Below are 57,671 nucleotides of genomic sequence, written 5' to 3' on the forward strand. Positions count from 1 at the left end.
TACTCCCCAAGTAGCCTCACCCCACCTTTGGCATATAATTATATACATTCTCAAAGCAAGACTTATTTACCACCGTCATTTTCTCCAAGGAGAAACTTCTTAGATAAATCTGGGTTGTCTTGATGGATTTATGCCCCAATAACTCGCTGATCATCTCAATGGGGACATTTTGCTCCTTCAATGCCATGGCGAAGGAATGACGGATCGTGTAGGAAGTCACATCCGAGGTTATTCCGGCAACCTCCTTCAACGTCTTCAAGTTCCGGTTAAACCGGGACAAGGCCGCATTGTATTCGAGATATTCCTCATGACCGTTCTTCGTCCCACTTAAAAAAGGAAATAAATAGCCCGAGCTTCCGGCCCTCTCACCTGCCAGCTCCTTATACATAGCCTCCGCCGTATCCAAGACCTCCAACCGCATAGAGGTCCCGGTCTTCTGGCGATTGTAATCCAATATGCCGTTCTTGATATTACCCCTATTCAAATGGGCGAAATCAACGAACGACATTCCCCCATATTGAAACATCAAGCAAAGGGCCAGTTGTGTCTTCCTCAACTTCTCTCCTTTTACCGGGACAGTCATCAGGCGATTCAAATCCCCCAGAGGCAAGGATTTCTTGCGCTGGCTTTCCACACCCGTAAAAACCCCCTTGAATAATGAAGGGATAAACGCCGCCTCGCCATTCTCCACCGCCTTGTTATAGATACAACGCAAACGGCGGATATACGTGGAGACCGTATTACGCATGCAGCCTTTCTCCAACAAATAAGCCTCGTACCGGCGAAGAGTATCCTTATTTATATATGTATATGGGATACGATCCGTCCCGCTATACCGTATAAAAGAGTTCATCGCATCCTGATAACTTTTCGCCGAGGAATACCGTCCTTCCTTTTGTAACAGACTTATATACTCTCGCATCCCTTCCACCAAATCTTTCTCATCCATATCTCTCTATTTTAAATTCCAACTGAAAACAAACACGCAAAGTTAGACATCTTGACGATTACTAACTCTCAAACAAGCATTTACAATTAAAACATCCTCATATATTTTTTTCACTGTAAAGAGTCATTTATTTCATAGTTATGACTTTTTATTTCATAGTTATGATTTTTCCAAATCATAACTATGAAATTTTCAATACAAAAAAACATATAAAAACGTGGATCTAAATCTATCGTCCGGAAATGCCACAACTACGAATTTCTCACTTCAGACTGGATAGAAATTTCAAATTAAAAGTTAAAGCACAGATTGTCGAAAAAATAAAAATCCTAAAATATGAACGTTTTCAAACTTTTTAGAGGCTCTCTATGTTTATTATGAGATAAAAATAAAAACCTATGCGATTTAAACTAATAGGCCTCATCTGTCTTATAATGCAGTGTAATTTATCTTGCACTCAACACATTATAAACAAAGAAACCGTCCAGACTTTGGATTTACACCGCTATATGGGGAAATGGTTTGAAATAGTACGCTTTGATCATCGCTTTGAGCATAATCTCGTAGGGGCTACCGTGGAATACTCATTTCTCCCGAATGGAGATATAGAAGTTGTTAACAGCGGATATTGGGGTAATTTTTCCGGTTCCTTCAAACGAGCGAAAGGTATAGCCAAAATAACAGATCCTACGTGTCCTAGTAAATTAAAAGTGTGTTTCTTTATGCGGTTCTACGCCGAGTACAACATTATGGAAATTGACGAGGATAATTACTCATACGCTCTCGTAGGCAGTAATACCTCAGACTATTTATGGCTACTTAGTCGTACGCCTACACTCCCAGAAGAGGCTATTCTCTTTTTATTGACTAAGGCCAAAGAAAGAGGATATAACACATCAATGCTCAAATGGGTCAAACAAAAACATGAAAATCAAAAATAATTTCTTCAAATTTCGCTATAAGCATTGAAAATATTCAACTTATGGCTAATTTTGTTGTTATAATATAAAAAGCGTTGTTTTATGAAAAAAATATTACAAGAGTTTAAGCAGTTCGCCATGCGAGGTAACGTAGTGGACATGGCGGTAGGTATCATTATCGGTGGTGCCTTTGGAAAGATCGTATCTTCTATCGTAGCGGATCTGATCATGCCGGCGGTAGGTTTACTTGTAGGTGGCGTCAATTTCACGGATTTAAAAATCACCTTGAAGCACGCTGTAATGGAGGGAGACAAGGTGATCTCTCCGGCGGTCTCCATTAACTACGGAAATTTCATACAAGTGACACTGGATTTTATAATCATTGCTTTCGCCGTCTTTTTACTTGTCAAAGGCGTTAATGCTTTAAGCAAGAAGAAGGAAGAAGCCCCGAAAGCTCCGGTCGCTCCCCCTGCGGATATCCAATTACTTACCGAGATTAGGGATTTACTGAAAAATAACAAATAAACACCAACCTTATTGGTTGACTTGCTGTTTCATAATTACAAAAAATAATGTTTTAACTCATAAAAAGTAGTAGTTATGAAAAATGTATTATTCGGTTTAGCCGTAGGTGTAGTTGTTGGTTACGTACTTCGCAGGATGGAAGATCAAGGACAGTTCGAATGTCTGGAGAACGAACTCCACGGTCTTACAGATAAGGCGAAGAAAAAAGTAAAGGACGTGGTAGACACGGGTAAAAATCAAGTCGAATACGTCAAAGACAGAGTAGAACATATGGTTGAAAAACCTAAAAGTAATTAATCTACCTCCCTGTTATTAGGGTAAGAAAAAGAAGCTATCACAAAAAAAGTCAATGATAGCTTCTTTTTTTTCATTTTAGATGTAACGTTTTTTCAACTCCATTCGTCTTATAAGAAAAGAGTATAAATTAATTACACTTCATATGAGAACAAGAATGATGGCCTTATTTGCGTTGATCGCTTTTTGCGCAATGTCTATCGAGGCGAAGAAAGTAAAAGGAAATGGGGATATTATCACGAAAGAAATCTCCGTCAGAGACTATTCAGCGATAAAAGTCGGCTCAACCGCCATGGGGTATAGCGACAGTTGGTTCAGCCTATTCAGCCGTGGGGGAAATCCGTCGTACGTTTTCGGATATACGCAAGGAGAATCAGCGTCCTTACGAATCACGATCGACGAGAACTTATATCCTTATATAAACGTTCAAGTAAAAAACGAAGAACTTTCAATCTCCACAGAGAATGGTACACAATTAAGCCCTACCCGATTTAAAATAGAGGGCACTTCCAAGAAGCTGAAAAAAATCCAAATGTCCGGTTGTATGGATTTTGTCCTGAGAAGCGCTTTATCCGGAGATGATCTGGAAATTATAGCGACAAGGGGTAGCGACGTGAAAATGGAGCAGCCAATCAACGTATCCAATTGCATAATTGAGGCGACCAGCGGTAGCGATATCATCATCAACGATCTTACTACCCGAATAATACGAGGCCGTGCCAGCGGAGGTAGCGATCTCAAGCTTACGGGAAAAGCGGAGAACGGCGAATATTCCGCCTCAGGTGGCTCCGATATCAAGGCTTATGATCTTATCTTAAACCAGTTGGAATGTTCCGCCAGTGGTGGTTCCGATATTTATACACACGTAACCGATTATATCAAGGCTTCGGCAAGCGGAGGTAGTGATGTACATTACAAAGGTTCGGCAAGATCGGATACATCCACTTCCGGAGGAAGCGATATTATAAAAGAGGGTAATTAACACCCTCTTTTTTCACACTCTTACACATTGAATTTTATAACAAAAGTACTTCCTTTTCCAACCGCGCTATCAACAGAAAGCGTTCCTCCATGAGCTTCTACGAAGTCTTTACTGATAGCCAACCCTAGGCCACTCCCTTGTACCTTCGTTCCCGGCACACGGAAATAGCGATCGAATATACTTTGATGATATCGGGGATCAATACCCTTACCGAAATCTTGCACATAGATCTCCACGCTATGATCTTGCTGGCGGGCACCGATTATGATACGGCCATTCTCCGGGGTATAATGAATTGCGTTCGACAATAGATTCGTCAAGACCCACGCGATTTTCTCGCTATCCACAAAAAGCTTGGAAATCTTCTCCGGGTATTCCACCTCTATATGGCAATTGAAGCGATCAGCTTGCACTTGGTTCGCCTTTATCGCATACTCGATCAATTCGATCGGTTTGGTTATTTTCGGATTCAATTGTAGCTTGCCAGCCTCCACCTGCGTCATTTTCAATAGCTCACTGGTTATTTCCAGTAATCGATTACTACTTTCCTTGATACTTTCCGCCAGTGCTTTTTGCTCGTCGTTCATGGCTCCCACACGGGCATCCTCCAACAATTTCAGGCTCATCATGATCGCCGATATCGGAGTTTTCAATTCATGGGAGATCGTCGAGATAAAAGTGGTCTTAGCGGAATCCAACTCCTTAAACTCCGTGATGTTCTTCAATAAGATCACATCGCCCACATACTCCTCCGCCTCGCCATTCTCCGACACACGGATCGGTATATATTGCACTTGAAAATAACTTTCCTTATTATCCGCGTAAATTTTAAGCGGCTCTTTTTTCTCGCTCGGCTGGATCAGTTCCCGAACTAACCTGCGAAGCAAATCGTTCCGTAAGGATAATTCCGAGGCAGACTTTCCGATCACGTTTTCCCGCTTGAGATTCAAGATCGTCAAAGCCTCGTTATTGGCGAAAAGAATCTTACGATCCCGATCCAAGCCTATGATTGGCTCCGTGATACTATTCACGATAGCCTCTATATATTTCTTTCCTTGGATAATATCCGCCAACGTACTTTTCCGGTATTCCGTAAGCCGTTCCGCCATCCGGTTAAAGGATTTCGCTACCCCCTCGAATTCATCATATTTAGCGAGATCCAAGCGTTTTTCGTAATTATGGTTAGCGATCTCCATGATACCGTCCATCAACATACGGATAGGGGTATTTATCGAACGGGGGAAACGTATTAAAAAAGCGAAAGCGACCACCATACAAGAGAGGCCAATCCCCCAAATCCAAAATAAAGCCTTTTGAGACGTAGACTCCGCCACTTGGCTTTTCCTGTAGATAGAAGCCATATTCAAACTCATGACTTGATTTAAGGCGAGACGTACACGACGGATATTCTCCTCATTACGCTCTTTCGCCAATTGCTCGTATTGAGCGACTAGATGTGAGGTGGCCACGTTCTCATCGACCTCCGTGATATTCTTTTTCTGTAGCCCTAGGTTTTTCTCGAAATCTGCTTGAGCCGAAGGATCGCTATCGATTCGTTCCAGTGCATCCAGCATCCGGCGTGAATAGAGTAAAGAATTATAATTATCGGCCAATATGTTCCTTGTGTCGGCAGACATATCGGAGATGTTCTTTACCGATAGACCTCCCAGCAAAACGATCATGGCAAACAGCAGCCCGATTCCGTATCTTAGTTTTGTTTTAATCTTCAGACTCATAGGTGATGTATTTTAAGCGATTATTATTAAGTTTACGTTCAGCAAAGATAAAATATTTAGCAATGTCCGTTTCTCCTTGCATATCTTCAAGATGCTTTCGGGTATACATAAATGCAGAATATGAGACTAAAGCCCATACTCCTCAATCTTCCGATAAAGAGTAGTGAGGCCTATACCTAGAAGGCGGGAAGTTTCGGTTTTATTGCCTTTTGTGTATTTGAGCACTTTTTGGATATGCATTTTCTCTACGCCACTCAGGTCAAAACCGCTATAAGATTCCGTACTCGCCGCAGAGGAGGTTTGCATATTCAAAGGGAGAGCATCCAAGGTTAAGGTATCTCCATCGGCAATAATCAGGCTACGCTCAATTGCATTACGCAACTCACGTACGTTACCTTTCCAAGCTCGTTTTTTCAGGGCATCTATATATTCGGGCGAAATTGTTCGGATATTCTTTCCCATCTTGGAGGAAAAAGCAGAAACAAAGGCTTTTATATGGAGAGGGATATCCTCGACCCGTTCACGAAGCGCGGGAAGATGGATCTGGAAAACGGAAAGCCGATAAAATAGATCTTCCCGGAAATGCCCTTGCTCGATCTCTTTCTCTAAATCACGGTTGGTAGCGGCAATAATGCGTACATCCACTTTCGTAGGTTTCGTATCGCCGATCTTGATAAACTCCCCGGTCTCAAGGATACGGAGCAATTTCGCTTGCAAGTCGAAAGCCATTTCCCCGATCTCATCCAAGAAGATCGTACCTCCGGAAGCTTCCTCAAACAAGCCTTTTGTCTCTTTCAAAGCACCGGTAAAAGCCCCCGCTTTATGACCGAACATCTCGCTTTCCAATAAATCCCGACTAAAAGAGGAACAATTGATAGCGACAAAAGACTTCCCTTTCCGGGAACTATGTTGATGGATGGATTGAGCAAAGACCTCTTTTCCCGTACCGGTCTCACCAGTCAACAGAACTGGAACCTCCGTAGCCGAGACTTTCTGAGCCAACGCTATCGCCGCTTGGATAGCGGGTGATTTACCGACAATCGTATCAAACGAATATTGCCTCCCGACGGACGTAGCTTCCTTCTTTTGCTGTTGATAAGCGGCAGAAGCTTTCTCCATCGCTTTGGCTACCAGAGGAATGATCTTATTATTATCATCCCCTTTCGTAATATAATCGAAGGCTCCATTCTTGATTGCCTGTACGCCATCCGGAATATTACCATGCGCGGTAAGTAGGATGATCTCGGATAGAGGGCGGAGTTTCTTTAAGTCCGACACCAAATCCACGCCATTACCATCCGGCAAGAACACATCGCACAATACCACCTCCGGCGAATGTTGCTCCATCTGCCTCAGCCCCGCCTTACAAGTAGCAGCCTGTAAAACCTCGTATCCCTCCAAACCGATAATGCGTGAAAGTAAACCTAAAATCTGCTTCTCGTCGTCAATAATTAAAACTTTGCCCATACACCGGAGTTATTTGTTTGGGCACAAATGTACGCTTTTTACCTTTTTCCCAAAAGCATTAAAGCATACATGTTAACGCCGTCTTATTTAAAATCGTCACCTTTCTCCTTGTAATGCTGATAAATCCCTCATCCACCAATCTCCCGATTTCCTTCGATAAAGCCGGGCGGGTAACACCAAAATACTCTGCTAACTGCTCTTGGGTATGTTCTAGTTCCACGACATTCGAATCCTTTTGCTGATGTTCGAATAAGTAATAAATAAAGCGGTTCCGGATGCCACGAAACGAAAGCACCTTCAAACGAGTCATCGTACATTTATTACAGCTAGTACTGACGCAAAGGAAATTATGCAGGAATAACGGCATAGAATGCATTAAGGTAAATACAGACTCCTTGGTGCCCTTAAGCAATACCACATCCTCGTCGACGGTAAAAGTAGCGGGGAATTGGTTTTTCTCGGAAAAGATATGAGGCGTAGCGAACGTGCGTGGAGCCTGTATCGTCTCCACGCGCACGATGTTACCTGATACGTCCAAAACATCCACGTTCAATTTTCCCTCCAATAAAACATGAAGGGCGTTACAAGTCGTCCCTTGATGAATTATGGTTTTTCCTTTTGGATGCTCCTCTACTGTATATTCAAGTTTATCCAAAAACTCTTCCCGCATCTTAAGCGTAAAATTCTTAAAAAGCGGGATTTTAAACATATCGGTTATATCCATCGTATCTTGTTTTGAAAAAAGGTTTACTCCTGCAAATATACCCTTTTCCTTGAGAACTGTTACCATTTCGTCGCGAATATAGTTGGATTAATATTTATTGATAACCAACCCCAATCTTGCCAATGAGACGGATTTCCACCCTTCACGGCCTTCATGGTATTCGTACCCAACATCGTAGAATATCCCGCGGATAATTTCACGTCTTTCATAATTACCCAATCCACTTGGAAATCCAATTCCGAACCTAAACCTTTACTCAATTTATCATTACCTTCGTATACGTCGCCCGTGATGGAGAAATAATGATAGGCTAAAGACAGGTTTACCTTGGAAGAAGGTTTATAAGCTACATTTATCTGATTATCCCATAAACCCGGATTCAATCCGTTGACAAAAGAGGAGGCGTAGAAATAATCCATGGCACCATAAAACTTATGATGGGTTCCGTACAGAGGATCAAACGCCTTATATTTCCCGTCGGCCCCATCCGAGCCACTCAGATAATCACTACCTACACCGATCTTCCATTGCGGATCGATTTGATAAGCGGCGTTTACCGCCCATAAGAAAGCGGAAACATCCCGTCCGCTTTTCGTCTTGCCGAATTGATAATAGATAGTACCACCTATCGTCCAGTTACTAGGCGTATAGATCAGGTTCGTTCCTAAGGTTTGCAGGTATTTTGTATCCGAGTTTTGTTTCTCGGCATCACCGCCTTCCATCCCTAAGTTCATAAACAAGAAGGATGCATTAAAACTCTTGTCGAAGAGATGCTTATACCAAAGGGTTTGCATCGTTTTATAGGGTTGCGCACCCGGAGCGTAATACGTTCCTCCGATCGTTTTCTCATCATTCTGGTTGAATGCGAGAATTAAATGCAGTTGGTTATTCGTGTTCTCGTAGCCTAGCTTCAAAGCATCATGATAACGACCGGCCACGTTCCAATCCAACGCCCCCATGATACGCTCGTCATCGTATACCAATGACTGGCGACCTAACTTAGCGAAGAAACCCGATCCGAAATCCAGCTTCGCCCACGCCTCATTCAAGATAAAACGGCCATTCTTATCGATCTGAGGATCCTGTCCCCATACTCCAACATGTTGCGCGGACAAGCCGATAGACAAACGATCCCGCTCATACCCCAAAGAAAGGCGGGCACGGTTATTGATAAACCCGGTGGACTCGGCATCTTTAGGCCGGGGGAATAAGACCCCGTTCCGGTACTCGGCTCTCGGACGTATCTGTACTTTCATCGAGAACGTGTTCTCTTTCGTATTTTGTGTTTCTTCCGCTTGCGCGAAAAGGGCCACGGAGAGCAAGCCCGCTACTAAAACAACTAGTTTTTTCATATACCTCTGATTTTAATTATTCCATATTATAAGTATGTACACTATATCCTTGCGCGGAGGGTAGATAATTCACGCCAACCCAACACACCTGTAGCAAAAGAAAAGAGAAAACCAAAAGCCCCAACGCCGCTGAATAACGCAAGCGGTGGTGAAGGCGATAATGGATATAAATCAAGTACCCCAACCAAGTGGCAGCCGCCCATGTCTCCTTCGGGTCCCAATTCCAATAATGCCCCCACGCCTCCTTGGCCCATAAAGCGCCGAACAGCATCCCAATCGTGAGAAAGGCCATACCGACATATACCAAGTTATCGCATAAACTCATCATCCCCTCGTCAATCCCCTTCTTCCTCGCACGGATCAGCAGGTAAATGGCGATAAGGGCAGCGGCGCCCAGCATGGCGTAAGAGAACATATAGACTATCACGTGCGGAGCGAACCACGGGCTTTGCAAAGCGGGCATCAAGGTCTTGTTATGTATCTCCGGCTTAAACAGATTGACACAGATAAAGACAAAGGCCAACAATGTACTAAAGGAAAGTATCCATTTATACCGCCAACGGACATAAGTGATCACGCCCGCCACCGGCAAGAAGAAAGAATACCATAGACGAGTCTCTCCCATCGTGCGCAAGGGCGGCCTCTCCAACGAGATCCACATCCCTATGATAAAAGCGGAGAATATAGCCAAGCCAAACACGGTCCAAGCGACAGCCCCCTTGGAAAAAGAAGGACGATAAGCCAACCATGCCCCACCTATCCAGCAAAATAACGCCGGAGCGGCGAAATAAATAAAGTAACTCCAATCCATACTATTCTTTTTTTACAGGAGCGGATAGGAATAATCCGATCGCCCCGGCTATCATCATTAAGATCCCTGTATAAACGATCGGCAACCATGGATCTCTCACCAACTCAAATACACTCATCCGGCTCCATTTACCTTTCGTCTCGTCGTAACTCAATTGGTAGATTTTCCATCCGGCAATAGAGAGTGGCTTATTCACCTCGATACATGCCTCCTTGGTCTGTTTATCTTTCGTATAGACCATTACGTCCGAGGCAAAGCGTCTCGGTTCCCGTTCCGGCATCACCATACTGACCTCATCATCCAGTTGGAGCGATATGTATGGAAAGATATAGCTGCCACAACTCACCCAGCCTTCCTTCTGCCGTCCGGTAAGTTCGTTACGTGCTTTTACGTATAAAGCGGTGGTCGCCCCCTCGGAGTGAAATTCCACGAAGTTTACCGTATCCTGCCCCATCACGCAAGCCGCCATCGGTAGTGAACGGGTAACCTCAACCTTCCAGCCTTGCAGGTTTCCGGCTAAGGGAATTTCCTCCACCAATATGTTCTCGGGTTGCTTTTCAGGAAGCGCTTTTCCGGTCGTATTGTCGATTAGCATTAACTTAGGAGGATATTCATCAATCGTAAACGAACGAAGCTCGATCGCAAGCGGTAGTTCTATCATCTCGTTCTTCTCGTCCGAAGCCCTCCACTCAGGATTCTCCAGCGGAACCGTCATCCGTAAACGGCGTAAATCCCCGTTTCCCAAGATCGCCGCCAGCAGCGTGATAAATAAACCGACATGGTTCAGCATAAACGGAACATCCCTCCAGCGAAACGATACGATACGCTTCAATGTGACAAAGCCCAAGACAAACAAGAAATAGAGAAACAGCAGGATAAAAGGCCACGACATCGTAATCCGCTCGATACCCGGACCCACAAATCCCATAACCAACACAACTGACAAAAGAGCCGATAAAGAGGTAATGCTCGCCGTTAACCCGGAAAACCACTGGACAACCGTGATTTTCCGGCCAACAACAAACCCTATACATAGAACCAACAGAAAAATCAATCCTCCGGCCACATTCACCGGATATTGGAACAACCCTGCCTGAACCGGGCCGGTGATCAGTTGCAAGCCAAATCCCGTAATCAGTAAACCGGCACAGATGACCCAGCCTTCAGCATATCCCCAAGGTTGTTTCCACATAATCAAATGTTCTTCGCTAAACGATTATTTTCTTGCGCCTCTTTCACCCATTGAGGAACGATTGTATTTAGGAATTTTTCCTTGGCGGTACGTTCAGCGGCCATATCCAAACCGATATATTGCTGAGCCTTTTCTTTCGTAGAGAAGTCCGGCATCGGAACATCATCCGTATAACCTAATTTCGCTAACACTTTCGCGGTAGCCAGACGAGCCTGCATCGCCTTATCCAATCCATTGCCTAATATCCTTTGAATCTCTTGCGGAGCGTGAAACGCGCCACCATGAGAAGCCACGCCGAAATCCCAACGCCATTGTGCCTGACGGATCAATTTCAATACATCTTTCATCTGATCCTCGGTAGCTCCCTTATCCCACGCGAACTTCGCCTCTACATGCGCTTTCGCTAACTCGGTCTCCAAACGGTTACGCATCTCATTCGCCTTATTCTGACGCTCGTACACATTATTGCGTAAAGTCTCCTCGCTCTCACGGTGGCAAACCTGACACGTACGGTCGATCATAGCCAACGGGCTTTGGATATGGTGGTCACTATATTTCACGCCCCCCTCGCTCTTATACGGCATATGGCAATCGGCGCAAGATACACCCCGCTGCGCATGGATACCCATCTGGGAGATCTCATAATCCGGATGCTGTGCCTTTAAAATCGGAGCACGGCTTAGCTTATGCGTATAATCGGCGAAACCGGCCTCATCGTAATAAGCCTCCATATCCTCAACCGTAGAACCTTTATCCCAAGGGAAAGTCAAGTATTTGCCATCGCCCTTGAAATAATATTCCACGTGGCATTGCGCGCAAACCAAGGAACGCATCTCTTGCTGGGTCGCTTTCGTGATGTCCTTGCCTTGACGCTGGAAAGCCTCGATCAAAGCCGGGCGACTGATATGCAGGTTCATATTCTCCGGCTCATGGCAATCGGCGCAACCGATCGGATTCACGATCTCTTTACCCAGAGAAGCCCATTTGCCCTTATAGAAATTATCCACGCCCATCGCTTGCATCATACGGGGAACATCCGGGCTTTTACAAGTCCAGCAAGTAGCCGGTTGCGGCCCCTCGTTCTCTGTCATCGGAGCGCCTACACGCAACGTGTTACGCATATCCTCGATCGCATGCATATGCCCTCTCGGGGTAGAATAATCCTTAGAGAAAGCGTAACCAGCCCAAAGGATCACCATTTCCGGACGAGCCTCCAGCACATCGACCGCCTGATTCCCGTTGTATAAACTCTTGAAACTCGTATCCGCCGTAGCTTCCCAAGTCTGGTACTCACGTGGATAATTCGGTTCGAACTTATCATTGCGAGCCTCGATTCCTGTGATCTCCGTCTTCTTATTATTCATTACGCTAGTGACCTCCGCATGTCTCTCGTTCACGGAAGCAGCGATCATACCCAAAACAAAAACAACGACCATGGTTCCTCCAAACAGCAACCAACCTTGCCATGATTTTAATTTCTTTTCCATAACTATACTGATTTATTATTATTTACTTAGCATATCTTTTAACCAGTCCGGCGATACGGACTTCGGATAAGGCACCAACGCATTCGGTGTAGAAGACAGGCTGTTCATACCTCCGTGTGGCACCTCGCGATGGCAATCCCAGCAAGCTTTCCCTTCTCCCGCCATTGCCATCTCATGATCGATCCTTCCGGTATTCACGAATTCCGTATTCAACTGCGTATGGCAACGGATACAGTTATTCATGATTACCTCCGCGCTCTCGTCGATCGCCTGTATCACTTGCGGTTCCCCTCGCATCATGAATACCGAGGCATGGCGCATTCCGTCCATACCTTTGAAGAACCACTTCTTCACGGCGTTCTCGTGCGGCACATGGCAGTCGTTGCAAGTGGCGTTACGGCTGTGCGAGCTATGATTCCATGTAGCATAATAAGGGCCCATAATGTGGCAATTCACGCAAGTAGCCGGGTCGTCGGACAAATAAGTCCACGCCCGGGAAGCATATAAGGTATAAGACCCCAGCCCGCAAAGGACACCTCCGGCTATGATAGCGGCTAGTTTCCAAGTTCTTGTCGGGAACAGCGTTTGTATTATTTCTCTTATTTTCATACCGCTGATTCTTTAATATTGGTTTATGAGACACAAATATCCTAAACTTGCGTGTAGGAAATTGTAATAAATATTACATTGCACGAAATTTTATGCGTAAAATGAAAAGATTGTTATTTATCTCGGTCTCCGCACTCCTTTTATGTTCTTCGTGCGTGAGTAAAAAGAAATACCTCCTTGCCGAGAACGGCCGGTTGGAGGCGATCGGACGTGGCGACGCCTTGAAGGAGGAATTGATTAAATGCAAGGACGATAACGACGCGCTCAACAACCGGATCGCCGCCTTGATAAGGGATACGACCACAATGGGGCGTGATATCCGTAATTACCAGACCATGTTGAATACCAATATGGGTGAGCAGGACAAACTGAATGCCTTGTTACAGCAAAAGATGAGTGAGCTGGACGAGCGTGAGCGTACCATCAACGAGCTACAGGATATGATGAACGCACAGAACGCGAAGGTACAGAATCTGTTGAGTAGCGTGAAAGACGCTTTGCTGGGTTTCAACAGTGATGAGCTGACCGTAACCGAGAAGAATGGTAAAGTATATGTAGCCATGTCGGATAAGCTTCTGTTCCAATCGGGTAGCGCAAAGGTCGATAAACGAGGCAAGGAAGCGTTGGCTAAGTTGGCCGAGGTGTTGAATAAGCAAAACGATATAGACGTTTATATAGAGGGCCATACGGACAGCAAGCCGATCAATACCGCCCAATTCAAGGATAATTGGGATCTAAGCGTGATCCGTGCGACCTCCGTAGTGCGTATCCTTACCAAGGACTACGGGGTGAATCCGCTACAGATACAACCTTGTGGTCGTGGGGAGTTTATGCCGGTCGCTGATAACGAGACCGCCGATGGACGTAGCAAGAACCGCCGTACGGAGATCATCATGGCTCCGAAGTTGGATAAGTTGATGCAGATGTTGCAGTGATAATGATATTGTCAAGCTCCGGGTATTATCTACTGCCGGAGCTTGGCTAAAAACATTCCGTTCACTCTTCTAAATGATAGACAACACATCGATACCTCAATTCCGATGGTTTACAAGGAATCCATACATCCATATCCTCTCCATTTACAGAACGAATGATATGGAGTAGAGCCGTATCATAAATATCCGTCCTTTCTCCGACAGAGACCGATCCACTTTGAGCGCACGACCGGACATGGAACTGAATATCCGCAAGATCATATACCTCAGACCTAAGATAAGGATAAAAACCTATTATTGAGCTCAATGTATCCTCCCAAACCCAAATACTATTTCCATCATCCTGATACGTATATTCCGTCCTTACCACATAGGACTTATAGGTGTAAGAACCCGTATAACCAAACTCATCCCCTACGTTATAAGGCAAACGTCCTTCACTAGTAGCCAGCTCATGCGCAAGAGTGAACCCTACAATATCCAAGGTATCACCACTTACGATCTCTATCGTCGGTTCAGAATGCAAATCATCCTTACCGAGATCCACCACCCGTGAGCAAGCCACATTAAGGCCCATCATAAAAGTCAGATATATAACAATTAAATGTCTCATATCATTCTATATTTTTTAATTGATCAAAGTCTTCTATTCGGAGATAACGCCACCGCAACTCCTCCGGTCGTACAGGAAGCCAGCGATCGATCTTCTCTCCATCTGAGTTCTTCTCTACATATATTAAATAGGTACACGCCAGCACTTGCTTCTTATCCTTTTGCACGCCAAACGTACTGATAACGAAGCCATACGAACTCAAATCCTCCGAGAATCCAGCTTTCTCATCCCAAAAGTGTCCTATACCTATGTCATAAATGCTATCTTCCAATAAAACCACCCTTGCCTCATACGAGAAATAGAGATAAGAGGCATTCATATCAAACTCTCGCGCAACATCCCCGGGCAATGTTCCCCATTTCGCGTCATACGCCTCACAAGCCGTGAAGCCCTTCACCAATATGGAATCCATCCCTAAGTCACCCCCCAGATGAATCGTATCCGGCCTTGAATATAAAGTCATCTGATTAGCGATTTTAACCTCATCATCCCCACAACCAGCCAGAAATAGAGCTATAAATAGCCCACACAAAAACAAACCTTTATTCATATCCACTCTCTTTTATTTTATTTAAAATGAAAACGATATAGATAAGCAGATATTACTTGAGCGTAACATTTATCCCATGAAACCCAAGCCTTCATACACAAGCCATACTGGTTTATTATCCGGATTCCATAAGTAAAAAACAGCATTCCAAATTTATCGATTACATTTGATAGCGAAATACAAGATATACAAGAAAGCGATCAACGGGACGATGAAACCCAGCGCCATATTCTCCTCGCCGATATATCCCATCAGCATCGGACTGAAAGCGCCGCCGGCGACTCCCATCACGATATAAGAAGAGGCTTTCTTGGTATAAACGCCCATACCTTCCAGCCCCAAGGCGAAAATCGTAGGGAACATGATGGACATGAAGAAAAAGGATAAATAAAGAGCGTATAGCGAAAGCGTACCTACGGAAGCCACCACCAAAGCCATACAAACGGCACTCAACAAAGAATACCAAGTCAGCAAGCGGCCCGGAGCCAACCACTTCATCGTAAAACTACCGCTCAAACGCCCGATCATAAACAAGGCCATTCCACCGAATGCCAAAATACGAGACGCTCGCAAATTACTGATACCCGGGTCCATCTCCGTCACGTAATTAATAAAGAACCCGAAGATTCCCGTCTGCGCGGCGCAATAACAGAATTGGGCGACCACGGAACGTACAAACTGCCTACGTTTCCATAGGGAGGCAGCGGGTTTCTCCTCGACAATAGCGGTCACCTCCTCCTCTTCTTCCGGCTTAATCTCCGGCAACTTCGTGAAAAAGAAAAGCAACGCTACGAACAAGACGATACCACCTACCAAGATATAAGGTTTAGTCAACGCCATCGAATCTCCCTCCGATGCCCCGAATATCAACAAACCACCTACCAATGGCCCCAATATCCAACCTAATCCATTAAAAGACTGGGATAAGTTCAGCCGTTGCGCAGCGGAAGCGGACGGCCCCAATATCGTAGAATAAGGATTCGCCGCCGTCTCCAAGATACAAAGCCCGCAAGCGATCACAAACAAGGCGATCAGGAAAGGCGTAGCCGAATGCAAAAAAGCCGCCGGGATAAACCCGAAAGCTCCGATAGCGAACAATAGCAAACCCATGATAATCCCTTTCCTATATCCGTAACGTTTCATGAACGCCCCCGCCGGCAACGCCATCAAGAAATAAGCGATATACGTAGAGAATTGCACCAAACCGCTCTCTGCCTTGGTCATCGTGAAGACTCCTTGAAAATGCTTGTTCAGCACATCCAAGAGTCCGTGGGCGAATCCCCAAAGCAAAAACAAACTCGTGATCAAGATAAACGGGACCAAATAAGATTTCCCTCCCGGGGCGGCCACCAGCAACTGTTTCTTTTGTTTTTCCATCCTTCCGTCTATTTACTCGCGCCCGGCAATTTAAACATACATTCCATTAACTGCCATTTCTCCGACGAGGAACTTCCCGGAACGGCTTTCTGATACTTCGCCACGAAGTCCTCCCATTCCGCTTGCTTATCCATCGTCGCCAAACGGGCGAACGACGCATCCCAATCAAAATCATCGGGCGTCTCCACGATCATGAACAACCGGGTTCCCAAACGGTAAATCTCCATATTCAAGATCCCTACCGCACGGATTCCTTCCGGTATCTCCGGCCAGATATGTTCCGGCGAATGCCAATAGCAATACTCTTTTATCAACTGCTCGTCCTCTTTCAGATCCAAGGTCTGACAATATCTTTTCATAACATTGTTTTTAAAATGAAGTCGCGAAGGTACAAAAGTATCCTTAATCCAGATAAACATCTTCGCCCGGATGCTTATAATAGGCATACATCCGTTGGATCTGCTCCGGCAGCACACGCTCCAAGGACAACGGGGGCAACTCCTCCAATCGAAAGAAGCCTTTCCCCAAGATATCGAAGGTCTCGGTAAACGACCCGCCCTTCAACTCGCAAAGGATAAAAAACTTATATACATAATAAGGTATAGCGGGATGCGGATGCTTGCTCATATCCATCACGGCCAGCAAGCGGACCGGAAGCACATCCAAGCCCGTCTCCTCTTTCACCTCTTTCGCCGCTACCTCTTTCGGGGAATACCCCACATCGCTCCATCCGCCGGGCAACGACCAACATCCGTCCATTTTCTCACGGACCAGCAAAATCTCGTCTTTCTCGTTAAAGACAACCGCACGGATATCGACTTTCGGGGTTACATACTCTTGGGCCGGGCGGTAACCACTCGCCACATCATCGGGCTTCAATCCGGTAGCCAGAGCCGTTATTTCATCACTTAGGCGGCTCAACTCTTCATAACGTTCCGTATCGTACTCGCTTAATGAATAAACCAACCCCGTCTGAGACAAGGCCCGGATACGTTGGGCCAATAAAATCAATTCCTTACTTCTAGACATACAATTTTACTGTTTTAGATAACATGATCCTATGATATAGTTAATATGATTGGCGGAATCTCTCCGCAAGTCTATCGCCTCCAAAATAATGGCGGATGAATCCAGATCGATCCGGAGAAGATCGGGATAGACGGACTCTGGGATAGGAGCCAGCTGCGAAAGCCCGACTTTCCGCAATTGCCCGTCCAAAAAACCATCATAGGATTTTTGATAGACCAAGACATCCTCTTCATCGAAAACCGCAATCGTATCATTCTCCGCCACTAACCGAGCAGCATCGCTCATTTTATAACTCCGTAAGCTCGCCATTGTATTATATCCCCGGATATCAACCGGCTTATCCGAGGAAATATGAATATACTCCACCTCCCAAGACTTCTTTATCGGATCATCTTTTCGAGACATTTGGGAGATATGTTCAATATTTTTGGCCGTCATCCCCGGGATATAAGTTACGCTCGCCAGCAAAAGGATCGCCCAACAGGCTACGTATAAATAAGATGCCCAACGTTTGACGGAAAATAAAACGGCAGCCCCGGTCAATATCAACCCCACGACAACTAAATAAACCCTTGGTTCGGTAAACCCATACTCACGAATCCGATAAAGCGTGCCTATCCAAAACATCACCAACGCCGGAAACACGGCAAGGCTGGCATGATCATAAAACCAATCGTAATACCTCCGGGTAAGAAATACCTGACATCCTTTTAATATAAACACAGCGGCAGTAAAACTTACCACTATAGAAGCAACCGCTCCCTTAGGCAATGACCACAGGACAGCGATCTTAATAAAATACAGATACAAGATCACCGCATAAATAAGCAATGCCGGAGAAAGCACATAGTTTAGCAAAACATCAAATAGCTTGCTCTTGAAAGGAAGCCAAGATCGCTCCCTTCGTTCATTAAACATCAAGAACAATAGTGGGAAAATGATGCTAAAAACGACAAAGGCCGTATAAGCGATTATTCTTTCTGCCTCATCTTGCCAGATCTCGAAAGTATATTGGATTGACTTATAGATCGATCCGGATAACAGATAAATAACCACCGAAAGCCCGCCCGCATATAAAAGCGACCGGACAAAGAAAAGCGTATTTTCCACAAAGCGCTTGTTATCTTTCATCCATCCACTTCCCAAATAAACGAGTATCACAATGATCAACGAAACCAGATGCGTAGAAGAGAAAGATCGCTCTACCGGCATCATTAAAAAAGGAATCCATAACAACGCCGAGAAATAATACAACAAACGTCTCCTCATCCTCGCGCAACACCTGTTCAAGGTATAAACAAACAAGAAAACAACTGGCATATACTGTAGTACCATGTCGAAAAAACTACCCTCGCTTTCATAATCATAACATCCCATCGCACAGGCCAAAACCGAAAGCGACACCTCTACCGGATGGCTCTGTACCGCAGCTTTCATTCGCAGTCCAAACAGCTCTATCTTTTTTCTCATATACGAACCGATTTACTATTAAAAACGTCTAAAGATAAAAGTTATTATCCAACCCGTCATTCTATCGTGCCAAAATAACGTATATTATGCCAATATTACAGATTTCCGTTTCATTGTATTTTATTCCAGTTTCTAAAAGATATTATTCCCTGCACCCGCATCCCCCGAATCATAAGTTCCCCATGCGTGGGTTAAACCTTATTCAATCTCTTTTATCCGCATTAACACACACATTATCAGATTGGCATGCCATTTGAAGTATCTATAGCGAATTCGAGATTAAAAAGGACGAGTTCAGAAATAAGAATAGTAAATAGAATGTTTAACTAATAATTGGAGGACTGTATTATGACACCGATGAGAAGAAGTCAAAATTGGTTACCGTATGTATTCAATGATTTATTTGACAACGACTGGATGATAAAAGCAAACTCTACAGCTCCAGCCATCAACGTGATAGAATCCGATAAGGATTATCGAGTTGAGGTAGCCGCTCCCGGTATGACGAAGAATGATTTCAACATCAAGATCGATGAGAACAACAACTTGGTCGTATCTATGGAGAAAAAAGAAGAAAAGAATGAGGATAAGAAAGACGGACGCTATCTGAGACGCGAATTCTCTTATAGCAAGTTCCAACAAACCATGGTTTTGCCTGACAATGTAGAGAAAGACAAGATTGAGGCGAAGGTTGAGAACGGCGTCTTGAGTATCAGCATACCGAAAAGAACTGAGGAAGAGGCTAAAATGGCCGAGAAAGTAATCGAGATCAAATAACCTCGATACACTTTCCTTCGTAAAAACTCAACAAAACCGATAATGGCTTGTTCTATTTATAAACAACATAAAATAGAATAAGCCATTATGATTTTAAGCAGAAAATTATCAGATGCTCTCAACGAGCAAATCAACATGGAGATGTGGTCATCCAACCTATATTTATCCATGTCGGTACATTTCACTCAGATAGGGCTGGATGGTTTTGCGCATTGGACGTTAAAACAATCGCAAGAGGAACTTGAACATGCCTATAAAATGATCGATTACTCAATCAAGCGTGGCGGACAAGTGACGATCGGAGTAGTTAATTCCGTTCCTACAGCATGGGGAGAGCCGTTGGAGATTTTCCAGCATATCTACGAGCATGAGGTGCATGTATCCGGATCAATCGACAAGATTGTCGATATCGCTTCCGAAGAGAAAGACAAGGCGACACAAGATTTCCTATGGGGCTTCGTCCGAGAGCAGGTAGAGGAAGAGGCTACAGCGAAAAATATTGTCGAGAAACTTAAATTATACGGAGAACATCATGCCGTATTAATGGATCATCGATTAGGAAAAAGATAAACGAATACCTGCTTGTCATGCCTATAAATGGACCTAAAAAGCCATGTCGTCTTCTTGGGATGGCATGGCTTTTTTATAGAGGTCAAAGCCCTAAAGCCTGACGAATCGCCTCACTCCACAATTCGCCTAACCGGACCGCTCCTTTCTCATTCGGATGAAGATAGAACACTCCGGAGTTACCCTTCTCCGCTTGGAAATCTGTCAAATGGTTTTCCTTAAAGTAATCAAATCCCTTCGTATCTCCCAGAAAGACTTGTCCGGGAAAATGAGACGCATAATAATCGACTAATCGTTGTATTTGCGGATAATAATCTTGGAGCCTTCGTAAGCCTTCTTCCAAATATTTAGCCCCATTATACGTATTCGGGCTATACCATAAAGGACGATGTACCACAATACGGCAATTCGGGTATAAAGCTAATAAGCGATTGATAATTGTTTTCATATTCTCATAATACCGCTCGGGCGCTACCGGGCAACCGTTCGTGCCTTCTATCGCGCTATCGTTCGTCCCCAGCATAATAGAGAATACCAAATCCGCCCAAGTCTCATCCTTAAATTTATCGGCAGCACGTACGGCCCACGGGAAAAGCGTATTCGTATCCGGCAAATAATCAACGGTAGTGCATCCGCTCTGTCCTCTATTGGAATACTTGACTGAAGCCACTTCCGGGCACTTGCTTAAAAACAACGCAGCCTTTACAGGAGGCGCATCATGGACAGGCTTCGGTAACCCGGCGCCAAACGTGATACTATTCCCGATAAATACGATATTCACATAACGTTTATTGTTTGCGGCTGAAGCAGACCAACACATAACGATACTTATTAAAATACATATGATTCCCTTAATTTGTCTCATGGCTCCCATTCAATTGATTCTCCTGCGAAGGTAAGAATAATTTGATTATCTCGGGATGTTTTTCAAGCCAAGCACGGGCTGATCGCGATTCCGTACGTGTCCCGTCTTCCATATAATACATCAATTCGCTCAGTTGTTCATCGGTTAACTTAAAGTTCTTGAAAAAAGAGGCTGCATATGGATCTTTCTCAGAGAATCCTTTCGTAGCGATAACCTCGATATGCTCCGAGTCTCCAAATTCCTCTTTCGGGTCTTCCAAGAATTTTAACGGATAACGTGAGAACATCCAATGAGGGGTCCATCCGGTAACCACGATCCATTCGTTCGCATCAATCGATTTCTTCAAGAAAGCAACCATCGTAGCCCCACTGGAAGATTTCAAATCAAAATCCAAAGAATAATCTTGAACCGCCTTATCCGCCGAGTTCATCAAACCGGCACCGGCATCGATCCCTATAATCTCACCTTTAAACTGATCTTTATGGGCATTCAAATCCTCGATGGAACGAATGGTAACGTACTCCGGAACTACCAAGCCCAATTTCGCATGCTCATAAACCGTTCCGAGTGTCTCAAGCCGGTCACCGTATTGTTCCATATAATCCGCATGGGTCACCGGTAACCATGCATCCATGAACACATCCGCTTTTCCCGAAGCGACAGAAGTAAAGATCGGGGCGATATCCGCATTTTTTAATGTTACCCGATATCCTTGATCCTCTAATATCACTTTGGCTAAGTTGGTCATAGCGATGCCCTCCGCCCAATTAGCGTACGCTATCGATATTTTCTTTCGATCCTTGCTATCCACACAACTGAAAATAAATTGTAAGGTCACTAAAAGCATACAGCATCCAATAATAATCGTAAATCGTCTCATATATCTATTTCTTTCTTTTCTATGTTTCTTATTTCTTTTGTTTATTCACTTTACCTTTCGCCCAGCCCTGCGTAATACGGTCCAAGATAATAGCCAAGATAACGACCGCTATACCTCCTTCGAAACCTAAACCTATTTTCATTTGGGTAATTCCTCGCAAGACAATCTCACCCAATCCTCCTGCCGAGATCATGGCCGCTATAACTACCATAGAAAGTGAAAGCATGATCGTTTGATTCACTCCCGTCATGATCGTAGGCAAAGCCAATGGCAATTGCACCTTATAAAGCAACTGAGAGGAAGTAGCGCCAAATGAGCGGGTAGCCTCCACAATATCGGCCGGGACTTGACGGATTCCCAGATCGGTCAGCCGTACAACCGGAGGCATGGCGAAAATCACCGTTGCGAAAGCGCCGGGTACCGGTCCCAAACCAAAAAACAAAACGGCTGGTATCAAGTAGACGAAAGCCGGCATCGTTTGCATCAAATCCAAGACCGGATGGATGATCTTATCCGCCCGATCACTGCGTGCGGTCCAAATTCCTAACGGAACTCCGATCATCAAGGCGATGATGGTAGAAGACAGTACCAAGGCCAAAGTCTGCATCGTTTCCACCCAGAAACCCATTCCGTAAATTAACAATAGACCCAATGCCGTGAACACGCCGACTCCTTTTCCTGCCTTGAACCAAGCCAACAATGCCAAGCCCAAAATCATCACATAAAACGGAATCCAAGTCAGCCCATCTTGAAAAGCATCGATAAATCCTCCGACCCCATCATTTATCACATCAAAAAAACGAGCGAAATGCTCAGTCAGCCAATTAATGGCAATCTCTATATATTTTCCTATATTTATCATAATTCTATCGCATTTTGAACAATTTGATCTATTTCCTCTTTATCCTTCCCCGTCATCTCGATTATAATCGATGAAGTAGAAACCAAGCCAGCCAATTGGTTGGCCTCATTAACGACCGGTAAGGCCTGCCGGATCTCCGGTAACAAAGGAAGCATATCCTCAACCGTCGTGTTTTCCAGAACCGAAGGCACCTCTTTCATCACAATCGATGAGAGATCATGATTCCCCGCTTTCCGAAGAGCCAAGACATCTTTCAAACGAACCTCGCCCAGAAATTGCCTATTCCCATCCACGACCGGCAATACATATAAGTTTTTCTCTTTCATTTTCCTCAACACGGTCTCCGGGCCATCTTTACGGATACGAGCGACAACCGGCTGGGTTATCATAATCGATGAGGCCGTAACGATACGTCCACGATCTACATTTTCCGTAAATCTAGAGACATAATGATTGGCCGGATCTGTCAAGATCTCCTCAGGGGTACCTACTTGCACGACCTCCCCGTCTTTCATAATGGCGATACGATCCCCCAACTTAATCGCCTCGTCAAGATCATGCGTAATAAAGATGATCGTTTTTTGCATCTTCTCTTGTAGTTTCAATAGCTCATCCTGCATCTGTACACGGATCAATGGATCTAAGGCAGAAAAAGCCTCATCCATCAAGAGCACCTCGGGATCATTCGAGATCGCACGGGCCAATCCGACACGTTGCTGCATACCTCCAGACAACTCGCTAACCTTCTGGTTCTCGTATCCTTTTAACCCTACTAGGGCTACACTTTCCACAGCTTTCTGGTCTCTTTCTTTTTTAGGAACCCCTTGTAACTCCAAGCCAAAAGCGATATTACTCAATACCGTGCGATGGGGCAGCAATCCAAAATGCTGGAAAACCATAGCCATTTCCTTACGCCGTATATCCAATAATTCTTTATCCGAGGAAGTCGTTATGTTTTTTCCGTTGATAAAGACTTCTCCCAAAGAGGGTTCGTTCAATCGGTTAATACAACGTAACAGCGTAGATTTTCCACTTCCGGAAAGTCCCATTATCACAAATAACTCCCCTTCCTCAATCTTTAGGTTCGCATTACGTACAGCTACCGTGCAACCCGTTTCTTTCAAAATGTTTTGTTTACTTTTTCCCGCTACTAGCATTCTTTTCGCACGCATTTTCTCCGGGCCGAAAAGAATAGATAAATTCTTTATTTCTATTTTCGTCATATAAAATCCTTGATTACAGGTATGATACAAAAAGATTAGGCCATAAGTCCAGAATTTCTTATGGCAAAACATAAACCAAAAGCATGTATAAGTTAATGCTTATTATGGAAATTGACTACAACCTAAATCATCTCTTATATAGACAACCGAATTTCAAAGAGTATTGTTCACTAGTTTTTCCAACTATTGGGTCTTTTCATAGGTAAAGTGAAAATAAATGTAGAACCAAATCCTTCTTCGGAAATCACTGAAATATTACCGCCCATTTTTAATACCAGACCTTTACAAATTGCTAATCCCAATCCAACTCCTTGCTCAAAATCGCTTAATTGCACGAATCGGGCAAAGATATTATCCAATTCATCCTTAGGAATGCCACAACCTGTATCCGAGACATAAAACTTAATCATTTTCTCCTCAGCCTCAATTGTATATCCAAACCAGATACGACCTTTTTTAGTATGCTTAACCGCATTCGTCAATAAATTCATGCAGATTTGCCATAATCGATTTCGATCTATATTAAATATGATATCGGGACATGCATCCAAGGTCATTTCCACCCCTTCCGGTCTACGTAATTGTATGGAGTTATATAGATCTTTCATAAAGGAAGGTAAATAAACATCCATATAAGTAAACGTCATCATATCAGACTCGATTCTGGAAATATCCAAAACATCATTTACTATACTTAAAAGTAAATCATTGTTCATCTTGATCAAACTAATATAATTTTGGCGCAATTCCGAATCCTCCTCCACTCCTAACAAATCAGAGAAACCGACAATAGCGTTCAACGGCGTACGGATCTCATGGGTCATATTCGCTAAGAAAGTAGACTTAAGCATATCCGCCTCCTCCGCTTTTTCCTTGGCACGGATCAAGTCTTCCTCAAACTCCAATCGTTCTTGATCATCGATCATACAACCAACAATCAAATTCGGGAAGCCATTCTCATCTTTCTCATGCGTCTTACCGATCACCTCATAGATCCGATAGGTGTTATCATCGTTCTTTAGACGAAAATCTATTTTATATTCATCCAATTTATTCGTACGGATCGTATTGAATAGATAGAAAAAGTCACCAGAATCGTCCGGGTGACGAAGTTGCGGCAAAGCCTGACAGATGAACTGATTACGTTTCAATAAACTATTGGTCGTGCCATAAAACTGGAAACAACGGTTACAATGTACTTTATCGCAAGACTTAAACCGGCTGAAATTAAAAGAATAAGTCGTAATCTTGCTATTCTGCAAAGCAAGCTCCATCATCATCCGGCTTTCGGACAACTTACTGCTTAACGCCTCATTCGCTTTCTCCTGCTCAACGAGCTCCGATACATTCCGTATATAAATAATCACATACCGGTCATGTACAGGTACCAACCGTAGTTTAAAATAAACGATCGGAGCGTTATGTCCCGGAATCGATAAATCTAAATTCATGATCTCCGACTTATTCAAGCAACTTTGCACAATCGCGGCCACACGACGCTTAGTCTCATCCGGATAAATGAAACCCGGAAGATCATCGATACGCCGATTGATCGACTCCGGCGTTATACAAGTCTCCACAGCATAAGCGATAATCCGCTCTACGATCAATTGCTTGTTTACCAAAAGGATCGTATCTGGAACCGCTTCCGCCATCTTTTGCGACATGTCCGTCAATTCCTTCAATTCCCGGTCATAACCGGCTGCCTCCTGCCCGACCGCCGGATTACCCGTTAATAATAAGGTATATCCAAGAATCTCTCTATTCTCATTCATTGAGGGGATGATAGAATACGGTACAGGCAAAGAACCGGAAACCACGCTTCCCCCACGCAGATATTGTTTTTGAAGATCGGTCAACAAATCTGTACGAAAAAGATTATTTAATAAGAAGTCCGCTTCATTCGTAAAAGGAAATTTCTCGTTTAAGGACTTATTTATATCAATTAGCGCACCGTTTTTATCATACAGAGCACCTCCCATGGGATAATATGTAAAAAAATCTGTCAGCAAACGCTGTTTTACCTCGGAAACCTCCATATACTTTCTTTATTAACATCAATAAGTTACAAAGAAATAAAATCTTTGAAAATCAGAGAAATTTTAAAGCATAAACTTTAGGTCTATTTCACAAGAAAATCAGTCTCTTTACTAAAAAGCAACAACAAACCTTCACTTACGCTTGTTACTTAACAAACAAATTAATTATAATATGAAAGCATTAATAGGTAAAAAGGCACCGGAATTCCACGCTCCGGCAGTAGTGAATGGCAATGAGATCATCGAGGATTTCTCTTTGGAACAATATGTAGGCAAGAAGTATGTAGTCATGTTTTTCTATCCGATGGACTTTACATTCGTTTGCCCGACAGAATTACATGCCTTCCAACAAAAGTTACAGGAATTCGAAAGACGTAACGTAGCGGTGGTTGGTTGCTCCGTCGATTCTCAATTTTCTCATTTCGCATGGTTAAACCAAGATAAGAATAAAGGAGGTATCCATGGGGTGACTTATCCACTCGTATCCGATTTTTCCAAAACCATCTCTGAAAACTTTGGCGTATTGGCCGCTGATTATATTACGAACGAAAGTGGAGAACTTATCTCCAGAGGAAATCCGGTCGCTTACCGGGGTCTGTTCCTGATTGACAAAGAGGGCTTGATCCGTCATTATGTAATCAACGATTTACCATTAGGCCGTAACGTAGACGAGGCTCTCCGTATGGTCGACGCCTTACAGCACTTCGAAGAATATGGCGAGGTTTGCCCGGCAAATTGGTCCAAAGGAAAAGACGCCATGAAAGCGACAAACGCAGGAGTCTCTAATTATTTAAGCCATCATTGATATATTGCAGGAAAGGGGGTTAGGCCCCCTTTTTTTATACTAATTGAGACAATCGTTTACACTTTCCCGAGATATGCGAGATATCTAGACGTAAGATATTAGTCCGGTAAAAAGATTTCTCAATATACTTTTCGCCGATCTCCTTAAACGCCGATGAATATTTATTCACGAGTAGCCGCAAGGCATACCGACGCTCTTCTTCCGGCAAATCCAAATGCATCTCTCCAAAAGCGATAGTGCTCTCGTAACCTGTCGTGAATTTTCCCGGAACGATTTGTGTAGCGCCAACTACCGTGAAACTCACTTTCGGGTTTTCTCGTAGACATTCCAGCTTATACCCTTCCGGAGCGCAATGGAAATAAATAGAATCCCCTTCCTTTACATAATTGATCGGGATTCCATACCCATACCCATTTATCCCCGACATGGCCAAAAAACCATATTCCGCCTCCTCCAATAAACGAATTGCCAACTCATTATCCAAAATCCGGTCTTTTCGTCTGATCTCTCTAAACATAGGTCTAATTTATTTATAAACGAGTATAATACACTAATCGTGGCAAATCTAAAAAAAAATAATATACATTTGCGTCATAAAGTTGACACATGATAAATATTATAGATCTATGAGAGCAAGAATAACCTTATTATTATTCGCCATTCTTTACAGTTTCACTTGTCTGGCACAAACTAATTTTGAAAAACACTTCACGAAGAAAAGTCTCCGGATTGATTTCGCATTGAGTGGAAATTGGGATTTCCAAGCCGCCGCCATACAACAACTCCGGGAAGAACCTGTCTGGGCGGGGCCGGTCAAAAACTTAATCGATCCGTTTGGTTATGGAGGGTATTATATTAATGTATATGATAAAGCCGGTAAAGAGTTGATCTACTCACGAGGATTCAATACGTTATTCGAAGAATGGAGAAGTACGGAGCAAGCGAAGACCGAGACACAATCTTGGACAAATAGCATCTCTATCCCCTATCCGAAAGCTCCTGTCATCATTGAGATTACGGCAAGAGACAAGGCCGACATGCAGTTCCATCCTTTATTGAAACAAGAGATTGATCCGGCCAGTATTTTTATTGACCGGGGGAAACTCAAGGAAAACCGGATCACAAAAATCCAATATAACGGGGATTCCTCCGGGAAAGTAGACCTCGTATTCTTAGCGGAAGGTTATACGGCGGATGAGCAAGAGAAATTCGTAGCTGATGCCAAACGTTTTACGGAGGCATTGTTTAAAACCCCGCCTTATGACACTCGCCGGGAAGATTTCAATGTCTGGGCGGTAGATGCCGTTTCGGAAGAATCGGGAACAGATGTATCCGGTAAAGGTATATTCAAGAATACCGCATTGAATTCCGGCTATTATACGTTTGGGGTAGATCGCTATTTAACCACCCCGGATATGAAATCTATACGTGACGCCGTATGGAACGCTCCTTGCGACGCAATCTTCATCTTGGTAAACACGGACGCTTACGGTGGTGGCGGTATGTATAATTTTTATGCCATGGGAACCGCCGATAACCCACGTACCCCGGTCGTATTCGTTCACGAGTTCGGACATAGTTTCGCCGGCCTAGCCGATGAATACTTCAGTTCCGAGGTCGCTTATCAAGATTTTTATAATTTGAAGTACGAGCCTTGGGAACCGAACATCACGACCTTGGTTAACTTCGATGCTAAATGGAAAGATCTTCTACCGACTAATACACCGATACCTACCCCATTAGATGACGCCCATAAGGATAAGGCAGGCGTATTCGAGGGAGGCGGTTACATCGCTAAAGGCATTTATCGCCCGATGGATCACTGTATGATGCGTGATTACGCTCCATTCTGTCCAGCTTGTAGCCGAGCGATCTTACAGATGATCGATTACTTCACGGATAAACCGATAAAACATTAAAAGGAAAGAGCGGGTACCCTAATAGCTTTGTTACATCAACTATTAAGATACCCGCCAGCACTAACCTATCAACATTTATTTCATCATCGGAACTTCTATCAAAAGAACTTTAGCGTGCTTCAAGACTTCTATCGTAATGCTATCGGTTTCCCAGAATCCGGCCCCGTCACGCTTAGACAGGATCGTATTACTTACCTCCACCTCTCCGTCGATCACGAATAAATAAACCCCATTATTTTCACTATGTAGCTTATACTCCTTTACTTGACCGGCATCTAGGTTTCCTAAAGAGAACCAAGCGTCTTGGTTGATCGACGCAGGAGCGCTACCATCCGGAGCGATGATCAAGGACAACTTATTCTTTTCCGAAGTAACCGGACGCACGTCATAACTGGCATAATGAGGCTTGGTATTCTCCTCACGGGGAAATACCCATATTTGCAAGAACTCCAATTGTTCATTACCGCTGTCGTTGAACTCACTATGCACGATACCGGTACCGGCGCTCATCACCTGAATATCTCCCGGCGTAATCACCTCGCTATTCTTTATGCTATCCCCATGGCGTAAATATCCCTTTAACGGGATGGAGATAACCTCCATATTCTTATGTGGATGCATATCGAATCCCTCACCCGGCGCCACGGAATCATCATTCAATACACGTAGCATCCCGAAATGAACCCTTTCCGGATTGTAATAATTAGCAAAACTAAACGTGTGATGTGTTTTCAACCAACCGTGATTCGCATACCCTCTGGATTGAGCCTTATCAACTACAACTCTCATATTTTCCTCCTTTTTAAATCTACATTAATAACAAATCCATAACTATAAATGTTGCGTGACGCATATTTCGAACATTTCATGTAAACATGTGATTCATATATGAACAGAAATCGCTACTTTTGCGCAATTAAAAAAACTCATCCTGTAAATATAAAATCTTATGGCAATCTACTTAAACGATGTATCGAGAACATTTGGTGAGTATTTACTTATTCCCGGTTTAACCACCAAAGAATGTATTCCCGCAAACGTTTCATTGAAAACGCCGCTTGTGAAATTCAAGTCTGGCGAGAAATCCGCTATTGAATTAAATATTCCTTTCGTTTCCGCGATCATGCAATCGGTTTCCGGCCCTAAACTGGCAATCGAGTTGGCTCGCAACGGAGGACTTTCCTTCATCTTCGGCTCGCAACCGATCGAGAGCCAAGCGGATATGGTTCGCAAAGTAAAGAAATTCAAGGCCGGATTCGTTATCAGCGACTCTAACCTTACGCCCGAGAATACCTTGGCCGACGTGCTTGAGCTAGTCCGCCGGACAGAACATTCTACGATTGGTGTAACAGATGACGGTACGCCTAACGGCAAATTGCTAGGTATGGTAACCAGTCGCGATTACCGTGAAGGCAAAGACCCGATCGACATGAAGGTGAAAGATTTCATGACCCCGTTCGCTAAACTAATCGTTGGCGAGCTAGGCATGACCTTGAAAGAGGCGAACCAGATTATCTGGGATCATAAGTTGAATACATTGCCAATCATCGACAAGGATCAGAAGCTTCAATACTTCGTATTCCGCAAGGACTACGATAGCCACCGTGAGAATCCGAAAGAGTTATCCGGCGGAGATAAGAAATTATTAGTAGGTGCCGGTATCAACACCCGCGACTATAAGGAACGTGTTCCGGCATTGGTAGAGGCTGGCGTTGACGTATTGTGTATCGACTCTTCCGACGGCTATTCCGAATGGCAGTACGAGACCTTGCACTGGATCAAGGATACCTACGGAGACAAGGTACTGGTTGGTGCCGGAAACGTGGTTGACCAAGATGGTTTCAACTACTTGGCTGACGCCGGAGCGGATTTCATCAAGGTAGGTATCGGTGGTGGTTCCATCTGTATCACCCGTGAGCAGAAAGGTATCGGTCGCGGACAGGCTACCGCCTTGATCGACGTAGCGAAAGCTCGTGACGAGTATTTCAAGAGACACGGCGTTTATATCCCTATCTGTAGCGATGGTGGCTTGGTACACGATTACCATATGGTATTAGCGTTGGCTATGGGTGCCGACTTCCTGATGATGGGCCGTTATTTCGCCCGCTTCGACGAGTCTCCTACGAAGAAGATGAAAATCGGAAACAACTTCGTGAAGGAGTATTGGGGTGAGGGATCTAACCGTGCGAAGAACTGGCAGCGCTATGACATGGGTGGAAACGAGTCCTTGAAATTCGAGGAAGGCGTGGACAGCTATGTACCGTATGCCGGAAAATTGAAAGATAATTTAAACGTAACATTGGGTAAGATGATCGCTACGATGTGTAGCTGCGGTTCCATCTCTATCCAAGAGTTGCAGCAGCATGCCAAGATCACGCTTGTCTCCTCTACAAGTATCGTTGAAGGTGGCGCTCACGACGTGATCCTGAAAGAGCAGAATTAATTACAATATGTATTCTAGTAGAGGCGTGGCACGCTACGTCTCTACTATTTACACATTCAAATAATTTACCATGAAAAATCTATTACTTACAGTTATCCTTTTGTGTTTTTGTTTGCCATTCGTAAAAGCCGCCGATCAAAAGATGATCTTAATCTCGACCAACGAGACGGACTTGATTTTACAAGTAGCCCCCAACGGACGGCTCTACCAAACTTATCTGGGAAATAAATTAGTAAACGAATCCGAATTTGAGAACCTCTCATGGAATATCCAAGCCGGAACGGATGGCAGCGTATCAACCCGTGGATGGGAAGTGTATCCTTGTTCAGGAGCGGAGGATTATTTCGAACCGGCTTTCGCCATCCAGCACAACGACGGGAACATGACCAGTATATTCAAGTATGTTTCCAGCGAATCCAAGAAACTAGACAATAACGTTACGGAGACAATCATCTCTCTGAAAGACGACGTATACCCAGTGGAGGCTAAATTGCATTATGTAACTTTCGCTAAAGAAAACGTCATCAAGGCTTGGACCGAGATTCGTCATATGGAGAAAAAACCGGTCACGATTACCCAATACGCTTCCAATATGCTTTATTTCGAGAGTCCTCGCTATGTATTGACCGAGTTTAGCGGTGACTGGGCCAAGGAAGTACAGATGAGCAGCCAAGACTTGAAATTCGGGAAAAAGATTATCGATACGAAACTAGGCTCCCGTGCCGCTATGCACGCTTACCCGTTTTTTGAGATTGGGTTAGGTGCCCCGGCCAGCGAGAATACAGGAGATGTTTTAATGGGAACGATCGGTTGGACTGGAAACTACCGCTTTACGTTCGAGGTAGACAACGCCGGTAACCTTCGTGTCATCTCCGGCATCAATCCCTATGCGTCCGCCTATGAATTGAAGCCGAACGAATGGTTCGTCACCCCTGAGTTTATCTTTACGTTGAGTAACCAAGGAACCGGAAAAGCCAGTCGTGATATCCATGATTGGGCACGTAATTACCAGATCAAGGATGGTAAAGGCGATCGCCTTACCCTACTGAACAACTGGGAATCGACCGGTTTCAATTTCAACGAGAAGAAATTGGAGGAACTAATGAAAGAAGCCAAGCATCTAGGTGTAGATATGTTTTTGCTGGATGATGGTTGGTTCGCTAATAAATACCCTCGTCAAAACGATAAGGCCGGATTGGGCGATTGGGAGGTTACACACGATAAGTTGCCGAACGGCATTCCTCATCTGGTGCAGACCGCTAAAGATGCCGGCGTGAAATTCGGTATCTGGATCGAGCCGGAGATGGTAAACCCCAAGAGCGAACTTTTCGAGAAACACCCGGATTGGGCGATCCATCTACCGAATCGTGAGACTTATTACTACCGCAATCAACTTGTCTTGGACTTAAGTAACCCGAAAGTACAGGATTACGTATTCAGCGTAGTGGATAATATCATGACCGAGAATCCGGATCTGGCTTTCTTCAAATGGGATTGCAACAGCCCGATTACCAATGTCTATTCTCCTTACCTCAAGGAGAAACAGAATCAATTATATATCGATCATGTACGAGGAGTCTATAACGTATTCAAACGGGTAGCCGAAAAATACCCTCACCTACCAATCATGCTTTGTTCCGGTGGTGGAGCCCGCTGTGATTACGAGGCATTGAAATACTTCACGGAATTCTGGTGCAGCGACAACACCGATCCGATCGAGCGTTTGTATATCCAATGGGGATTCTCCCAGTTCTTCCCGGCAAAGGCAATGTGCGCCCACGTGACTAGCTGGAACAAGAATACCTCCATCAAGTTCCGTACCGACGTGGCCATGATGTGTAAGATGGGCTTCGATATCAGCTTGAAGGAAATGAACGAAGACGAGATGAAATATTGCCAAGAAGCGGTTGCCAACTACAAACGTCTAAAGGGCACAATCCTCGACGGCGATCTCTACCGTCTTGTTTCCCCCTACGAGACCAACCATTCATCCGTGATGTACGTGGATAAGGCAAAAAGCAAATCCGTCCTATTCGCTTATGATATCCACCCTCGCTTCGGAGAAAAGACTTTCCCCGTAAAGCTACAAGGATTGGACCCGAATAAGAAATATAAGGTACAAGAGATAAACCTCATGCCGGGCCAGAAATCGACCTTGGTTACCGACGGAGGTACCTTCAGCGGAGATTTCTTGATGAAAATAGGAATGAACGTGTTCTCTACGGCTCATGCCCGTAGCAAGGTCATAGAGCTGACCGAGGTTCATTAACTGTCAATTGTCAACTATCAACAGTCAGCTAAACATGGACATTATCCACGAAATAACCCCACTATCGGAAAAGGATTGCTTCTACATCGTAGACCGACGTAAGACAGAATTTACCTATCCGATCCATTGCCACTTGGAGTACGAGCTCAATTTCATTGAGCACGCTCCGGGGGTAAGGCGTGTGGTCGGTGATTCCGCGGAAGTGATCGGAGAATACGAGTTAGTATTGATAACCGGGAAAGAACTGGAACATGTCTGGGAGCAGAACGCATGTAAATCGCCTCTGATCCATGAGATCACGATCCAGTTCTCTCCCAATCTCTTCGGGAATAATATATTGGAGAAAAACCAATTCAACAGTATCCGGAAAATGTTGGAGAAAGCTCAACGCGGCATCAGTTTCCCGATGTCTTCCATCTTGAAGGTTTACCATTTACTGGAAAAGCTGGTTTCCGAGGAGCAAAGTTTTTATGCGGTCATCAACTTCTTGACCATCTTGTATGAGCTTTCCATCGAGGAGGACTACAAAGTATTGGCTAGTTCCTCGTTCGCTAAAATAACGGATATACATTCCGAGAGTCGTCGTATCCAAAAAGTACAAAATTACATCAACGAGCGATACCAACAGGATATCCGCCTGAACCTACTGGCTGAACTCGTAGGTATGGCCCCTTCCGCTTTCAGCCGTTTCTTCAAGTTGAGGACCGGGAAGACCCTCTCCGACTATATCACCGATATCCGTATCGGTTACGCCGCCCGCATGCTGGTGGACACGCAACGATCCATCGCGGAGATTTGTTATGACTGCGGCTTCAATAACCTCTCGAACTTCAACCGTATCTTTAAGAAAAAGAAAAACTGCTCTCCCAAAGAGTTCCGGGATAACTACAAAAAGACAAAAATCATTGTATAAGAGACCTTTTTAACAGGGATAAATACATATCCCCCCCTATTTCTATACAAAATCCCCCCTTCTCTTTTCCTTCACACATCTATCTTTGCGACCAGTCACAAAGGCTTTCATGCCTACGGCTACCCCATCGATGTGTTAAAAATACACTCCGGCAAAAAAGTATTATTCTTGGATAAAATAGTATTTGAACGCACTTGGGATCCGACGTAATTTTGCGACAGAAATTAACAATACATATTAACAACAAAAAACAATTGCCTATGAGGAAGGACCGAAAATCTAATGTTTTTAGCAGTTAACCGCTAATGACCCTATTGAGTAAATGAATTTTAGTTTAGCCTTATATGATTTAATGTAAAAAATAATGAATTCAACAATTAAGAAAACGACGCTGTTTTTAGGCGCATGTATGGCCTTCCAGCTAGGTGGCATACCACAAATGTTAGCCGCCCCTAGTACTTCGATGGAAGTCATGCAACAAACAAAAAGAATCACTGGTACCGTGAAAGACGCAACAGGAATGGAAGTCATCGGTGCCAATGTTATCGTAAAGGGAACGACGAACGGAGTGATAACCGATTTGGATGGTAAGTTCAGCTTAGAGGCCGCCCCCGGCTCTATCATAGAGATCTCCTACATTGGTTATATGACCCAAGAGATTCCCGTAACCGCCCAAACATCCGACTTACAGATCACCTTGAAAGAGGACTCACAGAGCTTGGACGAGGTAGTGGTAGTAGGCTATGGTGTACAAAAGAAAAAGTTGGTGACAGGTGCGACCGTAGAGGTAAAAGGCGATGAAGTCGCTAAACGTAATACGATCAGCCCACTAAGCGCATTACAGAATCAAAGCCCGGGTGTCAATATCGTGGCTTCTTCCGGTCAGCCGGGTGACGGATTTAAAGTAAACATCCGTGGTGCCGGTACGAATGGAGATACGGCTCCTATCTATGTTATTGATGGTGTGGCCGGGGGCGATATCAATTCCTTGAACCCTGCCGATATCGAGCGTATCGACGTATTAAAGGATGCCGCTTCCTCCGCCATCTATGGTGCCCGTGCGGCGAATGGTGTTATCTTGGTTACCACAAAACAAGGTAAAGAAGGAAAAGTGCAAGTATCCTATGACGGCAACATCGGTTGGCAGAATGTAGTAAAGATGCCGGATATGCTTACCGCCAAAGAATACATGGCCGTTCAAGACCAGATCAACTTCAACGCCGGCGTATCGCCCTTCAATTGGTCACAATACCTAGACGCAGATTTACTGGAATCCTATCAAAACGGTTCCAACCCGGGTACGAACTGGCTGGAGTTACTTCGCAACAAGAACGCGATAACCACATCTCACTCCGTGAACGTGACCGGAGGTTCAGAGCTCTCCAAGTTCTCTACTGGCGTAGGTTATCAGTATCAAGACGGTATTTTCGGTGGTCCGGTTAAATCCGACTACAGCCGCTTCACCATTCGTTTAAATTCCGAGCATATCCTTTGGAAAAACAAGGATCTGGATATCATAAAATTCGGTGAGAACGTATATTACCAACACACATCCAACCAAGGTATCCAAATCGGTAACCAATACTCCAACAGCATCTATAGCATGATGGGAGCCAATCCATTGGTTCCATTATACAATAGCCAAGGAGAGTTATTCGACTACGACGACTTGATCGCGCAAGGATCCGGATCAATGGGTTTACTCGGGCTCAACCAATACATCAATAACCCGATGAACACCTTGTTAAATACCACCAGTGGCAATAATAAAAGCCGGAACCACAATCTTAGCGCCATCGGTTATATAGAGATACAGCCGTTAAAGGATTTGAAGTATAAAGGCCAAGTCTATTACAAACAGAACTCCAGCCTCTACAAAGCATATAACGGCATCTATAAAAATAATAACAACGACCAGAATACGGATGATTATCTGGACGAGAATATGACCATCGGTTGGAATTGGGGTATGACACATACATTGAGCTATGCTTTCGACGTAAAGGAGAATCATTTCGACGTATTGGTCGGTACAGAGTATTCCAGAGAAGGTAATAATATGTCGGAAACCATCGAAGGACACGCCACGACCAGCATCTTCGGAGATTTCTCGCATGCTTACTTCAACAACTTCTCCGGTCGTACCGCTGGTATAGTGGGAGGATATCCCGTGGATGATCACTCCATCCTATCCTATTTCGGCCGTATCAACTACGACCTCAAGGAAACTTATATGTTTAGCGCGATTGTCCGTGCCGATGGTTCCTCCAATTTCTCCAGCGGTCATCGCTGGGGTTACTTCCCCTCATTCTCCGCAGGTTGGGTGATGAGTAACGAGAGCTGGATGGAAAACACGAAAAACTGGATGGATTTCTTGAAGGTTCGCGCCAGTTGGGGACAAAATGGTAACGAGAATATTGGAGCGTACAAATACGCCTCCACATACGCGTTCGGTGATTTAGGACTTTATTCCTTCAATAATAATAAAAACGGAGGAACCCAAGGCGCTTACCCCTCTTTGTTACCCAATAACGAGATTACATGGGAAACATCGGAGCAGACGAACGTAGGTTTAGACGCACGCTTCTTGAACGGCCGGTTAAACGCAAACTTCGATTGGTATAGTAAGAAAACAAAAGATTTGCTGATCGACGTACCCGTATCTTCAATCAACGGTTTCTCTTCCATGGTCGCAAATGCCGGTACAGTTAAGAACACGGGTATCGAGCTTGCCTTAAATTGGAGGGATGAGGTAGGCTCAGACTTTAGCTATGGCATCGGCTTGAACCTCGCGCATAACAAGAATGAGGTAACAGAAGTTAATAACGGTACTCATTACGTAAATGGAGGTAACGCTCTTCTGTCCGAGGGAACCACCTATATGGCCCGTATGGAAGAAGGACATCCTATCGGTTACTTCTGGGGCTATAAGACCGATGGCGTGATGCAAAATCAAGCGGATATACAGACCTATCTTGACCAGAATTGCGGTGGGGATGCCTCTAACTCCCTGCAAGGCACCTCGATAGCCCCGGGTGACTTGAAATTTGTCGATGTCAATGGCGATGGCGTGATCAACGACAGCGATAAGACGGAGATCGGTAATCCTCATCCAGACCTTACGATGGGCTTGAATCTAGATTTTAGCTGGAAAGGCTTTGACTTGAACATCTCCACTTACGGAGCGTTCGGCATGCAGGTTGCCCACACGTATCGTAAGTTTGGTAACGGACAGTTCGATAACTATAGCAGCAACGTCTACAATTACTGGCATGGCGAGGGAACATCCAACCGATACCCGATCCTGTTGCCCGGTAACACCGTGAACCATATCAACATTTCCGATATTTACGTGGACGACGCAGACTATTTCCGTATCCAAAACGTAACCCTAGGCTACGACATCAAACGTCTATGGAAAAGTTGCAAATTCCAGCAGCTTCGCTTGTATGTCTCCGCCCAAAACCTCTTTACCTTCACAGGTTATAAAGGAATGGATCCAGAGTGCGGAACCGCTCTCAACGATAAAGAGAGCTGGGTAACGGGCGTGGATGTAGGTAACTACCCCCAAGCGAGAACCTATATGGTAGGAGTTAATGTCAAATTCTAATAATTGATTATCAAGATGAAAAAAACAATATATTTAATCGGTATCGCGGCCTCGATCATGGGGGGAATCACCTCTTGTACGCTGGATGCCGAGGATTACGTAACAAAAAGTAGCGAGAACTTTCCCGCTACGACCGAGGATGCCACACAAGCGTTAGCCGGTATCTATCAGAACTTGAACCAAGTGTCCGCCACACCTGAGTGCTCTTTCCTTTACGCCGCCATGTTGGCCAGCGATGATTGCCTAGGGGGTGGAGGTCCGAACGACTTGCACATGCAATCTCTGGACATGTTGATGAACTCCAAGCAAGACATGACCCAACAATTCTGGAAAGACCGTTACCAAGGCATCAACCGTGCGAACTCCTTGCTGGATGGTATCGGAAATATCGAATTGGCAGAATCCGACAAGAACCAGATCGAGGGAGAAGCGAAATTCCTTCGCGCTTTCTATTACTACGAGCTGGCCTCCATGTACGGACGCGTCCCTCTGACAATCACCTCGCAATCCGTAGAGCCAAGCCAACCAACCGCAGCTGAGCTATGGGGACAAATCCTGCAAGACCTACGTGATGCCGCCGAGATCATGCCCAACACTCGAAAGACGGACGGACATGTCGATAAATACACCGCCGAAGCCATGCTTGGCCGTGCTTGGTTGTTCTATACGGGTATGTATTGCAATGGAGAAGACTTGGCCGCACTGACCAGTACCACTTACTCACCGTTGACTTCCGTGGCTTTGCCCGACGGCTCCACACTGACAAAAGACCAAGTGATCGGCTACATCGACGATTGCGTTAACAATTCGGGATACTCACTGGTCACGTCGGACTTCCGCAACCTTTGGGCCTATACAAACCGGTTTACGGTAGAAGATTACGACTATACCACCGGACAGGGCCTGAAATGGGTGGAAGATGACAATGCCGTAAATCCTGAGACATTGTTCGCTATCAAATACAACAAATTAGCCGACTGGAGCACAAGCATTGGTTACGCGAATAATTTCGCCCTACACTTCGGCGTACGTGGCATGGCAGGCGTGGCCGAATCGTTCCCCTTCGGGCAAGGCTGGGGAGCCGGACCTGCCGCCCCGAACCTCGTGAACGACTGGAGAAGCTCCGAACCTAACGACAAACGTCGTGACGCATCCGTTTCGGATTGCGCCGCTTGGACCGAGCAAGGATGGGCATTCGGTGGAGGTGGTGAGTTTATCCAAGAAACTGGATACCTCTCCAAGAAATGGCTCCCTGTAGCCGCAAAGAATGGAGACGCCTACTCCGTATGTTTCGAGAACCTGATGTACGGAACCGATGGCTGGGCTCAGAATTCCGAGAACTTACAGCTAAACAATATCCACGACCTTGTGCTTATCCGTTTCGCCGATGTATTACTAATGCAATCCGAGTTGAAAGAGAACACGGATGGAATCAACCGGGTTCGCGAGAGAGCCGGCTTAAGCCCTATTTCGTCCTACTCGCTCCAAGCCCTGCAAAACGAGCGCCGTTGGGAACTCGCATTCGAGAGCATTCGATGGAACGATATCCGTCGCTGGCATATAGCCGCCGCCGCATTGGAAAAGCAGACCAACGTGAAAATATACACCAATGGCCAAGAGGACTCTAACAAGGCTCACGGAGGTGGCTACGCCACCCGATATAACGCTACCGCCGGATTCTTCAAGATACCGGAGAGCGAGGTGGATATGTCGAACGGCAGCATTGCCCAGAACGCCGGCTGGGAAGGCTCGGACAGCCAATATAACCGCTGGTAAAAACGATTTCAACAAAGTCAAACTTTTAATTAGAAAATCATGAAGAAATATAGTATAGCTATCCCGCTATTCGCGATGCTCCTCACCGCCTGCGATCCTACGATAGAGGAAGAAGGCTCCATAGCAGCGAGCATAACAGAAACGGATCTGCAAGCCCGTGTAGAGCTTACGCAAACGACGGTCGGACAAAACAAGTTCACCTTCTCCACCAATCCCACGCTGACCGTACAGGTATTGGATCAAGACGGGGCCATCCTAGCTACCGGAACCGAAGGTTCCATCATAGGCACTCCCCCTTTGACAGCCTTAACCGTACGAGCTATAAACCAAGACGGCTCGATCGTATCTTATTCACAAGATGTGACAATCAATGAATACGTCGACGTTCCTTCTATCTACAAGCAGCTCTTCGGTCCGGAATACAATAGCCGCACGTGGGTTTGGGATACAACGGACGCTCCTAATTACTGGGGTAATGGTGGTTATATGAGCGATAGCGGCCCTAACTGGTGGAAGTTCGAGGATATAGCGTCAGGCAATACAAACGAAGCTTTCGATAATCAATGTATTGAAAAAGGTTATCCGGATGATACCCTCGAAAAAGGATGGATGACATTCACCTTGAATGGGAAGAAAGTAGAGATGAGCCGTGGCGAAAGTGGTAACATCTCTTGGGATCTCTCTGCCATAGCCAAGGAAGGCTGGGATGTCGGCACGCTGTCATTCTCCGGTACGAATCCTTTATTAGGAGTCCAACCGAACTCGGACAACGCACCCGAGTATAATTACCACATCCTAGTATCAGATGACAACCATCTATATCTTTGCGCTCCCGAGGCTGGCGCAGGCGAAGGAGGTACGGCTTGGTTCTGGATGTTCAAGGCCAAGGAATAAGGACAAGAATTCGAGGAATAAGGGTCTAACCCCTATTCCTCTATGTTAAACTTTTAATTTATATCATTATGAAACGAGCATTTTTATTTTTAGCAGTTCTTTTATTCGCAATAACAACAGAGGTAATAGCAGCAAATGGAGTTCTAGGTCCTCATCCTATGACTTATGAAGCTGCCACTCCTAGTGGCTATGGCAAAGTCGTAGTAACTTCAAATCCAGAATATACCGGAGGATGGATTGAACTCACATCTGAAACAGGTGGTAAAAATATGATCCACGGAAGTGTAACCTATATGAGTATATGGTTCTATTTTGTTCCTAGCGGTAATTACACCGTTACAGATATGAGCGATGACCATACAGTAACAATAAATGGTTATGGCCAAATTAGCATTGGTGATGTTGTAACTTTTTATAATGGTGGACATATTGGATTTAAAACAAAAAATTAATCCTAGAATATCTTTTAATCACCACCCAAACAAAAGGCGAGGCTATCAAGTCTCGCCTTTTTATGCTATATGGCACCTTCCCTAAAAATATCCTTCTATCTGCAAAATTGACACCAAACAATCTTTATGATCAATATAAAGCACTTACTATAACACACTCGTTTTACAAACGAAACAAACTAGCGAGAAAGAAATAGCCATAAAAGTACTTTTTTGTTAAAACAGAGCGTTTTTCACCTCTGATAGGCACCAAAAGCCTACACGACTGGTCGTGTTAGGCTAGGCCGATACTGCCGTTGGACATCGTAAGTAGTCAAGAATAGGGTTATGAGTAGTCGCGAATGGGCATTCTTACCCTGTTATAACCCTATTGTAGCACCGTTTTTCTTCCCTTCCTGCCCCCAAAACATGAAATACGATGAATAAATCCCGCTAGAATAAAAGGCCGTTTTCCAGCATTACCCTATCAACCAATCGATTGTCGTTTTTTTCTTTCGTTTTCGGGAGCATACCTTACCTTTACCCGAAAGAATCGATTCTCCATGACTTAAATTTACAAACTGTCACTTTGCTAAAAGACGCAAGACAAGGAGATGTCAAGTATCCGTGAAAGATGATACATCTTACAACGGTAAGATCATACATCCTACAACAGTAAGATCATACATCTTACGGCGATAAGATGCTACAACTGTATCTTGCATCCTCAATGGAAATAAGTTCGTGCATTAAACTCCATAATCAGACGTTTTAAGCTGAATAACGTCGTGAATATTGCGACGTTTCTCCTGTTCTAATGTCGCATCAAGTACTTAAAATATGTAAGCCATTATGACCGGCCGCTGACTAAAGAGAATATTTGTGCATGGCAGGCCGCATTCTTCCAACCGGTTTCAGTGAGGGCTCGCAAATAGAGATTGGCCGGTATCGCACCCATGAGGAGCATATCGTTTCCTGTATGTTTGGACGGGAGGAAGAGGGCATGCGAAACAGACGCAGCCGAAAATTCTCATTCGCATCCACAAACAGCGTCTAATCCGCATCTGAAAGTTCCTCCGAAACAAGTGGCACCTATACCACTCAAATCGATTTATCCCAAGGAGATACTTACTCAATCATCCTAAACGCAGGACCTCGTAGTGTTATACCTGTCTTGAAGCTATATGCCTCAAACGGAAAAGAAGAAGCTTTTAAGGTGGTACTGAATTAGTCCCCAGACATGTCCCCATGAGAGAGTATATCTTCTCTAATACAGTCCCCACACATAGGTACAAGATCTGTATTACAAAAGAGAAAAGTTTATAGCACAAGAAAAACTTGGTGAGGGGTATATAAAAACAAACCAGATAGCTTGACGAGTCAAGGGCTACCAAAAGTAAAGAAGTAAACTATCGGGGTGCGCTTTAAGACGCAAAGTTTGCTATTTTTCTCGCCAAACCGGGAGGGATTGCCAATACTTCGGGAATCCCATATCTTTAAGTTCGAGCAGATGACAATCAGACTTAAGCAATTCTTTGATATGCTTTTTGAAGTCGCTACCGGGACTAATGATGTCAAGGATATAGGTGATACAGGAAAGCACGGCAAACAACTTGTTTGTGCGAATTTGTCCGATTGTGGTTCTATCCATAAACAGATAAAGAGTGTTGTATGGTAAGGTCACGCTGACCATAAAGCGGCGATTCCAAACGCGGCTGTGGTGAGCGCAACAGTTGCGAAGATTGGATATGGCGTGTAGCCAATTCTCCAAGATAGCCACTTTCTTCAAGCCGAATTGTTCGGTGATATCCTCTTTGCGGTTGTCTAACTTTAAGGATTGGAACAAACGACTCAATGTGGTAAACGACACCACTTCGAGCGCCATCCAACTTGGTGGCATCGGCGGGTCATTGTATTTGGAGTTGTAATGCTTGATAAAATCCTCGTTGCTACGGTTTACGTCCGCTTCGATATGTTCCATCAAGTCGTCATAGCCGAAGCGATACAAACTTTCATCATCGTACCAATGGCTATTGCCTGTGCTTTCGGCATAAACTTGTACAACCTTTGTGCGTACTGCCACTTCAATCTTTTCAATTGCATTGAAAATGAGTGAGCGCAGTCTGCGATCGAAGCAATAAAGGGCAATGATGTCCTCAAAGTGAATATCTTTACGGGTAAAGTTATGGTCGCAATCTTCACCGTTCTCTTGGAACGGATAAGTGTAAGCACGAAGCCGATAGTAGCTAATGTTGAAAAGATAAGAGGTTGCCTCGCTTTCATCATCGAAAATAAGCCCCCGTTGTTTTAGCCGTGCAATTTGCTCGGCGATAGTCAACGGCTTCTTTGTATAATCAATTTTATCGGTCAATTTTATCAGAAGTTACCATATAAAAACTCGAAGACCTCCCCGGGTGCGCTGTTCTACGGGAAGCGTGGGAGGTCATATTGCTTGCGAAGGTAATACTTTTATCTGAATCTACAAAGGTTATACAAAAAAGTATTTGTGCATTACGTTTTTTCTATAATTCAGTCCCCTGCAAGGGCAAGGCATTTTGAATAAGTAAATAGTGGTTCATCACACCATCCCCAAAGTCTCGAACATCCCCCGGTAAATAGCGGCCTTCTCCTCCAACGGCCTCGGATAAGCTCTAGAGGATGAAGGCATACGGAACAGCCTCATCGTCCTTCCCATACAAGAAAATTCCGACGAGAAGCCCACTTTCGGCTCCTCCGTGCCGGGCAATACGGAGAGGAGAGTATCCATCGCTTTCTGCCCGGTTACCACGATCGCCACGCATTCCGGTATCTGGGACAAGACCTTTTCCGGATCGATCGGCCGTACCACCTCAAGGAACTTATCGGAGGCGTTCGCTTTCAAGCGGATCACCTCCATGGCGGTATCACCGATCCCGATCCCCTTCTCCCGGCAGAAAGCCTTCGCCTTCTCCTCGCTGAACGCCTTCTTGTCTCGCAGGAACGCATCCTTGTTCCCATAGAAAATCAAGCCAAGGATGCGCCACATATCATTCTGGATATTCGGGTAATAAAAATCCATGCTCCAACGAGCTTTTGGAGGCGGGAAACTTCCCAGCATCAGCAATCTCGTATTCTCCGGGAGGAAGAAACCTAGCGGATGCAGCTCGGTGGTCATGCTTCCTTGTTCTTTTTGAGTTCCTTCTTCTGGTCCTCTTTCGCCAGAAGCACGACGTTATACACGAAGTCCGTGATCCATTGCTCGGAGTAGCCTAGTTTCTCGGCATACTTACGCACGCTCCACGCGGCCTTCTGCACGCTGATATCCTTCCACTCGGACTTGGTCAAGATTTCGTGAACCGTCTTCGTCGTCATATTATACAGCAACTTCTTCACCAGCATGGAGAAGCGGAACTTCCACTGCATCAGATTACCAAGCAAGTTGAACAAGTCATTGCAGAAACCTTGGAACATGAAGAAATACGTCTTGATATCGTTCTGGTTCTTGCAGTTCTTCTTCACCGAGCTGTCGATCTCCTTGAAGAAAGCCTCGCTTAGGCCGTAATCCTCCATCAACACCTTGCGCACACGGGATTTCTCGGCGACACCCAATTTGTTATTCTGGGTCGGTATCTTCAACATGCGTTTGAACAAAGCCATATCGGCGAGCATGTTCAAGTTGGTGATACCCAAGTTCACAGCCATAACGGCTTGATAATATACACGGATTAAAGATACGAACTCCTCCACGGAACCTTTGCCGGCCTCTTCCGCCTCAGATACGTTCTTCTTGAATAGCTTAGAAATAAAATTCATCGTACGATTATTAAATAGTTTCGAGCCGCAAATATACGAAAACTTACCGCCAATGCAGAATAACTATTCAATTCTCTCCACCGTAACCTCCGGAAATTGCTCCATCAATAGCAACAGTGGACTTTCCTCCGTGTTTTTACGGGCCTTCAACACGATGCTGACGACGTACTCGTCCTTCTCCTGATGCCCCAGTCTTTTCATGTCATAGCTTACCAGCAGGAAACCTTTCTCGTAGATAACACGGGCGATCCGGTTGATCGCCTCCTTGTCGGAGGTAGAGAATACCACCAAGGAACTTCGCATCCCAATGCTTTTAAAAATAACGCTCAACAGCTCCAGCCCGGCGAGCGTCAACAAAGTGGCGGCGATACCGAGCCCGTACATGCCTGAGCCGACGGCCAGACCGATACCGGCGGTCGCCCAGATACCGGCGGCGGTAGTCAATCCCCGCACGAATTGTTTCTGGATGATGATCGTACCCGCCCCGATGAAACCGATGCCACTCACCACTTGGGCGGCCACACGGCTCGGATCGAGACTTACGCTATTCTCTAGGATGACATCTTGGAAGCCATATTGGGAGACAACCATGATCAACGCGCTACCCAACGAAACAAGGAAGTGAGTCCGGTAACCCGCCTCCTTCGCACGGTACTCACGGTCTAGCCCGACAACGGCGCCCAGAATACCTGCCACGAAAAGTCTTAGTATGAAATCCCACATCATAATCAACGATCTTTTAGGTTTTACCCCGAAAGATAGGAATTATTTATTGATTCAGCCGCCATTCACGGTGATAAGAATCGATCGCCTCCCGGACGGAGCCATGTAGGAGCAGGAGATTCTTGCTCTGCTCGTAATCCAGACGAAGCTCTTCCATGATCATACGGGTGCCACGGTCCACCAATTTTTGGTTGGTCAGTTGCATGTTCACCATCCGGTTCCCCTTCACCCGGCCCAGCTTGATCATCGTGGAGGTCGTGATCATATTCAGCACCATCTTCTGGGCCGTACCGCTCTTCATCCGCGTACTTCCGGTGACGAACTCCGGACCTACTACCGGCTCGATGGCGATCTCCGCCTCCGCCGCCATCGGGGAGTCCGGGTTGCAGGAGATAGAGGCCGTCAGGATTCCCTCGGAGCGTGCCTTACGCAGGGCGCCAATCACGTAGGGAGTCGTACCCGAGGCGGCTATCCCCACCAAGGTATCGTTCGTATTGATATGATATTGTTGAAGTTCCTCCCAAGCCTTATCCAGATCGTCTTCCGCCGACTCCACTGGATTCCGGAGCGCCCGGTCACCGCCGGCGATCAAACCGATCACCAAGGTATTCGGCATACCGTACGTGGGAGGGATCTCGGAGGCGTCCAAGACACCCAAGCGACCACTCGTACCCGCCCCGATATAGAAGAGCCTGCCGCCTCTCCGCATCCGCTCTACGATACGGGTTACCAGCTTCTCGATCTTCGGGATCTCCCGGCCAACGGCGATCGCCACTTTCCGGTCCTCGTTATTGATGCCTTCCAGCAACTCCCGGACAGACATCTGATCCAGATTATCGTACAACGATTCCGACTCGGTTATCTTTTGAAATGCCATAACTCATTCATTTTTTTCTTCGTTCGTAAAATGATACCGGATCAATCCGTTCATGGGAGCCTGTACGACCGTACCGACCTTCAAGTCTAAGGATAAGGCCGCAGCTTTCAATACCTCCTGATAATAATAGGCGATAGAGCCTACGAAATGAATCGGGTACGTATCAGCTCCCGGATATAACGCCACGTTACGGAGGAAAAAGCTACGGAAACTCGTATAGACCAAATTATAAATCGGTTGCTCGGTGATATTCTCCAACAAGAAACGGGATAAGGTAGCCAAGAAACGATTCGGGAAAGGTTGTTTATATACCCGCTCCAACAATAAGGCGGGCGTCAACTCATATTGATCCATAAACTTCTGAACCAAAGGCGCCGGCAACTGACGCTTCAAGCAATCCCCTACCAATAACTTCCCGAGCACGGCGCCACTACCCTCATCCCCCAGAATGAATCCCAAGGGAGAGATATGCTCCGTTATCTCCGTCCCGTCATACAGACAAGAATTCGATCCCGTCCCCAATATACAGGCGATTCCCGGACGGCTCCCGCATAAGGCACGAGCAGCCGCCATCAAGTCGCTATACACCTCTATGGGAGCCGGGATATAAGGCGTAATCGCCTCTTCCACGATCCGGTTCTTCTCCGGGAAGGCGCAACCGGCGCCATAGAAGTAAATGGCATCGATCCGCTCACCCCTCAACGCAGGCAATAAGGCACCCCGGATTTCTCCGGCAATCTCCTCCCGTGTCTGGAAATAAGGATTGGTACCCGCTGTCACGACCGTACGCACCGGTCTGCCTTGATCCGCCAGGCACCACTCCGTCTTTGTAGATCCGCTATCCGCAATTAATATCATATACTTATTATAATATCAAATTCTGGAGAATATATACCACCGCGCCGGACAAATATCCCGCCAAGGCCAACAGAGAGATATTCTTCAAGTACCAAATAAAATTGATCCGTTCCAAGCCCATCACGACGACTCCGGCGGCGGAACCGATGATCAACATACTTCCACCTACTCCTGCGCAATAAGCCAAGAACTGCCAGAACACGCCGTCTTGCATGAAGTTCGCCAGATAAGCCGGATCAGTCGCCGCAGCCACCATAGCGTCCGTAGCCACCGGGTACATACCGATAGCACCCGCTACCAACGGAACATTATCCACGATAGACGATAAGGCGCCGATAATCAGGTTCACCGCATACACATTGCCTACCGTATCGTCCAGCCAGAAAGCGAAATCCGACAATACGCCACTGCAACGCAAGGCATCCACCGCCAAAAGGATTCCGAGGAAGAATAACAAGGTCGCCCCGTCTATACGGTGAACCACCTTGGACAAACGCAATTTCAAGTCCTCGTCGATCGGTTTACGGGCGTATAGCATCTCCGTATAGAACCAAAGAATACCCACTCCCATCAAGATACCCATAAACGGGGGAAGATGAGTAACCGTCTTGAATACAGGCACGAACAATAAACACAACACACCGATGATCAAGATCGATAACTTCTCCTTATCCTTCAATTTCTTCAGCAACTCATTGTCCGCCTCCATTTGCGAGAACGCGTTAGGGGGCGTCACGTTGCCATGCAAGAAACGCATGGCGATCAAGACCGGGATCAACGCCGATACGATACTCGGCAGGATCAAATGGGGAATCGTGGATGACGTGGAGATATTTCCCCTTACCCAAAGCATGATCGTAGTCACGTCGCCAATCGGTGACCAAGCGCCACCGCTATTCGCCGCTATAATAATGATACTGCCGAACACCCACCGCTCTTTATAATTCCCGAGCAACTTACGGATCAGCATGATCATGACAATCGAGGTCGTAAGGTTGTCCAACACGGCCGACATAAAGAACGTGATCACGGCGATCAACGCCAGCAGTTTCTTCTTTTTCTTCGTGGTAATATGATTCGTGATAAACATGAAACCGCCATGGGCATCGATCAGCTCCACGGTTATCATCGCCCCGATCAGGAATATAAGCGTCTCGGCGATCTCTCCGATACTATCCAGAACCTGATGCTCCACGACGAACCGGGTACATTGTTCCTTAAACGTTAAAGAACCCAAAGAGGGGAACGATTCCAAGAACAAGCTGAATTCCTCTGCCGAGGCCCTCGGGATGAAAAACGGGGCCGCGTACGTGTACATAACCCATAAGATAGTACCAATAAGCAAAGCCGTTCCCGCCTTGTTTATCTTTAGAGGATGTTCCAATGCGATCATCAAATAACCGACAAGGAACACAATGACCATTGCTGTCAACATAACTTCATGATTTAGGTTTAAACGCTACAAATGTAGAAATAATAACTCTGTAACACGATAGAAAAACAGAATGTTTTTTAAGATAATTTTACCAAACATGCGAAAGGAACCGGACTGCTCCGATTCCTTTCCTATTCTCTCGAGGGAAAACTATAACCCCGAGACAATTCACTCTACAACCAACATCTTATCACCCACGGAGACCTTGTCTGTCTCATTGATATACACCTCTTTCACCACTCCATCGATCGGCGTACGGATCTCGTTCTCCATCTTCATGGCAACCAATACGCAAAGCGGGTCTCCCGCCTTGACCTCATCGCCTACCTTGACATATACCTTCTGGATCACGCCCGGCATCTGGGCCTGTATGACCTGACGGCCGACCGTCTTGGAACTGGTTCTCGACAGGCGTAATTTCTTCAACTCGTCAATCACCTGTACTTGGAAATAATCACCTTTATTCTTTACCTCATAGGTGGAATCTCCAACACTGGATATTTGTACGCCATGAGATTTATGGTTCATGATGATCGAGTGAATCGTATCTCCGCCCAGATTGTAATCTACATCATAAACGGTACCGTTTACGGATACTTTCTTGATAGGCCCGTCTTCCAGAATCTCTACCTTGAACTCTGTGTCGGGAATATCGTTAACCGTGGCAAAATAAGTCGCTAAAGCCTTTGACATAATCATTCCTCCTCTCATTAAAAGTTATTGGCCAACATTTGTAACTTCCCGTAGTGCTTCCACAGGGACTCCCCTACCAGCGGAACGGTCGTCGCACGGGCGGCCGCCTCTTTCTCCTCCTCGTAATGCTTCAAGGCGGCGGCGATCACGGCGACGGTCGGGTCGCTATTCTGGCGACGCTTCAAGTCTTCCTTATCGAACTTGGTGTCGATAAAGGTCGTATCGTAATTCCCCTTCAAGAAGGTCGCATTATGCAACACACGCAGGTGGAACGGAATCGTTGTCTTGATTCCCAAGATCTTGTATTCCCGCAAGGCACGTATCATATTCGAGATGGCGGACTCACGGGTCCGGCCCCATGTACAAAGCTTGGCGATCATCGGATCGTAATGCAAGGACACCTCGAAACCGGCGTAAGCGGCGCTATCCAGACGCACGTTACGTCCCTCGGGAGCCTCACGCACCTTGATCACGCCCGGAGAGGGCATAAAGTTATTTTCCGGGTCCTCCGCATAGATACGGCATTCCAAGGCATGTCCCCGGCAAGCTACATCTTCCTGTTTATAAGGCAGACGATTTCCTGCGGCCACCAAGATCATATCGCGCACCAAGTCCACGCCCGTTGTCTCCTCCGTCACCAGATGCTCCACTTGAAGGCGGGTATTCATCTCGAGGAAATAGAAGTTCTGGTCCTTATCCATCATGAACTCCAACGTCCCGGCACTGTAGTAACCGATTTTCTTGCAAGCCTCCACCGCTACGGCCAACATCTTCTGGCGAGCGGCCTCCTTCACGAATGGAGAGGGCGCTTCCTCGATCACCTTCTGGTTACGGCGCTGGATAGAGCACTCACGCTCATACAGATGGATCACGTTCCCATATTTATCCCCGAGTACCTGCACCTCGATATGATGGGGGTTCTCGATATACTTCTCGATATAGATGGCGTCGTTTCCGAACGAGTTGGCCGCCTCGGAACGAGACATACGGAAAGCCGCTTCCATCTCATCCTCGCTATGTACCAAACGCATACCCTTTCCACCGCCTCCGGCAAGCGCCTTTAGCATAATCGGATAACCCACCTCGGCGGCTACTTTCTTGGCATCCTCTAGGTCCGTCACCGGCTTTTCCGTTCCGGGTACAACCGGCACACCGGCTTCTTTCATGATCTTACGGGCCTCGGTCTTGATACCCATCTTGGCGATCACGTCGGCGCTCGGGCCGATAAAGATCACGCCCTCCTCCTCGCAACGACGGGCGAAGTCGGCGTTCTCCGACAAAAAGCCGTAACCCGGATGAATGGCGGCTCCTGTCTTCTTGGCGATCTCAAGGATCAAGTCCGGCTTCAAGTAAGAGGTATCCGCTTCATCTTCCGAGATGCAGTAGGCTTCCTCCGCATAACGTACATGTAATGCTCCGCGATCCACATGCGTATAGATCGCTACGGTCGGGATGTTCATCACCCGGCAGGTGCGGAATATCCGCATCGCTATCTCGCCACGATTGGCTACTAATACTTTCTTTATCATAAGGATTCGTTTTTAAAGAGGAATATTGGAATGCTTCTTCGGAGGATTGGATTGCCGTTTGTTGGCCAGCAACTCAAAACTACGGATCAAGCGGCTGCGTGTGATAGACGGCTCGATGATCTCGTCTACATAGCCTAACTCAGCGGCCCGGTACGGGTTAGCGAACTTCTCCCGGTAATCGGCTTGCAATTCCTTCCGTTTGCCTTCGGGATCTTCCGCGGTCTTCAAATCCTTACGGAACAAGATATTCACGGCACCATCCGGTCCCATGACAGCGATCTCGGCGGTTGGATAAGCGAAGTTGATATCGCCCCGGATATGCTTGGAGCTCATCACGTCGTAAGCGCCGCCATAAGCCTTTCGGGTAATGACGGTCACTTTCGGCACGGTAGCCTCGCAATACGCATACAATAACTTAGCGCCATGACGGATAATTCCCTCGTACTCTTGGTTCACGCCCGGCAAGAAACCCGGTACATCCACCAGCGTCAACAACGGTATATTAAACGCATCGCAGAAACGGACGAAACGGGCGGCCTTTACGGATGCGTTGATATCCAGCGTACCGGCCAACGCGGCAGGTTGATTCGCCACGACACCGATCGTCTTTCCATTCAAACGGATATAACCGATAATGATGTTCTTGGCATATTCCTCTTGTATCTCGAAAAAGTTTTGATCATCAGCCACGGAAAGGATCAACTCTTTCATGTCGTACGGCTGGTTGGGATTAGTAGGAACCAGCAGATCCAATTGCGGATCGATGCGGTTCGGGCTATCGGTAGTAGGAACGAATGGCGGCTCTTCCATATTATTATTCGGCAAGAACGACATCAACTCACGTATCTTCAAGATACAATCCATATCGTTATCCGCCGTGCAATGAGCCACTCCGGAACGGGTGCTATGCACTTCCGAGCCTCCCAGATTCTCCATCGTAACCTCTTCTTGCGTCACGCTTTTCACGACCTCCGGGCCGGTGATAAACATATAGCTCGTTTGTTTTACCATAAAGATAAAGTCCGTCAACGCCGGCGAGTAAACCGCTCCACCCGCACACGGGCCCATAATGGCGCTAATCTGCGGGATCACGCCCGAAGCCAACGAGTTCCGGAGGAATATCTCGGCGTATCCCGCCAAGGAACGAACTCCTTCTTGAATACGTGCGCCTCCCGAATCGTTCAACCCGATCACCGGAGCGCCTAGTTCCGTTGCCATGTCCATGATCTTACAGATCTTACGGGCATACGTCTCGGACAAGGCTCCACCGAATACCGTGAAGTCCTGAGCGAAAACAAATACCGTGCGTTGCCCGATCATTCCGTAACCGGTGACCACGCCATCCCCTAATGGACGCTGTTTTTCTAAACCGAACTCATGGCACGTATGTGTCACGAACTTGTCGATTTCCACGAAACTACCTTTTTCCAATAGTAGTTCGATTCTTTCTCTAGCGGTTAGTTTACCTGCCGCATGTTGCTTCGCAATGCGGTCTTCTCCGCCCCCTAACTCAGCTTTGTGGTTGAGAGCTTTTAATTGTTCAATTTTTTCCTTCATGGCGTATCTCTTTAATTATCCGGGAAACGTTCAATATATTAGAAAACAAAGTCTGTAAATGTATTGTTTCCTAAAGAAACGAAATGTATCATATATTACATCTATCGCCCGATCAATGAGATCTATCAAGAAGGATATTTTTTAGTAAATACTGAAATCTTGCGGCTTGATCACGAAACCGATCCGCAGCATGCTTTTGTATTGATTGTATTCCAAAAGGTTCTCACCGTAACCATTATAATATTGCAGGAAGAAATATTGGTTCTCGTTATTATTAAACTTATAGCTCAACTCGATCTGAGTGTTAAAGCTGAACCAAGTCTTTCGTTTGGTCAAGATAACCCCGCAGTTAAAGCGCCTGTTGTCTGTCCGGTAATTGGCGGCTACTTGGAATATACCATTATATTTAAGGATGTCTTTATTTTCCCCACCATCCACGATCGGTATCCAGCCCTTGAATTGAACTTCCCAGTTCTTATTCAACAGGACAGCCGCCGCTAGGGTGATCTTGTTCCAACTTCGGGAGAAGATGCTATCTTTACCGTTCGACTCGTGCTCGACCATCAAATAGCCTTTCCCGATATATTTATTCTTATGCACGATAAGGTGCCCCAAACCGATACCCGGATTAAAATTCAAGTCGCGCATCGGCAAGGACTCTTGAAAGACATTCCAAAAAGCCTTTTGCGTGTATTGCAAGAAAAGATAGGTATCGAAGGGGAGTTTACTTTTCGTAAGACGCTGGGCGATGCTCAACTGGAATTTAACGTCGGAGTTTCTCGCCGTAGGCTTGTTGCCGATAGGGATACCGCCAATAAAATAATTGTCCTTGAATAAGGTAAAATAAGGTGACTTATCCAAAATCGCACGAATACTATCCGCATTATAACTCTCTTCCGGCCCTTTCGCTAAAACTTGCGAATGTGCCATACCGCAAACAAGAAGGAAGAGAAAGGATATAATCGTTTTTTTCATAAATGATCTTAAATTATAAATATGTCCGCGAATATAGGGGAAACGGCAGTTGGCTTTATCGCCCAAATTACATGAATAATGGTCATTTCACCTATGAATATAATATATAAACCAAAATTCAAGAGGTTAGTTCATTTTTCCTATATTCGCGGCTATGGAAGAAATCTATAGTTATTACAAAGAAAATATCGACGCTTATACACGGCGCTTGGGTAATTTGAAAAAGAAGATCCATTTGATGGGGAGTATCCGGTTGGCTTTAGTGGCGGGAGCGATCCTCTCCTTATGGATATTCAGGGATGAGAGTTGGCAATGCCTGACGGGGATCACCTTCGCTTATATCATCCCGTTCGCGCTCCTGATGTGGTACCATAATAAAATGTACGCACGAAAAGTATACGCCGAGACCTTGATCAAACTGAACGAGGATGAGCTAAAAGGACTGGACTATGATTTCAGCGCGTTCGACGGGGCGGCCGATAAGATCTCGGGCGAGCACTCTTTCTGCTTGGATCTGGATGTGTTTGGAGACCGCTCCTTGTTTCAATCGCTCAATCGTACCGTAACCGGGTTCGGGCGGGAACGACTGGCCGGTTGGCTCTCGAATCCCTTGACGGATAAGAAGGAGATCGTCAAACGGCAAGAGGCTGTCAAGGAATTAGCGGCTTTATCCGCCTTACGGCAGCATTTCTATGTGACGGGAATCATCCGGCAGGACACGCAAGATACGAGAGACAACGATATCAACTTTATGGACCGACTCACTCAGCGTAAGCATAAATTCGTTGATAGCCTACCGTGGAAACTATTGATCTGGGCGGTCCCAGTGTTGTGGATCGTATTGGGTATCGCTTACTCGCTGGATTGGATCAGCGGGAGTTTATTGAATATTTATTTCTTAATCACGTTAGTGATCGCTTACGGACGAGCCAAGGAAATCAATGCGCTTTACGCGACCGTCAATAAGATGGAGTCTATTTTCAATCGGTACTCAAAGCTGATGCAATGTGTGGAAGAAGATAATTTCCAGTCGGAAGAGCTGAAAGAGATCAGCGGGCAATTAGCGAATGAGAAGGAATTGGCCTCGCATGCTATCAAACGCTTGTCGTCGTATATCGGAGGATTAGACCAACGATTCAGTTTGGCGGGTATCATTTTCAATCTCTTCTACTTGCGGGATACACGCCATGCCATCCTTTTGGAACGCTGGATTCAGACTTACTCCGATAAACTTCCGCTTTGGTTCGACGCGCTGGCTCGTTTCGACGCGCTGAACTCGTTGGGTGGTTTCGCTTTCAACCATCCGGAATACATCTATCCGGAGATTGCCGACACTTATTTCCAGATGGAAGGCAAGGCTTTGGGACATCCTCTTTTGAACCGGGATGTCTGCGTAAAGAACGATATCGATATCCGCAAAAGTCCTTGGTTCCTGATTATCACCGGAGCGAATATGGCCGGAAAAAGTACATACCTCCGGACGATCGGTGTCAATTACTTATTGGCTTGCGTAGGCGCTCCGGTCTGTGCCGCCTCCTTGACGGTTTATCCCGCCCACATGGTTACCAGCTTGCGTACCTCGGATTCCTTGGCTAGCAACGAGTCTTATTTCTTTGCGGAGTTGAAACGGCTGAAAATGATTATCGACAGGCTGCAAAACGGGGAGAAGCTATTTATCATCTTGGACGAGATCTTGAAGGGAACAAATTCTATCGACAAGCAGAAAGGCTCTCTTGCCCTTATGAAACAGTTGGTCGCTTATAAGGCTTGCGGCATCATCGCCACCCACGATTTAGTGTTGGGTACTTTGGAGGAAGAGTTCCCGGAACAAATAAAGAATTACCGCTTCGAAGCGGATATAAAAGACGAGGAGCTATCCTTCTCTTATCAACTAAGAGAAGGGATAGCCCAGAATATGAATGCTTGTTTCTTAATGAACAAGATGGGAATCTTGTTTAATTGAAAATTGAAAATTGAGAATTGAAAATTGAGACAAGTGGTAAAATAGCTGTCACTTGTCAACTGTCAACTACTTTTTGTATTTGGTTTTGATTGCGGGTAGGACTTTTTGGATTTCCGCTATACGAGTGGCATCACTGGGGTGCGTACTCATAAATTCCGGCGTAGAGCCACTCTTTCCGGCGGACATCTTTTGCCAGAAGTTGACTGCCACGTCCGGATTGTATCCCGCCATAGTCATGAATACCAATCCCATATAATCCGCTTCCGACTCGTGCTTACGGGAGAAAGGAAGCATTACGCCATACTGCGCTCCCACACCATATACTGTATTGGCCGCTTGCTGTACCGCCGCGCTCTTATTGCTTACGGCCGCACCTAAAATCGCCGCTCCGTATTGGGCCATTAGTTGCTGGCTCATACGTTCATTGCTGTGTTTAGCCACGGCATGGGCGACCTCATGCCCGATGACTACCGCCAATTCATCGTCCGAGGAAACCAAAGGCAGCAATCCCTCGTACACCACGATCTTGCCGCCTGGCATACAGAAGGCGTTCACCTGCGGATCATTCACCAAATTAAACTCCCAAGAGAAGTTTTTTACCTCATCCGCCATCCCGTTCGCCCGCAAATAGTCCTCCGTAGCGGCGGCTATCTTCTTTCCGACCCGGGTTACCATAGCGCTCTTGTTCGCGTTCGTCGACTTCTTCGCCGTCTTTATATAATCGTTATACTGGGTAAGGCTGGACGATAACACCTCTTGGTCCGAAACCAACAGCACTTGCTTACGTCCTGTTAACGGTACGCTGGAACAGCCTGCCAATAAAAGCAAGGCCACGAATAAACTTGCTATTTTTCTCATATCCTTTTACTTGAAATTAAACCTGATACTCTCTTTTTAATAACGCAAAGATACTACCATTTTGTTCAAAACAACCACCCCCTTTCGTTCTTTCTATAGGAAGTATTAGCCTTTTCTTTCAACAACATCCATCATTTACCATCCGTTGCATGATCATCCACCAATTGGTACATGATCTTCTAACAGCTGTTGCATGATCATCCAACGGCTGATAGAAGATGAATATAAATAGATGAAATGCCTAACACTTACAGTGATTAAACCTAAGCTAAGCAGGAAAATCCCTTACCCCCTACTTATATCAGAAAAAAAAGCCCTTGATTGTATATTTATTCAACAATACTCTTTATATTTGCAGCCTGTTTTGCATAAATATACAACATGAGTACAAAGAAGGAACGATTGGATGCCATTTGCGGTATTATACAGACGAAGGTGATAAGTAATCAAGAAGAACTGCTCAAAGAATTGGAAGATAGCGGATTCTCGGTTACGCAAGCTACGCTTTCCCGCGACATCAAGCAACTGAAAGTAGCCAAGGTACACGACGGAAACGGAGATTATGTATATCGCCTTCCCGAAGAGAGTATAAGCAAACAAGCACAGCCTGAAGGCAAGAAAAAGCCGAATATCGAGTTTTCCGGAAACTTGGCGGTGGTGAAGACACGACCGGGTTACGCCATGGGAATTGCCTCGGACATAGACTCCCATGCCCCCAGCGAGATACTGGCCACCATAGCCGGAGACGATACGATCTTGGTAATCCCCCGCAACGGTGTGAGCCAAGAGAAGGTGATTGCCGCTTTATCACATTTTATATAAAAGGAAAAAACTAAGAACAAACAATAAAATGGAACAAGAAATAGAAATTGATGTTATGATCGCTGATGCCTCTCACGAGGTATATGTGGATACGATCCTAGATACGATCGAGTCTGCCGCTAAAGTCCGGGGCACGGGTATCGCCAAACGTACGCACGAGTATGTGGCCCAGAAGATGAAAGAGGGCAAAGCGGTGATCGCTTTGGCGGGAAACGAGTTCGCCGGGTTTAGTTATATCGAGTCATGGGGAAACAAGCAGTACGTGACTACCTCCGGCTTGATCGTACATCCGAA

53 protein-coding genes and 1 pseudogene (1 of these 54 running past the window's edge) are annotated in these 57,671 nt (G+C 45.6%); 20 read left to right on the forward strand and 34 right to left on the reverse strand.

What is annotated here, in order from left to right; all coding sequences use genetic code 11:
- Nucleotides 1–16: 16 nt before the first annotated feature.
- Complete coding sequence (locus DWX84_RS09595; protein ID WP_008778101.1) at nucleotides 17–949, reverse strand: site-specific integrase; 933 nt, start codon at nucleotides 947–949, stop codon at nucleotides 17–19.
- A 398-nt stretch (nucleotides 950–1,347) separates the two neighbouring features.
- Between DWX84_RS09595 and DWX84_RS09600 the strand changes: the two genes are divergently transcribed.
- From DWX84_RS09600 to DWX84_RS09615, 4 genes are all read left to right on the forward strand, one after another.
- Nucleotides 1,348–1,890 (forward strand): lipocalin family protein, encoded by a 543-nt coding sequence (locus DWX84_RS09600; protein ID WP_122377503.1) that lies wholly within the window; start codon nucleotides 1,348–1,350, stop codon nucleotides 1,888–1,890.
- Nucleotides 1,891–1,971: 81 nt separating this feature from the next.
- Nucleotides 1,972–2,394 carry a large-conductance mechanosensitive channel protein MscL gene (gene mscL / locus DWX84_RS09605; RefSeq protein ID WP_005855329.1) on the forward strand — a complete coding sequence of 141 codons (423 nt, stop codon included), beginning with the start codon at nucleotides 1,972–1,974 and terminating at the stop codon, nucleotides 2,392–2,394.
- Between the two features lie 75 nt (nucleotides 2,395–2,469).
- The gene (locus DWX84_RS09610; protein ID WP_005855327.1) at nucleotides 2,470–2,691 is read left to right on the forward strand and encodes a hypothetical protein; all 222 of its coding nucleotides are present in this window, start codon (nucleotides 2,470–2,472) and stop codon (nucleotides 2,689–2,691) included.
- A 142-nt stretch (nucleotides 2,692–2,833) separates the two neighbouring features.
- Entirely contained in the window at nucleotides 2,834–3,670 is an 837-nt protein-coding gene (locus DWX84_RS09615; protein ID WP_048928316.1) for a head GIN domain-containing protein, read from the forward strand.
- A gap of 20 nt (nucleotides 3,671–3,690) precedes the next feature.
- Here DWX84_RS09615 and DWX84_RS09620 read toward each other — a convergent pair whose 3' ends face one another.
- The 8 genes from DWX84_RS09620 to nrfH form a co-directional block, all read right to left on the reverse strand.
- Nucleotides 3,691–5,406 carry an ATP-binding protein gene (locus tag DWX84_RS09620; RefSeq protein ID WP_048928317.1) on the reverse strand — a complete coding sequence of 572 codons (1,716 nt, stop codon included), beginning with the start codon at nucleotides 5,404–5,406 and terminating at the stop codon, nucleotides 3,691–3,693.
- A gap of 126 nt (nucleotides 5,407–5,532) precedes the next feature.
- Nucleotides 5,533–6,873, reverse strand: coding sequence for a sigma-54 dependent transcriptional regulator (locus DWX84_RS09625; RefSeq protein WP_009018647.1), 1,341 nt, complete (start codon nucleotides 6,871–6,873; stop codon nucleotides 5,533–5,535).
- Nucleotides 6,874–6,931: 58 nt separating this feature from the next.
- Complete coding sequence (locus DWX84_RS09630; protein ID WP_034532394.1) at nucleotides 6,932–7,597, reverse strand: Crp/Fnr family transcriptional regulator; 666 nt, start codon at nucleotides 7,595–7,597, stop codon at nucleotides 6,932–6,934.
- Nucleotides 7,598–7,656: 59 nt separating this feature from the next.
- Nucleotides 7,657–8,949: an alginate export family protein gene (locus DWX84_RS09635; RefSeq protein WP_048928318.1), complete on the reverse strand. Its 1,293-nt coding sequence runs from the start codon at nucleotides 8,947–8,949 to the stop codon at nucleotides 7,657–7,659.
- A gap of 16 nt (nucleotides 8,950–8,965) precedes the next feature.
- The gene (gene ccsA, locus DWX84_RS09640; RefSeq protein WP_008774423.1) at nucleotides 8,966–9,760 is read right to left on the reverse strand and encodes a cytochrome c biogenesis protein CcsA; all 795 of its coding nucleotides are present in this window, start codon (nucleotides 9,758–9,760) and stop codon (nucleotides 8,966–8,968) included.
- Between the two features lies 1 nt (nucleotide 9,761).
- Nucleotides 9,762–10,952: a cytochrome c biogenesis protein ResB gene (locus DWX84_RS09645; RefSeq protein WP_048928319.1), complete on the reverse strand. Its 1,191-nt coding sequence runs from the start codon at nucleotides 10,950–10,952 to the stop codon at nucleotides 9,762–9,764.
- Between the two features lie 2 nt (nucleotides 10,953–10,954).
- Nucleotides 10,955–12,439, reverse strand: a complete 1,485-nt coding sequence (gene nrfA / locus DWX84_RS09650) for an ammonia-forming cytochrome c nitrite reductase (RefSeq protein ID WP_048928320.1) — start codon at nucleotides 12,437–12,439, stop codon at nucleotides 10,955–10,957.
- Nucleotides 12,440–12,457: 18 nt separating this feature from the next.
- Nucleotides 12,458–13,048: a cytochrome c nitrite reductase small subunit gene (nrfH, locus tag DWX84_RS09655; RefSeq protein ID WP_009018642.1), complete on the reverse strand. Its 591-nt coding sequence runs from the start codon at nucleotides 13,046–13,048 to the stop codon at nucleotides 12,458–12,460.
- Between the two features lie 101 nt (nucleotides 13,049–13,149).
- Between nrfH and DWX84_RS09660 the strand changes: the two genes are divergently transcribed.
- Entirely contained in the window at nucleotides 13,150–13,983 is an 834-nt protein-coding gene (locus tag DWX84_RS09660) for an OmpA family protein (protein ID WP_011965889.1), read from the forward strand.
- Nucleotides 13,984–14,044: 61 nt separating this feature from the next.
- On the opposite strand, the gene DWX84_RS09665 is transcribed toward DWX84_RS09660, so the two are convergent.
- The 6 genes from DWX84_RS09665 to DWX84_RS09690 all read right to left on the reverse strand — a co-directional run bounded on the left by DWX84_RS09665 (nucleotide 14,045) and on the right by DWX84_RS09690 (nucleotide 19,022).
- Entirely contained in the window at nucleotides 14,045–14,596 is a 552-nt protein-coding gene (locus tag DWX84_RS09665) for a hypothetical protein (protein ID WP_005865661.1), read from the reverse strand.
- A gap of 1 nt (nucleotide 14,597) precedes the next feature.
- On the reverse strand, nucleotides 14,598–15,146 hold the full coding sequence (locus tag DWX84_RS09670; RefSeq protein ID WP_005865659.1) for a hypothetical protein: 549 nt from the start codon (nucleotides 15,144–15,146) through the stop codon (nucleotides 14,598–14,600).
- Between the two features lie 153 nt (nucleotides 15,147–15,299).
- Entirely contained in the window at nucleotides 15,300–16,523 is a 1,224-nt protein-coding gene (locus DWX84_RS09675) for a sugar MFS transporter (RefSeq protein ID WP_005865655.1), read from the reverse strand.
- A gap of 8 nt (nucleotides 16,524–16,531) precedes the next feature.
- Nucleotides 16,532–16,882: an L-rhamnose mutarotase gene (locus DWX84_RS09680; protein ID WP_005865653.1), complete on the reverse strand. Its 351-nt coding sequence runs from the start codon at nucleotides 16,880–16,882 to the stop codon at nucleotides 16,532–16,534.
- Between the two features lie 43 nt (nucleotides 16,883–16,925).
- Nucleotides 16,926–17,552 carry an NUDIX hydrolase N-terminal domain-containing protein gene (locus DWX84_RS09685; protein ID WP_005855292.1) on the reverse strand — a complete coding sequence of 209 codons (627 nt, stop codon included), beginning with the start codon at nucleotides 17,550–17,552 and terminating at the stop codon, nucleotides 16,926–16,928.
- A gap of 6 nt (nucleotides 17,553–17,558) precedes the next feature.
- Nucleotides 17,559–19,022, reverse strand: coding sequence for a DUF4153 domain-containing protein (locus DWX84_RS09690; protein WP_005865651.1), 1,464 nt, complete (start codon nucleotides 19,020–19,022; stop codon nucleotides 17,559–17,561).
- Nucleotides 19,023–19,370: 348 nt separating this feature from the next.
- Here DWX84_RS09690 and DWX84_RS09695 point away from each other — a divergent pair, with 348 nt between their 5' ends.
- Nucleotides 19,371–19,799, forward strand: coding sequence for an Hsp20/alpha crystallin family protein (locus DWX84_RS09695; RefSeq protein WP_005855288.1), 429 nt, complete (start codon nucleotides 19,371–19,373; stop codon nucleotides 19,797–19,799).
- Nucleotides 19,800–19,886: 87 nt separating this feature from the next.
- On the forward strand, nucleotides 19,887–20,369 hold the full coding sequence (locus DWX84_RS09700; RefSeq protein WP_005865648.1) for a ferritin: 483 nt from the start codon (nucleotides 19,887–19,889) through the stop codon (nucleotides 20,367–20,369).
- Nucleotides 20,370–20,451: 82 nt separating this feature from the next.
- On the opposite strand, the gene DWX84_RS09705 is transcribed toward DWX84_RS09700, so the two are convergent.
- The 5 genes from DWX84_RS09705 to DWX84_RS09725 form a co-directional block, all read right to left on the reverse strand.
- Nucleotides 20,452–21,231 (reverse strand): GDSL-type esterase/lipase family protein, encoded by a 780-nt coding sequence (locus DWX84_RS09705; RefSeq protein ID WP_053093257.1) that lies wholly within the window; start codon nucleotides 21,229–21,231, stop codon nucleotides 20,452–20,454.
- Nucleotides 21,218–22,111, reverse strand: a complete 894-nt coding sequence (locus DWX84_RS09710; protein WP_005855279.1) for a glycine betaine ABC transporter substrate-binding protein — start codon at nucleotides 22,109–22,111, stop codon at nucleotides 21,218–21,220. The genes DWX84_RS09705 and DWX84_RS09710 overlap by 14 nt, the downstream gene beginning before the upstream one ends.
- A gap of 28 nt (nucleotides 22,112–22,139) precedes the next feature.
- Nucleotides 22,140–22,973: a proline/glycine betaine ABC transporter permease gene (locus DWX84_RS09715; protein ID WP_005865644.1), complete on the reverse strand. Its 834-nt coding sequence runs from the start codon at nucleotides 22,971–22,973 to the stop codon at nucleotides 22,140–22,142.
- Entirely contained in the window at nucleotides 22,970–24,196 is a 1,227-nt protein-coding gene (locus DWX84_RS09720; protein WP_005865641.1) for a glycine betaine/L-proline ABC transporter ATP-binding protein, read from the reverse strand. The genes DWX84_RS09715 and DWX84_RS09720 overlap by 4 nt, the downstream gene beginning before the upstream one ends.
- 170 nt (nucleotides 24,197–24,366) lie before the next feature.
- Complete coding sequence (locus DWX84_RS09725; RefSeq protein ID WP_005865639.1) at nucleotides 24,367–26,235, reverse strand: HAMP domain-containing sensor histidine kinase; 1,869 nt, start codon at nucleotides 26,233–26,235, stop codon at nucleotides 24,367–24,369.
- Nucleotides 26,236–26,407: 172 nt separating this feature from the next.
- Here DWX84_RS09725 and DWX84_RS09730 point away from each other — a divergent pair, with 172 nt between their 5' ends.
- A complete protein-coding gene (locus tag DWX84_RS09730; protein ID WP_008774437.1) occupies nucleotides 26,408–27,040 on the forward strand; it encodes a peroxiredoxin in 633 nt (210 codons plus the stop codon).
- A 34-nt stretch (nucleotides 27,041–27,074) separates the two neighbouring features.
- On the opposite strand, the gene DWX84_RS09735 is transcribed toward DWX84_RS09730, so the two are convergent.
- Nucleotides 27,075–27,557 (reverse strand): pyridoxamine 5'-phosphate oxidase family protein, encoded by a 483-nt coding sequence (locus DWX84_RS09735; protein ID WP_005865637.1) that lies wholly within the window; start codon nucleotides 27,555–27,557, stop codon nucleotides 27,075–27,077.
- 109 nt (nucleotides 27,558–27,666) lie between these two features.
- On the opposite strand from DWX84_RS09735, the gene DWX84_RS09740 reads away from it, so the two are divergent.
- Nucleotides 27,667–28,959: a M64 family metallopeptidase gene (locus DWX84_RS09740; RefSeq protein ID WP_005865635.1), complete on the forward strand. Its 1,293-nt coding sequence runs from the start codon at nucleotides 27,667–27,669 to the stop codon at nucleotides 28,957–28,959.
- Nucleotides 28,960–29,034: 75 nt separating this feature from the next.
- Here the strand turns inward: DWX84_RS09740 and DWX84_RS09745 are convergent, their stop codons facing one another.
- Entirely contained in the window at nucleotides 29,035–29,748 is a 714-nt protein-coding gene (locus tag DWX84_RS09745; protein ID WP_005865634.1) for a pirin family protein, read from the reverse strand.
- Nucleotides 29,749–29,908: 160 nt separating this feature from the next.
- Between DWX84_RS09745 and DWX84_RS09750 the strand changes: the two genes are divergently transcribed.
- From DWX84_RS09750 to DWX84_RS09785, 8 genes and pseudogenes are all read left to right on the forward strand, one after another.
- Entirely contained in the window at nucleotides 29,909–31,402 is a 1,494-nt protein-coding gene (locus DWX84_RS09750; protein WP_005855263.1) for an IMP dehydrogenase, read from the forward strand.
- Between the two features lie 70 nt (nucleotides 31,403–31,472).
- Nucleotides 31,473–33,671 carry an alpha-galactosidase gene (locus DWX84_RS09755; protein WP_005865632.1) on the forward strand — a complete coding sequence of 733 codons (2,199 nt, stop codon included), beginning with the start codon at nucleotides 31,473–31,475 and terminating at the stop codon, nucleotides 33,669–33,671.
- A gap of 34 nt (nucleotides 33,672–33,705) precedes the next feature.
- Nucleotides 33,706–34,584 carry an AraC family transcriptional regulator gene (locus DWX84_RS09760; protein WP_005865630.1) on the forward strand — a complete coding sequence of 293 codons (879 nt, stop codon included), beginning with the start codon at nucleotides 33,706–33,708 and terminating at the stop codon, nucleotides 34,582–34,584.
- A gap of 364 nt (nucleotides 34,585–34,948) precedes the next feature.
- Entirely contained in the window at nucleotides 34,949–38,194 is a 3,246-nt protein-coding gene (locus tag DWX84_RS09765; protein ID WP_009018632.1) for a TonB-dependent receptor, read from the forward strand.
- Between the two features lie 15 nt (nucleotides 38,195–38,209).
- Nucleotides 38,210–39,970, forward strand: a complete 1,761-nt coding sequence (locus DWX84_RS09770) for a RagB/SusD family nutrient uptake outer membrane protein (protein WP_121961361.1) — start codon at nucleotides 38,210–38,212, stop codon at nucleotides 39,968–39,970.
- Nucleotides 39,971–40,009: 39 nt separating this feature from the next.
- Nucleotides 40,010–40,864, forward strand: a complete 855-nt coding sequence (locus tag DWX84_RS09775; RefSeq protein ID WP_048928324.1) for a hypothetical protein — start codon at nucleotides 40,010–40,012, stop codon at nucleotides 40,862–40,864.
- A 68-nt stretch (nucleotides 40,865–40,932) separates the two neighbouring features.
- Nucleotides 40,933–41,316 (forward strand): hypothetical protein, encoded by a 384-nt coding sequence (locus DWX84_RS09780; RefSeq protein WP_048928325.1) that lies wholly within the window; start codon nucleotides 40,933–40,935, stop codon nucleotides 41,314–41,316.
- Nucleotides 41,317–42,128: 812 nt separating this feature from the next.
- A pseudogene (locus tag DWX84_RS09785) lies at nucleotides 42,129–42,292 on the forward strand (Fic family protein); the annotation flags it as partial.
- A gap of 444 nt (nucleotides 42,293–42,736) precedes the next feature.
- Here the strand turns inward: DWX84_RS09785 and DWX84_RS09790 are convergent.
- From DWX84_RS09790 to DWX84_RS09840, 11 genes are all read right to left on the reverse strand, one after another.
- Nucleotides 42,737–43,666, reverse strand: coding sequence for an Abi family protein (locus DWX84_RS09790; RefSeq protein ID WP_229103527.1), 930 nt, complete (start codon nucleotides 43,664–43,666; stop codon nucleotides 42,737–42,739).
- Between the two features lie 207 nt (nucleotides 43,667–43,873).
- Nucleotides 43,874–44,449, reverse strand: a complete 576-nt coding sequence (locus DWX84_RS09795) for a uracil-DNA glycosylase family protein (protein ID WP_005865622.1) — start codon at nucleotides 44,447–44,449, stop codon at nucleotides 43,874–43,876.
- On the reverse strand, nucleotides 44,446–45,087 hold the full coding sequence (locus DWX84_RS09800; RefSeq protein ID WP_005865620.1) for a hypothetical protein: 642 nt from the start codon (nucleotides 45,085–45,087) through the stop codon (nucleotides 44,446–44,448). The genes DWX84_RS09795 and DWX84_RS09800 overlap by 4 nt, the downstream gene beginning before the upstream one ends.
- Before the next feature lie 63 nt (nucleotides 45,088–45,150).
- Complete coding sequence (locus DWX84_RS09805; RefSeq protein WP_005855247.1) at nucleotides 45,151–45,813, reverse strand: MgtC/SapB family protein; 663 nt, start codon at nucleotides 45,811–45,813, stop codon at nucleotides 45,151–45,153.
- A gap of 43 nt (nucleotides 45,814–45,856) precedes the next feature.
- On the reverse strand, nucleotides 45,857–46,687 hold the full coding sequence (gene murQ / locus DWX84_RS09810; RefSeq protein ID WP_005855245.1) for an N-acetylmuramic acid 6-phosphate etherase: 831 nt from the start codon (nucleotides 46,685–46,687) through the stop codon (nucleotides 45,857–45,859).
- Nucleotides 46,688–46,690: 3 nt separating this feature from the next.
- Nucleotides 46,691–47,545, reverse strand: coding sequence for an ATPase (locus DWX84_RS09815; protein WP_005865617.1), 855 nt, complete (start codon nucleotides 47,543–47,545; stop codon nucleotides 46,691–46,693).
- A gap of 7 nt (nucleotides 47,546–47,552) precedes the next feature.
- A complete protein-coding gene (gene nhaD, locus DWX84_RS09820) occupies nucleotides 47,553–48,980 on the reverse strand; it encodes a sodium:proton antiporter NhaD (protein ID WP_005865615.1) in 1,428 nt (475 codons plus the stop codon).
- Between the two features lie 168 nt (nucleotides 48,981–49,148).
- Nucleotides 49,149–49,673 carry a biotin/lipoyl-containing protein gene (locus tag DWX84_RS09825; protein WP_036611924.1) on the reverse strand — a complete coding sequence of 175 codons (525 nt, stop codon included), beginning with the start codon at nucleotides 49,671–49,673 and terminating at the stop codon, nucleotides 49,149–49,151.
- Between the two features lie 17 nt (nucleotides 49,674–49,690).
- Nucleotides 49,691–51,202, reverse strand: a complete 1,512-nt coding sequence (gene accC, locus DWX84_RS09830) for an acetyl-CoA carboxylase biotin carboxylase subunit (protein ID WP_048928327.1) — start codon at nucleotides 51,200–51,202, stop codon at nucleotides 49,691–49,693.
- 12 nt (nucleotides 51,203–51,214) lie between these two features.
- Nucleotides 51,215–52,759: an acyl-CoA carboxylase subunit beta gene (locus tag DWX84_RS09835; RefSeq protein WP_005855235.1), complete on the reverse strand. Its 1,545-nt coding sequence runs from the start codon at nucleotides 52,757–52,759 to the stop codon at nucleotides 51,215–51,217.
- Between the two features lie 141 nt (nucleotides 52,760–52,900).
- On the reverse strand, nucleotides 52,901–53,734 hold the full coding sequence (locus DWX84_RS09840; protein WP_022192059.1) for a phospholipase A: 834 nt from the start codon (nucleotides 53,732–53,734) through the stop codon (nucleotides 52,901–52,903).
- A 154-nt stretch (nucleotides 53,735–53,888) separates the two neighbouring features.
- Between DWX84_RS09840 and DWX84_RS09845 the strand changes: the two genes are divergently transcribed.
- A complete protein-coding gene (locus DWX84_RS09845; protein ID WP_048928328.1) occupies nucleotides 53,889–55,697 on the forward strand; it encodes a MutS family DNA mismatch repair protein in 1,809 nt (602 codons plus the stop codon).
- Between the two features lie 66 nt (nucleotides 55,698–55,763).
- On the opposite strand, the gene DWX84_RS09850 is transcribed toward DWX84_RS09845, so the two are convergent.
- Nucleotides 55,764–56,555, reverse strand: a complete 792-nt coding sequence (locus DWX84_RS09850; protein ID WP_005855229.1) for a M48 family metallopeptidase — start codon at nucleotides 56,553–56,555, stop codon at nucleotides 55,764–55,766.
- A gap of 381 nt (nucleotides 56,556–56,936) precedes the next feature.
- Between DWX84_RS09850 and DWX84_RS09855 the strand changes: the two genes are divergently transcribed.
- Both DWX84_RS09855 and DWX84_RS09860 read left to right on the forward strand, forming a co-directional pair.
- A complete protein-coding gene (locus DWX84_RS09855) occupies nucleotides 56,937–57,377 on the forward strand; it encodes an arginine repressor (protein WP_005855227.1) in 441 nt (146 codons plus the stop codon).
- A gap of 28 nt (nucleotides 57,378–57,405) precedes the next feature.
- Nucleotides 57,406–57,671, forward strand: the 5' end (the start) of a protein-coding gene (locus DWX84_RS09860; protein WP_005865603.1) for a GNAT family N-acetyltransferase. The gene runs 328 nt beyond the window's last position; 266 of the gene's 594 nt are visible here — the first part of the coding sequence; its start codon is at nucleotides 57,406–57,408; its stop codon lies beyond the right edge, outside the window.

The organism is Parabacteroides sp. AF21-43 (assembly GCF_003635435.1).
Classification (GTDB): Bacteria; Bacteroidota; Bacteroidia; order Bacteroidales; family Tannerellaceae; genus Parabacteroides; species Parabacteroides distasonis.

Bases quoted from the DNA above. Each gene is read 5' to 3' on its own strand.
- nhaD (WP_005865615.1), bottom strand. From the start codon at position 48,980: ATGTTGACAGCAATGGTCATTGTGTTCCTTGTCGGTTATTTGATGATC.
- DWX84_RS09825 (WP_036611924.1), bottom strand. From the start codon at position 49,673: ATGTCAAAGGCTTTAGCGACTTATTTTGCCACGGTTAACGATATTCCC.
- DWX84_RS09755 (WP_005865632.1), top strand. From the start codon at position 31,473: ATGAAAAATCTATTACTTACAGTTATCCTTTTGTGTTTTTGTTTGCCA.
- DWX84_RS09835 (WP_005855235.1), bottom strand. From the start codon at position 52,759: ATGAAGGAAAAAATTGAACAATTAAAAGCTCTCAACCACAAAGCTGAG.
- DWX84_RS09840 (WP_022192059.1), bottom strand. From the start codon at position 53,734: ATGAAAAAAACGATTATATCCTTTCTCTTCCTTCTTGTTTGCGGTATG.
- DWX84_RS09595 (WP_008778101.1), bottom strand. From the start codon at position 949: ATGGATGAGAAAGATTTGGTGGAAGGGATGCGAGAGTATATAAGTCTG.
- DWX84_RS09635 (WP_048928318.1), bottom strand. From the start codon at position 8,949: ATGAAAAAACTAGTTGTTTTAGTAGCGGGCTTGCTCTCCGTGGCCCTT.
- DWX84_RS09775 (WP_048928324.1), top strand. From the start codon at position 40,010: ATGAAGAAATATAGTATAGCTATCCCGCTATTCGCGATGCTCCTCACC.
- DWX84_RS09855 (WP_005855227.1), top strand. From the start codon at position 56,937: ATGAGTACAAAGAAGGAACGATTGGATGCCATTTGCGGTATTATACAG.
- DWX84_RS09705 (WP_053093257.1), bottom strand. From the start codon at position 21,231: ATGAGACAAATTAAGGGAATCATATGTATTTTAATAAGTATCGTTATG.
- DWX84_RS09745 (WP_005865634.1), bottom strand. From the start codon at position 29,748: ATGAGAGTTGTAGTTGATAAGGCTCAATCCAGAGGGTATGCGAATCAC.
- DWX84_RS09600 (WP_122377503.1), top strand. From the start codon at position 1,348: ATGCGATTTAAACTAATAGGCCTCATCTGTCTTATAATGCAGTGTAAT.
- DWX84_RS09815 (WP_005865617.1), bottom strand. From the start codon at position 47,545: ATGATATTAATTGCGGATAGCGGATCTACAAAGACGGAGTGGTGCCTG.
- DWX84_RS09700 (WP_005865648.1), top strand. From the start codon at position 19,887: ATGATTTTAAGCAGAAAATTATCAGATGCTCTCAACGAGCAAATCAAC.
- DWX84_RS09805 (WP_005855247.1), bottom strand. From the start codon at position 45,813: ATGATGTGGGATTTCATACTAAGACTTTTCGTGGCAGGTATTCTGGGC.
- DWX84_RS09610 (WP_005855327.1), top strand. From the start codon at position 2,470: ATGAAAAATGTATTATTCGGTTTAGCCGTAGGTGTAGTTGTTGGTTAC.
- DWX84_RS09795 (WP_005865622.1), bottom strand. From the start codon at position 44,449: ATGACCACCGAGCTGCATCCGCTAGGTTTCTTCCTCCCGGAGAATACG.
- DWX84_RS09625 (WP_009018647.1), bottom strand. From the start codon at position 6,873: ATGGGCAAAGTTTTAATTATTGACGACGAGAAGCAGATTTTAGGTTTA.
- mscL (WP_005855329.1), top strand. From the start codon at position 1,972: ATGAAAAAAATATTACAAGAGTTTAAGCAGTTCGCCATGCGAGGTAAC.
- DWX84_RS09780 (WP_048928325.1), top strand. From the start codon at position 40,933: ATGAAACGAGCATTTTTATTTTTAGCAGTTCTTTTATTCGCAATAACA.
- nrfH (WP_009018642.1), bottom strand. From the start codon at position 13,048: ATGAAAATAAGAGAAATAATACAAACGCTGTTCCCGACAAGAACTTGG.
- murQ (WP_005855245.1), bottom strand. From the start codon at position 46,687: ATGGCATTTCAAAAGATAACCGAGTCGGAATCGTTGTACGATAATCTG.
- DWX84_RS09770 (WP_121961361.1), top strand. From the start codon at position 38,210: ATGAAAAAAACAATATATTTAATCGGTATCGCGGCCTCGATCATGGGG.
- nrfA (WP_048928320.1), bottom strand. From the start codon at position 12,439: ATGGAAAAGAAATTAAAATCATGGCAAGGTTGGTTGCTGTTTGGAGGA.
- DWX84_RS09665 (WP_005865661.1), bottom strand. From the start codon at position 14,596: ATGAGACATTTAATTGTTATATATCTGACTTTTATGATGGGCCTTAAT.
- DWX84_RS09695 (WP_005855288.1), top strand. From the start codon at position 19,371: ATGACACCGATGAGAAGAAGTCAAAATTGGTTACCGTATGTATTCAAT.
- DWX84_RS09760 (WP_005865630.1), top strand. From the start codon at position 33,706: ATGGACATTATCCACGAAATAACCCCACTATCGGAAAAGGATTGCTTC.
- accC (WP_048928327.1), bottom strand. From the start codon at position 51,202: ATGATAAAGAAAGTATTAGTAGCCAATCGTGGCGAGATAGCGATGCGG.
- DWX84_RS09750 (WP_005855263.1), top strand. From the start codon at position 29,909: ATGGCAATCTACTTAAACGATGTATCGAGAACATTTGGTGAGTATTTA.
- DWX84_RS09715 (WP_005865644.1), bottom strand. From the start codon at position 22,973: ATGATAAATATAGGAAAATATATAGAGATTGCCATTAATTGGCTGACT.
- DWX84_RS09710 (WP_005855279.1), bottom strand. From the start codon at position 22,111: ATGAGACGATTTACGATTATTATTGGATGCTGTATGCTTTTAGTGACC.
- ccsA (WP_008774423.1), bottom strand. From the start codon at position 9,760: ATGGATTGGAGTTACTTTATTTATTTCGCCGCTCCGGCGTTATTTTGC.
- DWX84_RS09670 (WP_005865659.1), bottom strand. From the start codon at position 15,146: ATGAATAAAGGTTTGTTTTTGTGTGGGCTATTTATAGCTCTATTTCTG.
- DWX84_RS09645 (WP_048928319.1), bottom strand. From the start codon at position 10,952: ATGTGGAAACAACCTTGGGGATATGCTGAAGGCTGGGTCATCTGTGCC.
- DWX84_RS09630 (WP_034532394.1), bottom strand. From the start codon at position 7,597: ATGGATATAACCGATATGTTTAAAATCCCGCTTTTTAAGAATTTTACG.
- DWX84_RS09620 (WP_048928317.1), bottom strand. From the start codon at position 5,406: ATGAGTCTGAAGATTAAAACAAAACTAAGATACGGAATCGGGCTGCTG.
- DWX84_RS09725 (WP_005865639.1), bottom strand. From the start codon at position 26,235: ATGGAGGTTTCCGAGGTAAAACAGCGTTTGCTGACAGATTTTTTTACA.
- DWX84_RS09660 (WP_011965889.1), top strand. From the start codon at position 13,150: ATGAAAAGATTGTTATTTATCTCGGTCTCCGCACTCCTTTTATGTTCT.
- DWX84_RS09740 (WP_005865635.1), top strand. From the start codon at position 27,667: ATGAGAGCAAGAATAACCTTATTATTATTCGCCATTCTTTACAGTTTC.
- DWX84_RS09720 (WP_005865641.1), bottom strand. From the start codon at position 24,196: ATGACGAAAATAGAAATAAAGAATTTATCTATTCTTTTCGGCCCGGAG.
- DWX84_RS09765 (WP_009018632.1), top strand. From the start codon at position 34,949: ATGAATTCAACAATTAAGAAAACGACGCTGTTTTTAGGCGCATGTATG.
- DWX84_RS09685 (WP_005855292.1), bottom strand. From the start codon at position 17,552: ATGTCTAGAAGTAAGGAATTGATTTTATTGGCCCAACGTATCCGGGCC.
- DWX84_RS09615 (WP_048928316.1), top strand. From the start codon at position 2,834: ATGAGAACAAGAATGATGGCCTTATTTGCGTTGATCGCTTTTTGCGCA.
- DWX84_RS09845 (WP_048928328.1), top strand. From the start codon at position 53,889: ATGGAAGAAATCTATAGTTATTACAAAGAAAATATCGACGCTTATACA.
- DWX84_RS09730 (WP_008774437.1), top strand. From the start codon at position 26,408: ATGAAAGCATTAATAGGTAAAAAGGCACCGGAATTCCACGCTCCGGCA.
- DWX84_RS09850 (WP_005855229.1), bottom strand. From the start codon at position 56,555: ATGAGAAAAATAGCAAGTTTATTCGTGGCCTTGCTTTTATTGGCAGGC.
- DWX84_RS09735 (WP_005865637.1), bottom strand. From the start codon at position 27,557: ATGTTTAGAGAGATCAGACGAAAAGACCGGATTTTGGATAATGAGTTG.
- DWX84_RS09690 (WP_005865651.1), bottom strand. From the start codon at position 19,022: ATGAGAAAAAAGATAGAGCTGTTTGGACTGCGAATGAAAGCTGCGGTA.
- DWX84_RS09680 (WP_005865653.1), bottom strand. From the start codon at position 16,882: ATGAAAAGATATTGTCAGACCTTGGATCTGAAAGAGGACGAGCAGTTG.
- DWX84_RS09675 (WP_005865655.1), bottom strand. From the start codon at position 16,523: ATGGAAAAACAAAAGAAACAGTTGCTGGTGGCCGCCCCGGGAGGGAAA.
- DWX84_RS09800 (WP_005865620.1), bottom strand. From the start codon at position 45,087: ATGAATTTTATTTCTAAGCTATTCAAGAAGAACGTATCTGAGGCGGAA.